The following is a 57671-nucleotide window of genomic DNA, read 5'->3' as shown; positions in this document are numbered from 1 at the left end:
CTCAATTTTCTGTTGTAGCAAGATAGCGGTATCAGGCCCCAAATGGCTCACTTGAATCAGATTGAGCTCAGAATTGGGGTTAACTGCTTTCATCACCGCATTAAAACGCTCTGCGTGTTCAGTAAAGACCAAGGCATTGATTTTGACGTGGGTATGACGTCGGCTTAAGGCTCGACACAGCTCAATGTTGCCCAAATGCGAACCGAGAATAACCACACCTTGCTGGTTCTCAATCATTTTGTCGAACTGATTTTGCCCGTGGATAGTCAAATTTTGCGCTGAAAAATCGCCTTTCCAAGCCGCCAGTTTATCCAGCATGGTATGGCCAAAAGAGAGCAAATGGTTGTAACTGGTGAGATTATCCGGGAGTTCAATACGCTTTTCTCTGGCGTATTGCTCCAGTTGGTCGAGATAGCGTTGCGATGCTTGCTTGGCTTGTTTGCCCGTCGCATGATAATAAGCCATCACAACACGCAAGATCAGATTGAAGGTCGTTCGCCCTAGCAGCGAGTAGACCGCTAGCAGCAGTTTAATACCCAGTACCGTGCCTCGCTCTTGCTGCTTGGACCAATGCACATTGTTTTTCGCATCAGGATGTTTGCGCATCATCAACTTCGGGGCTCTTGGCAGCATGCCAAAAAAGAGCTTCGTATGCATCCAACTGATTTTAACGTTGTCCCAAAGCGCATCAAAATGCGAAATGCCACCTTCAGGGTAGATCACGCGAGTTTCAATGAAATCAATATCCACCCCTTCCCAGTACATGCGAACGAGGATTTCGATGTCAAAATCCATGCGTGTGCCAAGGCGATATTTGTCCAAAACCGCGATGGTTTTGTCCACTGGGTAGGCGCGAAAGCCGCACATGCTGTCTTGGATGCTCATGGAGAGTGTCTCAATCCACACCCAAACATGAGTCACGTAACGGCCATACAAGCGAGATTTAGGGACGCTCTCGTCATAAATTGGCTGTCCTGATATCAAGCGCTGAGGATGCATTTTTGAGGCGTTCAGCAACTTTGGCAGCGCTTGCAGATCATGTTGCCCATCCGAGTCGATTTGAATGGTGTGCGTAAAGCCAAGTTGTTGTGCATAGCGGATACCCGCCATGACGGCGCCGCCTTTGCCTTGGTTTTCGGCTAAGCGGATCAGGTATACCTTGTCGCGTGTTGCTTGCTGCTCGAGTTGCGTTTGTGTGGCGAAATTGCTGCCATCATCAACGATGATCACTGGCAGCGCAAACTCTTGCAGCGAGTCGATCACCTGACCAATGGTTTCACCATGGTTGTAACAAGGGATGAGAAAACAAGCTTGATAGTCAGTCACTGCTCGCCCCTAGTTTCATCTTGCCTGATGAGTGAGATATACGTTCGCCATCTCGAGAGGATGTATAGCTAAATTGCAGTTTCGCTTTGCTCTCATCCCAAACGAGCGAGAGTGTTACTTGCGCATCGGGCAGAATTGGTTCTTGGAACTTGATGACTTCCATTCCTTTAAATGCGGCAGGGCACTGCAACAGCGTTTGACCATAGAACATCGCCCAGTCGATTTGTGTGACACCCGGTAGCAAGGGAAAGTGAGTGAAATGACCAGAAAAATCCAGCAGATCATGATCAACGCGCAGCTGTAATGTGGCACTGTGTCCGTCGACCTGACTGGCAAGAACGGTTGGCTTTCTTTTTGTACTCATAGTGTTTTCGTTCTAATGAAAAAGTTGTTCTATTTGGTTGGTCAGTCTCTTCCCTTGGCTGTTCAAAGGAATTTCACTGACAACTCGGTAGCGACGTGGAATGGCGATCGGCTCTAACCATTGTCGCAATTCCCCTCTCAGCATAAGCCAAAACTTGCCTTTACCAAGCTCATTGAGTTTCGCTGTACCTGCTGAGGTTAATACTATCGCAGCCACCAAGGTTAATCTGTCAGATTCTGTCATGGGGATGACCACGCTTTCGTTAATCCAGTCGAGATGATCAAGGCGCTTTTCTACTTCGACCAGTGAAATTCGCTTCTCTTCCAGCTTGATCACGCGATCGGTACGCCCTTTCAACAAGAATTGACGTTCGCTGACCATTTCACATTCGTCGGCGGTTTGATACCAGTTCTCTCCATCAATGTGTGGAGAACGCAGGCGCAAACAGTTCTCTTGATTGAGCTCGACATCAATGCCAGGAAAAAGTTGCCATGGTGTGTTGGCTTGATGCTGCTGACGGCAAGCAATGCCCCCCGTTTCTGTACTGCCAAACACCTCCCATGGTGTCTGTGAAAACAGCGTTTGAGCGTGCATCGCCGCTTCGTAACTTAACGGGCCGCCAGATGAAAAGACAGACGCAAATGGTGAAGAGTGATGCTCGGAGGTTAATCGCTTAAGCAGTGCAGGGCTGCTGATGAGCGCGGTGTGGTCACTGGCGTGTGCGACAAGCTGCTCGGGATACTCTAAGTTGGTTTGAGCGAAGGCACGACCTGCACAAAGAGGCCAAAGTACACGGAAAAGCAAACCGTAAATATGTTGATGAGAAACGGTGCTTTCAATGCGGCAGTCTTGTAACTGCTGACCAAACAATTGCTCTAACACAGCGATTTCACTATCTAACTGTTGCAGCGTTTTGCGAATCGCCTTTGGTGTTCCACTGGAGCCCGAGGTAAATAAGGTGAGCACCACTTGTTCAAGTGACAAGTGTGGAAACAAGGCGGGTTTGCACGTGCTGTGCGTGTCCGATATTAATTGGTACGCTTGGCGCAAGTGGCTTCCCACTTCCTCATCACACAACAAGAGATCAAACTCGCAACTGAGCTCATCCAACGCCGCTGGTTGATAATTTCCAGGTAACACAATGGCTTTGCCACTAAAACACAGCGCAAAAAAACCAATGGCAAATTGGTAGCTGTTGGCGGCGCACAGGGCAACTCGTGGAGCTTCTGTTTGCTTCAATTGCTCGCAAAGTGAATGCACGTGGCACGTGAACGATGACCAATCATGGTGTTCATTCAGGGAAAACGCGACTTGGTGTCGTGGGGCTCTGCCGTGATGAAACAGCGTGGCGAGTGAATGAAATGGTAGAGGGTGACTCATCTAATGCTCAGTCCTTGCGAACAAACTGGCGAACGATCCATTCCCCAGCAAATAAACTTCCGGCGGCTAAATAGCTAATCAAGCCGTTATACAGTGTCCACACCTGCAGTGATTGAAAACAGGTGTATAAAGCGATACTTGCATTGATGAGAAAAAACCAACACCACACTTTCGTGACTGTGCGAGTATAACGAACGCCACTTTCGGGTAACTCGGGCTCTTGTAGACGAGCCAATCGCTCTATAATCGTTTGAGGCTGAGTTAAACTCGAGGCAAAAAGCGTTAACATGGCGAGGTTAACGATCACGGGATAAAACGTCAGCCAACCTTGCTGTTTGAATATCGCGCCTAGCGTAACCAGCATCACACCGATCACTCCGCTTATCACCGCAAGTTGTTTGAATTCTTTAAGCTTGGCTTGATGGCCGGAAAGGATTCTGAGCAGAAACACAATGCCTAAAAGGAGTGCGACCACTTCTAAGCCAAGCTTATCGATACCGAAATAGACGGCAAAAGGGTAGGTAAGCAATACAATTGCAGACAAAACTGTCAGCAATGTGCGCATCTCTTATTCCTTTACAAGTTCAACGACAGCGTCAACGACGTCTTGAACCGTGCGTACCGCTTTAAACTCTTCGGGTTGGATTTTCTTGCCTGTCACTTTCTGCAGATGAACAACCAGATCAACGGCATCAATGCTATCCAGGTCTAGGTCCTGATAAAGATGAGCATCCGGTTGGATGTCGTCTTCTTCTAGTTCAAATAGTTCAATCAGAGCGGCTTTCACCTGCTCAAATACGGCTTGTTGATTAACTTCTGACATATCAGGGCCTGCTTAATTAATTTCCGGTTTGTGAAGAAATGTAGTTTGCCAAATTTGCCACAGAAGCAAAGTGCTGACGAGTATTATTGTCATCTGCATCAATAACAATGTTGTATTTCTTCTTAATAGCCAAACCAAGTTCTAATGCATCGATAGAATCGAGACCTAAGCCATCACCAAACAGTGGTGCTTCAGTGTCGATATCATCAATCGAGATGTCCTCTAGATTGAGTGCATCGATGATCAGTTGTTTAATTTCATTTTGTAGTACTTCCACTGGGACCTACTTATATTTACTGATTTTGGAAAATGAAACCTGAAATAAGCAAAAACAATATTGCTTGGGCAAAATCGGAGAGACATCTTTTGGCTTACTCAGGGAAGATTGCCTCAGCCAAATGTGTATTCAGTCTTCTGGCTGCTGACGTTGGGTTATTAGTTTGCTCTATAAATGGTTTTACCTCAACCTTATGTTTCACCTCAACGTGAAAGAACGGTTTAGTTTCAGGCACTTGGTACCACATTTTTTCTTTGGTCAAGAAACTAGGGGTAACGGTGATGTGCACGATGCGTAAATCTCGTTCGGTCCTAATCGCGATCTGAGAAGCACCGCGTTGTAATTGTGACTTCACACCAGGGGTCGTTCGTGTCCCTTCGGGAAATACCAATAATACATTGCCGCGTTCGAATCGTTGTTCGCATTGGTTGAGAAGATCATCCGGTGATTTATTGGGTATGTAGCCTGCTCCTTGTACAACATATTTCATAAAAGGATTTTGCCAAATAGAGGCTTTAACTAAGCAATCGCATTGGCGTAACTGCGAGGCAATTAACACATAATCGATCAGGCTGGGATGATTGGCGACGATAAGGCAATTTTTATCGGCGGCAAGAATCTCACCACCGGTAATTTTATAGTCGATCGCGCCAGTGTATTTCATCAGTTTGCAGAACAGCGTAAAAGTGAATTTAATTGTATGTTGTACCTTATATTCTCTCGCGGTTTGCTCACGTATGAACAAATGAATCAGTGGAATAATGACCAAGCCGAGAATAAGACCACCAATGCCAAAGGTCGCAAAGCAAAAGCCTGTTGCAAACACCCGCCAATATTGATTCAGTTTTTTCACTTTTTATGCCATGTCCACGTTTGGCGAGAGCCAGTGATTGACCATTGTGTGACCTGCTCTTGGAGGAAACCGCGGAAAAATTGCAGCGCTTGCGGCAACTCATGCTCTTGTGGCTGCTGAGCGGAATGGGCCTCGATAGCAAATTGTTGTCCCGTGCTCACGATCATCGCGAGTGCAAAACCGCGATACGTTTGTGTTTCAAATTCCGCATAGTCTTGTGGCAATGGTTCGTCGAAGTCTACTAATAACACTTTGGCATCTGGGTGGATAGACAAAAATAGGTAAGCCTCTGTAAGCGCGCTCTGGAATGTATTTTTCCCCGCGGCAATCGACGTCAGTGGAATAGGCTTTTTGGTTGCAATGGTGGTTAATCCCGCCGCCGTGTTATGTACCGATTGAGAAAAAGCCATTGGTGAGGCTTCTTCACCCAGTAATATATCTTTGACTAAGGCGATGCTGCGGTGTAATTCTCCATGACGGCTTGAAAAAACCATATAGTCAACGTCGTTTTGGTTAAGCAACTCAATGGCAGCGTGCACCGCCAGTTTGCTTAACGAACTCATTCGGCGTCTCATCATCGCCGGTATATTACTTGCCGTAATATCGAAAGATTCAGGATAGCTTCCGGTATTTGCCCACTCTAGCCAGCGCTCTTTATTATCCAATCCAGGAGAGTTCGCATACCATTTTTCAATATTTACACAAAGAGATAGTGATGAATTTGACATAGATTGTTGATTTGTTTCCATTGGCGTTCATACTAAAGCCCTTATCAAAAAATAAGGACAATCTAATGAAAACCTTTAAAATTTTTATTTCTATATGTTTGACGTTGTTATTAGTTGGCTGTGGTCGAGTACAACCAATTTTGGAGATACAGGATACTCCAGTCAGTTATGATCTTCAAAGTAAACAAGTGAAAAGCGCGATCGTCTTGGCAGCAACGAAAAGGGGTTGGGCGATTACCGAAGTCGAACCTGGCGTTTTAAGCGCAAAATTGAATCTTCGCTCGCATTTTGCAGAAATAATGATCCCTTACGACGACAAATATTACTCAATTCTTTACGTTAAATCAGAGAATCTGAATGCAAGTGATGGCAATATCCATCGTAATTACAATCGCTGGATCAACAACTTAAATGTTGATATTCAACGTCAATTTGCACTAGTCGCAGCGCAATAATTTCTTTTTAACAGTTAGTTAGGTTTTTTCGTGTTAAATCATAATTTTGATCCGTATAACGCTTTCGAAGCGAAAACAGAAGCTCAGAAACTTTCATTTGCTCCTATTCTTTTTCATACCGCTCGCACTCTCAGAGATCTTGGAATCCTGGCTGCCTTAGATAAGGCCGGGGAAGAAGGGCTCTCCGCAGAACAAATTGCTGAGCAAACTCAAGTCTCAGAATATGGGGTAAAAGTACTGCTTGATATGGCACTGAGTGCTCATGTTGTGATGTGGAAAAAACCTAACTATATCTTGGCAAACTTGGGCCATTTCCTTCTTCATGATGGCATGACTCAAGCCAACATGGATTTCACTGCCGACGTCTGTTACGCCGCGATGATGCATTTGACGGAAGCGATTCAAGAAGGCAAGCCGGCGGGCCTCAAAGAGCTTGGTGACTGGGTCACCATTTACGAAGGTTTGTCTCGTCTACCTGAAAAAGCAAAAGAGAGCTGGTTTAAGTTTGATCACTACTATTCTGATCGCTCATTCCCGATTTTGCTGGAGACGGTGTTTGCGGAGAAACCAAAACACATCGTTGATATTGGTGGCAATACCGGAAAATGGGCGCTACAGTGCTGCAACTATGATCCTGATGTCAAAGTGACGATTGTGGACTTACCTCGTCAGCTTGAACTCGCGATGGCCAATGCCGATAAACAAGGTTTTTCGGGGCGTATTGCGCCTTTCCCTGCGAACATGCTTGATAAGAATGAATCCTTACCGCAAAACGCGGACGTGTGGTGGATGAGCCAGTTCTTAGACTGTTTTTCGCCGATGGAAATATTGAGCATACTTAAGCGCGTAAAGGAGAACCTTCAACAGAATTCTGTCGTGTATATTCTTGAACTGTTTTGCGATGCACAGAAATATGATGCCGCTTCATATAGCCTAAACGCAACCTCGCTTTATTTTACCTGTTTAGCGAATGGTAACAGTCGTTTCTATCGAAGCGAAGATTTCTTGCAAATCGTTGAAGAAGCCGGACTTGAGGTTGTGGAGCGTACCGACAATATCGGATTAGGCCACACTTTGCTCAAATTGGTTGCAAAACAATAAAGAAAATCAGGAATTACACTGAGTATGGAAAAGCAATCCACCCAGGTTGTCATTATTGGTGCGGGCCCTTCGGGCTCGACCGCCTCTGCGTTGCTACATCAGCGTGGTATCAAAGTCATTGTGTTAGAAAAAGCGCAATTTCCCCGCTTTTCGATTGGGGAGAGTTTGTTGCCGGCTTGTATGGAAGTGGTTGAACAGGCAGGCATGTTAGACGCCGTGAATCAGCATGGTTTTCAATTTAAAAATGGTGCTGCCTTTCGCAAGCAAGGTGTCTATACCGAGTTCGACTTTACCGATAAGTTTACGCCTGGCCCTGGCACGACCTTTCAAGTACAAAGAGCGACGTTCGACAAAGTGTTGGCAGATGATGCGCAGCGCCAAGGGGTAGAGATTCGTTACCAGCATGAAGTAACGGAAGTGACCTTTGAGGGTAGCAAGTCACGGCTTGTGGTGACGGACGAACACGGTCAAGCCTATCAAATTGAAGCCGATTATTTACTCGATGCCAGTGGGTTTGGACGAGTGTTGCCAAAATTACTGGCCTTGGAAGAGCCTTCTTGTTTACCTCCGAGGAAAGCCATTTTTACTCACATCGTCGATAATATCGATGGCGATGGCATCACTTATACCCGCGATAAGATCTTGATTTCGGTTCATCCTGAAAACGCCGGTGTCTGGTATTGGTTGATACCGTTTTCCAATGGTGTTTGCTCTTTTGGCGTGGTTGGCACTCCAGAGTTTTTCCAAAATTATCCAGACGATAAGTTAGCAGCGCTCCAGCAACTGGCGTCAGAAGAACCGGGGCTCGCTCAACTGCTGAATAAGGCGCAATATCCGAATCCTGCTGGCGAATTAGGCGGCTACTCGGCCAATGTTAAGCACTTAGCAACACCACATTATGCGTTGCTAGGCAATGCGGGTGAGTTTCTTGATCCGGTGTTCTCTTCTGGTGTTACGATTGCGATGAAATCGGCGCAGTTTGCCGTAGAGTGCGTTGAGAAACAGTTGGCTGGCGAAGTGGTCGATTGGCAAAAAGCGTATGCCGAACCTTTGATGGTCGGGGTGAATACCTTCCGCACCTATGTTGAAGGTTGGTATGACGGCACTTTGCAAGAGGTGATTTTCTTTGACGATCCTAACCCGCGCATCAAGCAGATGATCTCTTCGATTCTTGCTGGTTACGCGTGGGATGAGAGTAACCCTTATGTCAAAGAATCGAGACGCCGACTGGCAAGCTTAGCGGAGTTTGTTCGCGAGCTGCGCACTGAAACAGCGCTTTGAACGGAATCATCTGCACGCTAAGAAGAAGAAAGAGATCGTCTTTTTAGCCCAAATAGCGAGTAAATGGAAAAGGCCCATCAGGGCCTTTTTCTTTATCTTTCAACGCGGTTGTCATCAAGATTACACTTTATTACGTTTTTACTTATTCAAGATGAGTTATTTTGCCAAACGATTCGCGTATTTTATAAAACCTCATTGATTTCTCGGCTTGAGTTACTACATTGGTGTGTCTTGGATTGACCACAGAGCCGAGCGATATCTTAAAGGGAGTTAGGGTTAAGAATGAACAAATGGCTGATTTTTACGCTTGCTTTGGCACTGTCTGCCTCTGCAGCGGCAACGGTACCACCTGCGCCGATTTGGCATGATGTCGAATTAAGTGACGGCTCTGCAACGAAAGTGCGCTTAACGGGTAATGCGGATTTCCATTGGTATGAAGACGAGCAAGGCAATGCGCTGATTGAGCAGCAAGATAAATGGTTTTTCGCAGAAATAAAAAACGACGGTGCTAAGCCTTATCTGATTTCGAGTGGCGATGCCAAATTGGCCGACTCGCAGCCTCCTCTCACTGCTCAAGACCGCTCGGCGTTACAAATGACGCCATCTCACGCCAGTCAGCCGGAGCGCCCCGTCACTCAACGCTCTCGTTCGCTGCAGCAAACTCCTTTTTCAACACGTTCCGCTTTCGCTTCCCGAGCGCAGCCGTTTGAGCAACCGCTGTTGGTTGTGCAGGTGTCGTTTAGCAACATTTCGATGGATCATGATTTTACTGAGTTGGTGTTCAGTGACGTCAACCAAAGTGTGGTGGATTACTACGACAAAAACTCTTTTGGCCAGTATCGCGTTGTACCAGCTCAAGAAACCTATGGTACGGCAAATGACGGCGTGATCAGCATTCGGGTTTCACAGCAGCATCCGAATTGTCACGACAGCCAAATTTGTACCAATCGTTTGAACAGCATCTTTAGTGAAGCATACCGACTGATCGACCAATATGTGGATTTTTCGACCTACGATCTCAACCGCGACGGCTCTATCGACCCAACTGAGCTGTCGGTGATGTTTGTTTTTGCTGGTGGAGACCGCTCAACCGGTGTGCTCACGAAGCCTGCAATTTGGCCGCACATGTATTTCCACAACACGGTTTATGTCGATGGTAAGCACATTTCTGCCTACTGCTTGTTTGCCGATTATCAAGTCAACCATCAATCCACCTTGGGGGTGATTGTGCATGAGCTTGGCCATCTCATGCTCGATCTACCAGACCTTTATTCTTATAACCACAAAGGTTCAGTGGGATCTTGGGGGGTAATGGGCGCAGGTTCTTGGGCAATGAAAGAGGGCGATCTGTATGCAGGAGAGACTCCTGTGAATATGAGTGCTTGGAGCCGACATGCGGCTGGCTTCATCAATCCACAGATCCTGACCAGCTCAGACAACGACGTACAAATCGTTAATCAGCAAGCGGCCATCGTCAATCTTGACCCCTATCTACAAGAATTTGGTCCGCGTTTGTATGTCGAGAACCGCCGCAAGCAGGATTACGATCGAGCGCTGACAGCGGAAGGGGTATTGGTGACCTCTGTTAACATCAATCATGCTTTTAACCATACAGGCCCGATGCAAGTGCAGATCATGCAAGCGGATGGCTTAGCTGAGCTTGAGAATGGCGGCTGGACTGACGGCGCGGATGTGTATCCTGGTGATAGCCAAAATAGCCTTATTAGTGATAGCTCGCACCCCTCGTTAACGTCAATCACTGGCTTTGCCACTGGCGTGAGCCTAAATAATATTGCGAGTTCAGATGCGTTTGCTTCGTTCCTCTTTCGTCGCCCTGTTGAAGGGTATGATTTCGCTTGGATGACCAGTCTTCGTCGTAGCTATGTTGTCAGTGAAGCGGAGAAGAACAGTGCCGCATTTGCTGTCACGCTAAATTCAGATTCGGTATTGGAGGGGGTGCAGCTTTATTACCAAGTACTCAATGCACTTCAGCCCGTTGAGTATGTGGTGGCAAGTTACCCGGTATCAAATGCCAATTTTGCTTCTTTGGTGCTCAATCCAGCTGAGCGTATCGTGCTTGCCCAAGGCTCGACGTTTGGTAATGGTCGCCTGTTATTTGATGCCCCTGCGAAACTGGCTATGGGGTCGCATACGTTAGTCATTGAGCTGACGAACGCGCAACTGGAGCAAAACTATCAGTTTAGTGAACTCCAAAATATGGAACCGGAAGGAAGTAAAACCATCTGGTTAGGAAATTCGCAAACCAGCAGCAGTGACGGCATGAGTAAATTACTGCCGTATCATCTCATTCCTTTTGCCGCGCTGCTGGACAGAGACATCAGCGAACTATTGCTACCGGTTAATGATCGCGTTGAAGTCAGCAAAAATGGCTCACTGCAACTCATGCTGACCAGCAACGATCGCATTGACGCAACCTTGGCAGGGCAAGTGGAAGTGCACATTGTTACTCAGCCACAACATGGCCGTTTGAGTGGCTTAACGTACACTGCCTCCTCTTATTTTGTAGGTTCAGATCGTTTCAGCTATCGATTGCAAACCGCGGATGGGCGAATGATCTCTGACGTTGCAAACGTCGAGGTTGTTGTTGTCGGCGATAATGTTGCTCCTGTAGTGAACGTTGATGTGCAAGCAAGTCAACTGATTGCTGGTCAGCGTGTGCAGCTAAACGGGACGACGACGCAAGATCCAGATGGAGACCCTCTGAACTATCAATGGCGACAGACGTTTGGTCCTTCGGTTTCCCTGAGTGGAACCGATAGTGACACCGCGCAGTTTACGATTCCAGCTTCGGCTCGTATGGGAGATGTGTTTGCGTTTACGTTAGAAGCGAGCGATCCAAGTGGATTGAGTCACAGCGATCATGTGCAGATTGTTATCGTCAATACGCCACCAGTGGCGCAAGATGATCATGTGTCGGTTAAGGTCGGAGAGCGTATTGATATCACGCCACTGGCTAACGACAGCGATCACGATGGGCAAACGTTGCAAATAACCCAAGTATCACAGCCGACCTTCGGAAGCGTGTCGCTTATTGACAATCAGATTCGCTATCAAGCACCTGAAGAGATGGCATCCACCAGTGAGGTGGCTTTGCATTACACCGTCTCGGATTCCGAAGGCGCCACAGCGCAAGGACGAGTTACGATCACCGTGTCATCAACAACGGCAGTGGTAGCAAGCTCCAGTTCCAGCGGCTCCTCTGGCGGCGGTATGGGGGGAGTAATGGTTGTTATTCTTGGGTTACTAGGTGTATGGCGAACTCGTAACCAAAACCACTAGTTATCAAAGCCACTCTTTACCAGAGCCACTCTTTACCAGAGCCATCAAATGGTGGCGAACGATCTTGTTATCCAAAGCGCACTTTGAGTGCGCTTTTTTATCGCCATTTCCTTGTGTAGGGAATGTTGCAGAGAAGAGCAGCGCCTGCCTAAGCAAGCTGATGTTGGCAATGGGAGCGCTTTTCAGTTGTCGCCAAGCAACAGGCTGATTTTGCTCTATAGTTAATTCATACCCCAAGTAAGCCTTGTTCTCAAAACCTCCAGCCAAGGCGCTAGAGTGTCATTGAGAATGGGCGAACAATCAGCGATGAATAAGGCCATTTATGTTCAATCGACTCTCAATTAAACAGAAGCTGATGCTGCCGATTGGCTTACTGACATTGGTGATCGTTGCGACGACACTGATTAATGTACTGCAAGCCAATAAACAAGCTGAGCTTAATTCAATGCTCAATACTCAAGTGCAGCCGGTGATGGATAGCTTAGAAGATGGTTATCGAGACATTTACCAAGTGATCACAGCGGCTCAAGGAATATTACTGGCGCAGTCACAAAGCGAGGTGGATTATCACATTGGTGAGTTTAAAGATAATGCCTACAACGTCGAACCGAGAGTTGGCAAAGTCCGAGAGCTGTTTAATGCCGGTTTGTTGCCAGAATCGGAGCGTCAGCAACTGACGAATCTAACGAGTGCCGCAAAAGCGTGGTTAGCGCTTTATGAGCCGATGTTTGCCCAGCCCAATAATGCGAAAAGTTACGACCAAGATAACCGTCGCCAGTTTGAGCAGCAATTTGCCGTATTGCGCCAGCAACTGGTTTCCATTCGTAGCTTAATCGAGCAAGTGCAAGGGCAGTTAAGAGAAGAGGTTGAACGTTCGATTGATTACAGTGTGTATGTGATTGAAGCTGGAGCGGTTATCTCCATCGCTTTGGTGTTGCTCTCTTTCGTCATGGCCAAGCAATTAATTCTTAAACCCATAGAAGGCATTAGTCACGCCATGGCGGAAATCGCTTCAGGGGATGGCGATCTCTCAAAACGCATGGTGGCGACCAGTGACGACGAACTCGGACAACTGGCAGGCGCATTTAATCAATTTGTTTCTCGGATCCACTCCACAGTCGAGCAGGTGATTATTTCCTCCAACGCGGTGCGCGCTGAAATGGAGAACATCAAAACGCTGACGCAAACGGTGGCCGAGTTCTCAGGCCAGCAGCAACAAGAAAGTGAGATGGTGGCCACTGCGGTTAACGAAATGCAGATGACCAGTCAGTCGGTTGCCGAGAATGCCAATGAAGCGGCATCGGCCAGTCACAAAGCCAACCGCGAAGCGGACAACACCAACGCCATTTTGAAGACCACCGTCAGCTCTATTCAAAGTCTTGCTGGGGAAGTGGATAACGCCAGCCAAGTCATTCACAACCTGGACCTCGATGTAGCAAACATTGCCTCTATTCTTGATGTGATTCGAGGCATTGCCGATCAAACCAATCTACTGGCGCTAAACGCAGCGATCGAAGCTGCTCGCGCCGGTGAGCAAGGCCGTGGCTTTGCCGTGGTGGCCGATGAAGTGCGTTCGCTCGCTAGCCGTACTCAAGAAAGTACGGGTGAAATTCAATCGATGATCGAAAAACTGCAGCAAGGGGCGCGAGAAGCGGTTGCGGTGATGCAAGCGAGTAAAGAGCGGGGCCACGATACGATTGATAATGCAGGTAAAGCCAGTGATTCGCTGGCAGAAATCATCGGATCGATTTCGTTGATGAGCCAAATGAACTCACAAATTGCGACCGCCGCCAGCGAGCAAACCAGTGTCAGCGATGAGGTCAACAACAATGTGATGCACATTTTGGAAAACAGTCATCACATGGTGGAAATGGTCAGCAGTGCAGAAAATGCTTGTCTATCGTTGGCAGGGCAGTGCGAAACATTGGACGACTTGGTCGCGCAGTTCAAAGTTTAGAGCCCCTGATTTCTCTCGGTGTTTGTCGAGAGAAGTCTGTGGTAGCGTAGCGAAAAACTCATCAGGAAGGATGCGCTATGTCTCTTTGGTCGTCGGTGAAATTTGCCCAACGCTACGCTCAACTCCCCACGGTATTTTATCGTTTGGTGATCCCTCAACCGCTCGACAATAGCCGTTGGGTCATTTGGAATGGTGAACTCGCCCAAGGGTTTGCGTTACCCAAGCACGCTGACGATCCTCAATTGCTCGCTGTTTTCTCCGGTGCGGAGCCGTTTTCTTCCTTCAAGCCTTTAGCGATGAAATACGCCGGCCATCAGTTTGGGGTTTACAACCCAGACTTAGGCGATGGGAGAGGCTTACTGCTGGGCGAAATGCAAAACCAGCAAGGGCAGTGGTTCGATGTTCATCTTAAAGGCGCAGGGCTGACGCCTTTTTCTCGCATGGGAGATGGCCGAGCGGTGCTGCGCTCAACAATTCGCGAATACCTCTGCAGCGAAGCGATGGCCGCTCTTGGCATCGAGACAACGCGCGCGTTGGGCATGACGGTGAGCGACACGCCCGTCTATCGTGAGCAAGTCGAGCAGGGCGCTTGTTTGATTCGTCTTGCCCAAACGCACATCCGCTTTGGTCATTTCGAGCATTTTTTCTATACCGAACAATATGATGAGTTGCGCCTTCTCGCTGACAATGTCATCGAATGGTACATGCCTGAGTGCGCTGCACACGACAACCCGTATTTGGCGATGTTTGAACAAGTGGTGGCGCGCACAGCGACCATGATTGCCCAGTGGCAGGCGGTGGGGTTTGCTCATGGGGTGATGAACACCGACAACATGTCGATTTTGGGTCAAACCTTCGATTACGGTCCGTTTGGTTTCCTCGATGATTATGAGCCAGGTTACATCTGTAACCACTCGGATTATCAAGGCCGTTACGCGTTTGACCAACAGCCTCGTGTGGCACTGTGGAATCTCTCTGCACTGGCGCATGCCTTATCACCCTTAATTGAACGTGACGACTTGGAACTGGCCTTGGCTCAGTACGAACCGACACTCGGTAAGGTGTTTAGTCAATTGATGAGGCAAAAACTCGGTTTGCTTAGCCAGCAAGAGGGAGACAGCGAGCTATTTAACGCCATGTTTGCTTTGTTGGCGGAGAATCACACCGACTACACGCGCTTCTTTCGTACCCTTTCTCAACTCGATAGGGAGGATGAACAAACGGTGATCGATCTGTTTATTGACCGAGACGCCGCCCATGGTTGGCTAAGCCGTTACCTTGAACGGGTGGCGATGGAGCAAACCGCCTCTGGAGAGGCGAAATCTGCCCAGCAACGTTGTGAGCAAATGCGCGCCGTCAATCCCAAGTACATTTTGCGCAATTATCTCGCGCAACAGGCGATCGACAAAGCGCAGCAGGGCGATTTTTCGGAGGTGCATACCTTGGCCAAGCTGCTGAAAAATCCCTATGACGAGCAAGCCGAAATGGAAGCGTATGCTCACCTTCCTCCAGAATGGGGTAAGAAGATGGTCATCAGTTGCTCTTCTTAAGTTATGCCTGCTAAGTTGTGAGCTAGCTCCAGATCAGCTTCAAAAATTATTAAAACTTTCGTCAGTGGTTCGCGTTGAAATCGATACACTATGTAAATAAGTTGTAATTTTTTGGATGAGCTCAGATGCAGGATGTAACTCGAATTTTAGTGGTGGACGACGATAGCGAAATTCGCGAACTGCTGGATGAGTATTTGAGTCGCAACGGATACCAAGTGGCCACGGTGGCGGATGGGCATCAGTTAAAGCACTACCTCGCAGCAAACGGCTATCCAGAATTAGTCCTGCTCGACATCATGCTTCCCGGTGAAGACGGCTTCAGCCTATGCCAATTTATGCGCCGTGAATCGACAGTGCCGATCATCATGCTCACGGCGGTCTCGGAAGAGACAGACCAAATCATCGGTTTGGAGATTGGTGCCGATGATTACATTGCCAAGCCCTTTAACCCACGCCATTTGGTGGCGCGCATCAAAGCGGTTTTACGCCGCGTGCAAGTCACGCAGGAGAAGCCTAGTGACACGCTGCCAAAGCAGATTGTTTTTGGTGATTGGCGGTTGGATACGTTAGCACACCGTATTGTTCATCAAGAAAATGGTCAACAACACGAACTGTCAGGCAGTGATTTTGCTTTGCTGATGCTGTTTTTGACCCATCCCGATGAAATCCTCGATCGTGACACCATTTCTTATGCCACTAAGGGGCGTGAGTCGCTGCCTTTTGAGCGCGGTATTGATGTTCAACTGTCACGTTTACGTCAACGCCTGGGCGACAGTGCGCGCTACCCACACTACATCAAAACCATGCGCGGGAATGGCTATATTTTGTCGGTGCCTGTTAGCTACGAACATTGAGGTGATTGGAGATGAAGAGGTTTCGCCCCAACTCCTTGGTTGCCAGAACGCTGTTGCTCACCTTGCTCGCGGTGGTGATAGCTCAAGGGATCGCCACCGCTATCTGGTATAGCGAGTCCAAACAGAAAGAGCTGCAAGGTATTCGCTCGGCGTCGGAAAGCATGGCGGGCATGTTTGCCTCGACGGTGACCTTTTTCCAATCCTTACCCGTGCGTTATCGTCATATCGTGCTGGATCAGATCCGCAATATGGGCGGCACGCGCTTTTTCGTCTCTTTCAATAAACAGAAGCTGACCGTTGAGCCGATTGCCGATACACCGTTAAAACTGGCTTCGGTGCTGGCCGTTGAAAGTGTGCTGCAGCAAAAACTCACCAAGGTTGCCTCAATCTCCGTTGACTTCTCGCATCCGCAAAATTTACGTTTGCTGAAAGACGACATCTATCTGCATGACCTGCCCAAATCGTGGGCGCACCACACGCTCACTTTGGAACCGATCAATCCCCCCGTATTGGTGGTGCAGATTGAGTTAGAAAGTCACGAGTGGATCTACATTGCCGCGCTGCTTCCCGCACCTTATTTGACCTTAGATGACACCATTTTAGGGCGTGAGCAGATCTTGTTTCTCTTCTTCTCAACCACGCTATTGTTAGTGTTGACTTACACCATGATCCGCCGTCAGGTGAAGCCGCTCAAGCGCTTAGCCAAAGCGGCCAATGAAATGAGCATCAATATCGAGCAGCCACCGTTGCAAGAAGAAGGGGCGAGTGAGCTGGTGACAGCCACGCGTGCGTTTAATCGCATGCAGCAGCGTATTCGTCGTTACGTGGCAGACCGAGAGCATCTTTTTTCCGCCATTTCTCACGATCTCAAAACGCCGATCACCCGTTTGCGCATCCGAGCCGAGTTGCTCGAAGATGACACCAAACGCAGCAAGTTCAATCGCGATCTCGATGATTTAGAGATGATGGTCAAAGGGGCGCTGCAGTGTGTGCGCGATACCGATTTGCATGAGAACAACGACTACATCGATCTCAATGCGATGATCGAGCATGTGATTGATACCTATAATCAGCACGATACTAAGGTCCATTTTCGTCCCATCATCATGGAGCCTATGGTGGCCAAGCCTCTGGCGATAAAGCGAGTGCTCACCAATTTGATCGACAACGCGGTGAAATATGGTGAACAAGCGGTGGTGACACTCGAACACAGTGAGGAGTGGATTTACGTCACCATTGATGACCAAGGGACGGGAATTGCGGAAGCGCAATTAGAGGCCGTGTTTGAACCTTATTTCCGCTTAGCAAAGGACAGTGAAGGGCATGGATTAGGCTTAGGTATCTGCCGAAACATCTTACACGGACATGGTGGAGATCTCATTATTAGCAATCTGCCGCAGGGTGGTTTACGTGCGCAAGTGCTGATTCCTAAAGGGCTGGAAGTGTAATGTAACAAAGGTGTTACTTTGTGGTTACGGTTTGTTGCAATGCTTATCTCCAGTTATGGATAGACTGCTCAATATCAGGCATGACCTGATCTGTCTAATCCGATACATGGAAGATAACAATGAAAATGAAGAAAACCCTACTTACCCTCTCTCTTATTTCTGCTGCCTCTTTTGCACAAGCAGGCGAAGTAGAAGTGCTGCACTGGTGGACGGCAGGTGGCGAGGCGAAATCCGCTGCCGTGCTCAAACAAATGCTTGAACAGCAAGGTCACACTTGGAAAGATTTTGCGGTTGCCGGCGGTGGTGGCGAATCTGCCATGACGGTACTGAAAACCCGTGCGGTTTCAGGCAACCCTCCGTCTGCTGCTCAAATTAAAGGACACGATATTCAGGAATGGGGTGGGTTAGGTTTCCTCACTTCTCTCGATGCGACAGCGAAACAAGAAAACTGGGATGGCATCTTGCCTTCCGTTGTCACAAAGGTGATGAAATTTGATGGTGAATACGTGGCTGTGCCTGTCAACGTTCACCGTGTTAACTGGCTATGGGCAAACCCTGATGTATTGAAAAAATCGGGCGTGAGCTTACCAACCACCTTGGATGAGTTCTTTGTCGCTGCGGACAAAATCAAAGCGGCGGGCTTTATTCCTCTTGCTCACGGTGGCCAACCTTGGCAAGACGCGACCGTGTTTGAAGCGGTGGCACTGGATGTGTTAGGCAGCGAAGATTACAACAAAGCGTTTGTCGATCTGGACATGAACGTCTTGTCTGGTGACAAGATGGTGGAAGTGTTCACTAAGTTCAAAAAAATGCGTGATTACATCGACAGCAACGCTCCGGGACGTGATTGGAACGTGGCGACCTCCATGGTCATCAATGGTGAAGCGGCGATGCAAATCATGGGTGACTGGGCAAAAGGTGAGTTTAGCGCCGCGGGCAAAGTACCGGGCAAAGACTACATTTGTGCCCCAGCGCCGGGAACGGCTGGCCAGTTTACCTTCAACATCGACAGCTTTGCTTTCTTTGAACTGAGCGACAAAGCCAATCAAAAAGCCCAGCAAGATTTGGCTCGCACCATCTTGACCAAAGAGTTCCAAGAAGTGTTCAACCTCAACAAAGGCTCGATTCCAGTTCGCTTGGATATGGACATGAGTAAGTTTGATCAATGTGCGCTTGACTCGATGGCGACCTTCAAAGCCAGCGCGAAGTCGGGTGATCTCGTGCCAAGTATGGCGCATGGCCTCTCTACCACCAGTTACGCACAAGGTGCGATCTACGATGTGGTGACCAACTTCTTTAACGACAGCAAGGCGGATCCAAAAGAAGCTGCACAGAAACTGGCGAAAGCCGTGAAAGCAGCGATCTAACCCCCTAGGCGGGCAGGCGCTCTTTGCCTGTCTGCCTATCTCAGCTGATCTTCTCACTCTGAGCGTTTGCTCGGAAGGAAGTGTTTTTCGCTACAAGGAATCGTTATGGAGCATATTTTGAGTGGGCCAACGAGCAAAATCGCACCAAAACCTTCGCTAGCTGATCGCTTGCAACACTGGTTACCGAAACTGGTGTTAGCGCCGACCATGCTAGTGACGGTGGTGTGTATCTACGGATTTATTTTTTGGACAGCGGCGCTTTCCATGACTAACTCCCGTTTTCTACCCAGTTTTAAGTTTGTTGGTTTTGACCAATATGCCAAATTGATGGAAAACGACCGCTGGGTAACGTCGATTACTAACCTAGGTATTTTTGGCGTTCTTTTCATTGCGATTGCCATCGTTTTGGGTGTCGCTCTGGCGATTTTGTTGGATCAAAACATCCGTCAGGAAGGGGCTATTCGTACCATTTACCTCTATCCCATGGCGCTGTCGTTCATTGTGACCGGTACCGCGTGGAAATGGATTTTGAACCCAGGATTGGGGATAGAAAAACTGTTGAACGACTGGGGATGGACCACCTTTAAATTTGACTGGTTGGTGAACTCGGAGATGTCGGTTTACACCTTAGTGATTGCTGCGGTTTGGCAATCGTCCGGTTTTGTTATGGCGATGTTTCTCGCGGGTTTGCGTGGTATTGATTCCTCGATCATCAAAGCAGCGCAAATTGATGGCGCGAGCCTACCGACCATCTATTGGAAAATCATTCTGCCGTGTTTGCGTCCAGTGTTCTTTAGCGCAGTGATCATCACCTCGCACATCGCGATTAAGAGTTTCGACTTAGTCACTGCGATGACCGCTGGAGGACCGGGCTATTCATCGGATTTACCTGCGCTCTTTATGTACGCACACTCGTTTACTCGTGGGCAAATCGGCTTAGGTGCCGCCAGTGCGATGATGATGTTAGGGGGCATTCTGGCCATCTTGGTGCCGTATCTTTATTCCGAGCTTAGGGAGAAGCGCGCATGAACTCTTCAGTGAACATGGCCCGATGGTTTATTTACGGCGCATTGGTCTTTTTCTGCCTGGTCTATTTGATGCCGCTGTTTGTCATGGTGATCACCTCGTTTAAAACCTTGCCAGACATTAAGGCCGGTAACTTAATGAGCTTGCCACAAGAGTGGGTGTTTGACGCTTGGTACAAAGCGTGGAATGGCGCCTGTACTGGGGTGAAATGTGAGGGGGTAAAGGGCTACTTTTGGAATTCGTTTCAAATGGTGATCCCTGCCGTGGCCATTTCGACTTTGCTTGGGGCGTTCAATGGTTATGTCGTCACCAAATGGCAATTTCGTGGCTCTAACCTGTTTTTCAGCTTGTTGCTGTTTGGCTGCTTCATTCCTTTCCAAGTGATCTTGCTGCCGATGGCCGCGGTGCTTGGCAAGCTCGGTTTAGCCAATACCACCACTGGCTTGGTACTGGTGCATGTTATTTATGGCATGGCGTTTACCACACTGTTTTTCCGCAACTTTTACATCAGTGTGCCTGATGAGTTGATCAAAGCTGCCAAGCTAGATGGCGCAGGATTTTTTACCATCTTCTTCAAAATCCTTCTGCCTATTTCAACCCCCATCATTATGGTGACGGTGATTTGGCAGTTTACTGCGATTTGGAATGACTTCCTGTTTGGTGTGGTGTATTCCGGCTCGGAAACCCAACCGATCACGGTGGCGCTGAACAACTTGGTCAACACCAGTACTGGGGTGAAAGAGTACAACGTGGACATGGCAGCGGCGATCATTGCGGCGTTACCAACGCTGTTGGTGTATGTGTTGGCGGGTAAATATTTTGTACGCGGGTTAACTGCGGGATCAGTAAAAGGATAAGTAACATGGCAACTCTAGAACTCAAACAGATCCGCAAAACCTACCCAAAAGCGGACCAAGAAACCTTAAAAGGCATTGATATCAGCATCGAATCTGGTGAGTTTCTCATCCTGGTGGGTCCGTCAGGGTGTGGTAAGTCCACCTTGATGAACACCATTGCGGGGTTAGAAAACATTTCTTCCGGTGAAATTGTGATTGATGGTGTCGATGTGGCGCAAGTGGAACCGAAAGATCGCGACATCGCGATGGTGTTTCAGTCTTACGCGCTGTATCCCAATATGACGGTGCGCGGCAACATCGAATTTGGTTTGAAGATCCGCAAGATGGCGCAAAGCGAGATCGATGCGGAAGTGCAACGTGTGGCCGAAATGCTGCAAATTGACCACCTTTTGGATCGCAAACCGTCTCAGCTATCTGGTGGTCAGCGCCAGCGAGTGGCGATGGGGCGTGCATTAGCGCGTCGTCCTAAGCTCTATCTGTTTGATGAGCCGCTTTCAAACCTGGATGCCAAATTGCGTGTGGAAATGCGCCATCAAATCAAACGGCTGCACCAAAAGCTCAATACCACCATCGTTTACGTAACTCACGATCAGATCGAGGCGATGACGCTGGCAGACCGCATCGCGGTGATGAAAGACGGCATCCTACAACAGCTCGGCACACCACAGGAGATCTACAACCAACCGGCGAATATGTTTGTGGCGGGCTTCATGGGTTCACCGTCGATGAACTTTATTTCCACCATGGTCGATCTCAACAGTGAAGATCACCCAGTGATTAAAGTGACCGGAGAGTGTGGCCAAGAGCATCACATCAAACTGCCTGCCTCCATGCGTGAGCAAGACGGCAAACGCGTGGTGATTGGTTTGCGCCCAGAGCACATTTCCGACAAGCCAAGTGATGATCAGAGCGCGTCGACGTGTTTGGATTTGAAACTGGAAGTGTTAGAACCGACAGGGCCAGACACGATTGCGATGATTAAAGTGAATCAACAGGAAGTGGCGTGTCGCCTCTCTCCTGAACTGCAAGCGAAGGCGGGGGAAAGTGCATCGCTCTACTTCGACTTGTCCAAAGCGGTCTATTTTGATGCCGAATCACAACAACGAATAGAGTTTCACTGATGAGGTAGGGTGAAACCCACAAGGGCGAAGCGTGTAGGGCGCGTTAGCCCATTATTTGCGTGTCCTCTATCGTGGCGATGCACATTATCACGGTGTCGCTGCGGCATGATCGGGGGAGAATGATCAAACCAAGCTTGCGGTTTGATGTGAGGGCACGCCTTCCTTATGACTTCCTTTCTGCATTCATCGGTCTTGAACCGCCTTTCCTTCTGTCAGCGCCGCTTTCTTGTAATTGGTGTTCCTACTATCGGTTTCCCTACCATCAGCTTTCCAGTCATCCGTTTTTCGATAATCCATTTTTCTACAATCCGTTTATCTTGCTTGCCATTCGAGCTCTAAAGACAAGGGACACACCCAAAGCGTTTGATACGAATGTGTCACTTTCCACCCTTTTGTTCTTAATAGATGTGTCATTTCCCACCCATTTTAAACGCTGCAACGGGGTGCTGTTTATGGCTTATTGGTTTATCTCTTTGAATATTATTCAGTTTTTTTATTGGTCTGGTTATTGCTCTAACAGAAGTATCGCACCCAAAGATGGGGCGGTTTGATTAACAAGGAGAAGAATAATGTTAAAGCCTCTAACCCTACTTGCTGCTTCCGTACTTGCTGTCACCAGTTTCAATGCGGCGGCCAACTGTGACCCAGGCGAGATCGTCATCAAGTTCAGCCACGTCACCAATACCGATAAGCACCCGAAAGGGATCGCGGCATCACTACTGGAAAAACGCGTGAACGAAGAGATGAATGGCAAAGCGTGTATGCAGGTTTACCCAAACTCAACACTGTACGATGACGACAAAGTGTTAGAAGCCATGCTAAACGGCGATGTTCAATTGGCGGCCCCTTCTCTTTCCAAGTTTGAAAAATTCACCAAGAAATATCGCATCTTTGACCTGCCATTCCTGTTTGAAGACGTCGACGCGGTTGACCGTTTCCAAAACTCAGACGCGGGCGTGAAGTTGAAAAATGCCATGAATCGTCGTGGTGTGCGTGGGTTAGAGTTCTGGCACAACGGCATGAAGCAAATTTCAGCCAGCAAGCCACTGATTTCGCCAGCGGATGCCAGAGGATTGAAATTCCGCGTGCAAGCCTCTGACGTGCTCGTCGCTCAGTTTGAACAACTGGGTGCGAACCCGCAAAAAATGTCGTTTGCCGAAGTGTATGGCGGGCTGCAAACCAAGGTTATTGATGGTCAGGAAAACACTTGGTCTAACATCTACGGTAAGAAATTCTTTGAAGTACAGGATGGTATTACTGAAACCAACCACGGTATTTTGGATTACCTAGTCGTGACCTCAAGCAAGTGGTGGGATGGCCTGCCTGCGGATGTGCGTGATCAGTTCGCGACCATCCTAAAAGAAGTGACAGAGCAACGTAACGCAGAGTCCAACAAGGTTGAGTTAGCCAACAAGCAGTACGTGATTGAAGCGGGTGGTGTGGTACGCACATTGACGCCAGAGCAACGTGAAGCGTGGGTAACGGCGTTGAAACCTGTTTGGAAGAAATTTGAGAAAGACATCGGTTCAGATCTGATTGATGCAGCATTGGCGTCAAACAAGCAATAAATAAGAACGGGCTCTGACGGTCGAGTCAGAGCCCAGTTTTTAGCACAATAATGAGCGAATCGATTATGGAACAATCACTTTTGGCAAAAATTGGTCACTTCACCGATCGGGTAGAAGAAGGGCTGATTGCATTTTTCCTTGGTGCCATGACACTGCTGACTTTCGTCAATGTTGTGATGCGCTATCTCTTTAACGACAACATTCTATGGGCCCTTGAACTTACCGTATTTATGTTCGCGTGGATGGTGTTGGTCGGCGCGTCTTATGGTGTGAAGAAACACTTCCACATCGGTGTGGATGTGGTGATTGATAAAGCCCCACCACCGTTACGCAAAGTACTGGCCTTGGTGGCCGTCAGTTGTTGCTTAACCTTTTCTATTTTACTTTTGATTGGCTCTTGGAATTACTGGTACCCCTTTGCGACTGAGCGTGCTTGGTATGAAACCGACGATATCCCGATGCCTGAGATTTTTCAGTTTATGTCGGATTGGTTCAATGAAGGCGAAGCGTACGAGAAGATCCCCCGTTTTATTCCTTACATGGCACTTCCCGTTGGGATGGCGTTGCTGACGTTTCGTTTTTTGCAGGTCGCATGGCGAATTCTGACCAATCAACAAGATCGCATGATCGCGGGTCATGAGGCAGAAGAAGATCTTGAAGCATTGAAAGCGGAGATGGGTGATGCCGACGATTTGATGGGTGGTTCACGTCGTGATGGTAAGGAGCAGTAAGCGATGGATATTCTATTTTTATTTTTGTTAGTCATTGGCTTTATGCTGATTGGCGTGCCTATCGCGGTTTCTCTCGGCTTATCGAGCATTCTGTTTTTGATGTGGCACTCCGATGCGTCTTTGGCGTCGGTGGCGCAGACTTTATTTAATGCTTTTGAAGGCCATTACACCTTGTTGGCGATTCCGTTTTTTATCTTGGCATCCAGTTTTATGTCGACGGGTGGAGTAGCCAAGCGCATCATCCGCTTTGCGATTGCTATGGTGGGGTGGTTTCGCGGTGGCCTAGCCATGGCCTCGGTAGTGGCATGTATGATGTTTGCCGCGCTGTCCGGTTCTTCACCGGCTACCGTGGTGGCGATTGGTAGCATCGTCATCGCTGGGATGATCAAAAACGGTTACTCGAAAGAGTTCGCCGCTGGGGTGATTTGTAATGCTGGAACACTGGGTATTTTGATCCCGCCGTCGATTGTGATGGTCGTTTACTCTGCGGCCACCGATGTCTCGGTCGGTCGTATGTTCCTAGGCGGCGTGATCCCAGGGCTACTTGCCGGTCTTATGCTGATTGTGGCGATTTATATTGCAGCACGAATAAAAAATCTGCCTAAGCAGCCTTTTGTGGGTTGGTCAGAAGCCATCAACGCGGCAAAGGAAGCGAGTTGGGGATTGCTGTTGGTGGTGATCATCCTTGGTGGTATCTATGGGGGCATTTTTACCCCAACCGAAGCGGCTGCGGTGGCTGCCGTCTACTCATTCTTGATCGCTAACTTCGTTTATAAAGACATGGGGCCTTTTGCCGATAAGCAAAACCAACGTCCTGCGCTCGTGAAAGTGTTTGAAGCCTTCTTTCATAAAGACACCCAACATACGCTTTTTGAAGCAGGTAAGCTGACCATCATGTTGTTGTTTATCATTGCCAACGCATTGATTCTTAAACACGTGCTGACGGAAGAGCGCATTCCGCAAATGATCACAGAATCGATGTTGTCAGCGGGGCTTGGTCCCATCACCTTCTTGATTGTGGTTAACGTATTGCTGCTGATTGGCGGTCAGTTTATGGAACCATCAGGTCTACTGATCATCGTGGCTCCGTTAGTCTTCCCCATCGCCATTGCGTTAGGCATCGACCCGATTCACTTGGGTATCATCATGGTGGTGAACATGGAAATCGGCATGATCACTCCGCCTGTCGGGCTCAATTTATTCGTCACCGCAGGGGTGGCAAAAATGTCGATGATGAATGTGGTCAAAGCCGCATTGCCTTGGGTGGCGGTGATGTTCCTCTTCCTCATTATTGTCACGTACGTTCCTTGGGTATCGACTTGGCTACCAACCACACTGATGGGGCCGGAGATCATTACCAAGTAACTATGTCGCCTTACCGCAGATTCAATGCGATAAGCTCAAGTGGTAAGTCTCTGTAATAAGTACGAAATTCGTTAAACGTAACCCGCCAAAGCCCATTTGGCGGGTTTCTTTGTAAAGGGCTTACTATTTGCCGCTTAACTCGTTAGTATTCATCCGATTAATTAAATGAAATTAAAATATAGCGTTGGATAAATATGAAATTTGTATGGTCAGTCTGGCTTTTACTTGCGGCGAGCTTTTCTCTTTTTGCGGGTGAATCGCTTGTGTTAACCCCCACACCAGAATGGGTTGTGAAGCAAACTTTTGACAAAGAGAATCGACGAGATCGAGTGGATGGAAGCATTTTCCTGTTAGTGGACAAACAGTACAACTTTACGTTGCCCAAGCCGATGATGTACACCCACTATGCAACCAAATCCGTTAATTCTAAAGGGGTTGAAGACAACTCTCAGATCTCCATTTCGTTTGATCCTCATTATGAAAAAGTGCTATTTCACCACGTCGATGTATGGCGCGATGGTCAACGTATTGATAAGTCGCGAGAGGTGGAGTTAAAGCGTTTTAAGCAAGAATCCGACTTAGAAAAACTGTTGTATAACGGCACTGAAACGTATTACTTGGTTTTGAAGAATGTCCAAGTTGGCGACATTATTGACTACAGCTTTAGCATTGAAGGAGCCAACCCTGTTTTTGGTGATAAGTTTGATACATGGGTTAGATTGGGTTGGTCAGTGCCAGTGGCTAAAGTGTACGCACGCAGCTTGGTCCCTGTAGACAAAGGTTTTACCATCACACGCGTTGGGAACTCAGAGTTCGGTTCATTGACGCATCGCCAAGTTGGCGCGATGGAAGAGTTCGTTTTTGAAGATGGTAGAAGAGCGTACGATTTTGATGAAAAAGATCAGCCAAGCTGGTTTATCCCATACCCTTATATCAATGTTTCGAACTACGATAACTGGCAAGAGGTGGCTCAATGGGCGCTTCCTCTTTACCCAAATTCTACCTCTGGGCGTTTGTTCGCTAAAGAGCTAGAGCAGTTGAAAGCTTTGCCTTCAAAAGAAGCGCAAATCATGGCGGCGATTAAACTTTCGCAGCAAAAAATACGTTATTTGGGTATTGAGAACGGTATCGGCTCACACGCTCCTCGTTTGCCTGAGCAAATCTTGGAGCAAGGTTATGGTGATTGCAAAGACAAATCTTTGCTTCTGGCGGCCTTGTTAAACCAACTTGGCGTTGAAGCTTACCCCGCATTAGTGAGTACCGTTCATCGCGAGAAACTCAACGAACAACTGCCGGGTCATAGTGCATTCGACCATGTTATTGTGAATTTCTTCCATCAAGGTATTGAATATTGGGTTGATCCGACAGTTACAGAACAGGGCGATGCGTTAGATTCGATTGTACAGTCTGAGCTTGGTTACGCGCTGGTGATTAAGCCCGAATCTGTTTGGTTGAGTGAGATGAATGTCAATAACTCCAACCAGATCACCTCAAGTGTTGAATACCAGTTCAAGCACCAAAAAGAGGGTGACAGCACGATGAAGATCACGACTCTTTACGAAGGGCACCAAGCTGAGCGTATGCGTCGCTACCTAACGGCAAACTCGATGGAAACGGTGATGGGTGAGTATGAAGACTACTATAGTCGCTTCTATCAAAGCGTTTATGCGGCGGAAGAGTTTGAGTATCAAGACGACCCTCAGAGCAATGTTGTGACCATGGTGGAAACTTACGTTCTCGAGAATCCGTGGACGGAAGGTGAAGAGAATACTGTGAGAGTGGAAGTGACGGCGGATATCATCAACAACTCGCTCTATGCGCCAGAAGCTCAAAATCGTAAAACTCCGTACTACGTTGGATCGCCTTTGATGATAGAGCAGAATATCGTGGTGAACTTGCCAGATAGACTGAAGCTCGAAGAGGAAGCGTTTTCAGTTAAGAATGATACCTACTCGCTGGATGTTTCGATTAAGGGTGATGGGGAAGGGCTGTTACAGGTATTGGCGCCAGTTTATAAGAAAATCAACATGAACTACCGGTACCAAAGAAAGGCGTCCTCGGTTTCGGTTGATGAACTACCGAAGTACATCAAAGAGACAAAGCAAGCGAATGAGTTTATGACCTACTACTTCAGCTATGCCAAAGGAAAATAACAAGGAACCAAGATTCCTCATGTTTGCCCATTGAGTGCATCTGAGAGGAGTACAAGGGAAAAATGACACAAGGCCACCAATCATTTTGTGGCCTTTATTGTTTGTAGTTTTCTTTATCTAAACCATAGCGCTGCATTTTGTCATACAGGGTTTTTCTCGCCACTTGCAGTTTGTCCATCGTCTCTTTGATGCTGCCACCACATTCCATCAGCGTTTGCTCGATGACGCTTTTTTCAAATTCGGCCACTTGGTCAGAGAGCGCATAATGCACTGTTGTGCTTGCAGGTGTCTCACCGAGCTGCGCCAACTTGCCAAGCAAAATGTATCGCTCAGCCGCATTGCGCAGTTCTCGCACATTGCCTGGCCAATTGTGAGCTAACAGCTGCTGTAAATCGCTGGCAGAGAGCGCAGGGACGGTTTTTGCGTAACGAGCCGCCTCCACCAGTAAAAAGTGGTGAAAGAGGGCCGCGATGTCTTCTTTTCGTTCCCGAAGAGGCGGCAAGTTGAGGGTTACCACATTGAGACGATAGTAGAGATCCTGACGAAACTCACCGTTGGCTGCCGCTTGTTTGAGGTCAACCTTAGTGGCGGCAATAATACGCACATCCAAAGGCAGCAACTGATTTGACCCGACGCGTTCAATCACGCGCTCTTGCAACACTCGCAACAAGCGGATTTGTGCTTGCATTGGCATTGATTCAATTTCATCGAGAAACAGCGTTCCCCCCTGAGCAAATTCGAATTTCCCAATGCGTTGACTGTCTGCGCCAGTAAACGCGCCTTTTTCGTGGCCATAGAGTTCACTTTCAATCAGGTTTTCAGGGATCGCCCCACAATTGAGGGCGACAAAATTTTTCTCACGACGAGGACTTTGCTCATGAATAGAACGAGCAATCAACTCTTTGCCAGTGCCTGTTTCGCCAAACAGCAGAATATCGGCTTGGGTGTCAGCGATGTGACTGATGGTTGCTCGTAATTCTTGGATGGAGGGCGTTTCGCCAATGATTCTCGGCCCAAGGGTTTTGCTCGCTTTAAGCGATTGTCTCAAAAGCTGGTTTTCATTGGTTAATTGACGTTTTTCAATCGCTCGTTTGACGGTTTCGACCAAGTGTTCCGGGGAAAATGGCTTTTCAATAAAATCGTATGCGCCACTGTGCAGAGCTTTCACCGCCATCGAGATGTCGCCGTGACCAGTGATCATAATGACGGGCAGATCGGGGTCACGATGAATTAAGGTGTTGAGCAAGTCCATACCCGAGATACCGGGTAGGCAAATATCGGTGATGACTACCGCAGGTTGTGTTTGCGCTTTCATGGCCAATAAGGCACTTTCTGCATCAGCAAAAAAGTGTGCTTCAATCTCGGCCAACTCAAAACTCTGTTCCACGGCGAGTCTGAGATCGGATTCGTCATCAATAAAATAAACCAAGCTCATATTAAACCTCTGTATTGATAGTGGGCAGCATAATGGTGAAGCGAGCTCCGCCGAGCGGACTGTGTGACACTTGAAGCTTGCCGTTCATACCCGCCAATATCTGTTGTGAAATCGATAGGCCGAGGCCTAAGCCGTTTTTCTTTGTAGTATGGAAAGGTTCGCAAAGCTGAGCGAACTTCGCAGGGTCGATGCCTGGGCCGCTATCATCGATATGGACACGGATTTGCTGTTCAAGCGCCCGGTCCACGGTGATACGCAGTTGCTTCGCCTCTGTGTTCTCCATCGCTTCAATCGCATTGGTAATCAGATTGATCAGGACTTGTTCCAGTTGAATGGTATTGATCACCAAGTGGATATCGTGTTCTGGAAAATCGGTTTCGAGTTGCACACGCGCGGATTTGAGGGAGGGTTTCATTAGCTCGTTAGCTGAGAGTAGTACGGGCATCAAGCGCGCTTCGACAAGCTCATCACCCGCAGATTTTCGTGCGAAAGAACGCAGTTGCTGGCTGATTTTTGCCATCCGCTCCGTTAATGCGGAAATACGACTGAGATTCTCATCGACCCGAGGATACTTCTCTTTTTCTAAAAAGAGTCTGCCGTTATCGGCAAAACTGCGAATCGCAGCCAATGGGTTGTTGAGTTCGTGGCTGATACTGGCGGACATCTGTCCGATAACTGCGAGTTTGGCGGCTTGAATGAGTTCATCTTGAGTAAGTCGTAAGGCTTGTTCGGTCTTGGTGCGCTGTGCGATTTCTGCTTGCAACTCGGCGGTGCGTTCCATCACAAGGAACTCCAGCTTTTGTTTTGCTTCCTGTTGCACCCTTTCGATCTGGCGATGCTTCTGCTGTCGGTGGTAGTAGAGTTGACCAAGTAAGAAAAGAATCGCAAATACCAAGGTTTCGACCAAAAGCAGGCCAAAGGTGGTTATTACCAAGTTATGTTTCGAAGAGAGCACCCGAATCGTCAGTGCTAAGTCAGGTAAAGGCAGTGAAGAGACAATCATGGTGCCTGAACTGTATGGTTCGCCTTGCTTGATTTCACTTTGCTTAGCGTTTAAATCACCGACGAAATCCAGTGATTCAATGCTTTTATCCAAATATTGTCGTGAGTCACGAATACGTTGTAGTTCGCTCTCTGACTTTGGTGTCAGGCTTTTAAATAACCAAGCAGGGTCACTGGACATGAAAACGATCTGATTTTCATCGTCTGCCACAAACACGCTGCGCTTTTCTCGCCAATTGTCCTCTATGGAAAGAAGCTCCATCTTAACCACCACAACCCCGATGATCGACCCTGCATAGGTGACAGGGTAGGAGTAATAGTAGCCCCGTTGGCCCGAGGTGGAACCGAGCGCGAAATATTGGCTGCGTTGGCCTACGATAGCCTGTTTAAAATAAGGGCGGAATGCAAAGTTACGTCCCACAAAAGAGCGGTCAATATTCCAGTTACTCGCGGCAATAGTATTGCCGTATTCGTCAATTAAATAGGTATCTGCCGCTTGAATCACCGCGTTCACTTCTTCGAGATAGCGGTTGGTTAGATCAATCTGCGCACTGTTGTTTGGCTGCAGCAGCGCATCGATGAGAGGCTCATCTTTGGCGAGCAATTGTGGAATGTGCGCGAATTTATCCAGTTTGTTCTGGATGTGCCCGGCGAATCGCTCTAATTGAGAATGATGCTGCTGCGTTAACGCTTGGTAGCTAGTCAGCCAAATGTAGCGGCCGCTGACCAACATGCAGAGCAGATAAATAACGAAGAACATAAGCACGATACGTGTGCGTTGAGACATCCTGATTCTCCGAAAACAAAATCGCAGCAAGCAATGACAGGTAACGCATTCTGTTTAACTTGCCACAAAACAGTCCAATTAGGGTGGATAGCCAGATGTTATCGGTTTGTAGAAAAGAGTGGCGAAAAAGATCTCAACTCTGTGGAGCAAAACAAGAGCAAGATCTCTTTTTACGCTTTTCGATAAAAAAAGCAGTCGATTCTCTTGAAAAACTCGTTATTGTCCCAATCTTAGTTGCTAACCGCCAAATTGCGACATGAATTCGAGATTTTAGGACAGACATTGCGCACATAGTGGTGATTGGCTCGACAGGGTTGGATCAGATCGTTAGAATGTCGCGTCTGAAATTTTGTCCTGAGACTAATGGGAGATACCTTTGGCCCTGCTGAAGATATCACTGATTAGTTTGGTTTCATGGCGAAACCGATACTCGATTTTAAAATAGGTGTTCGTAAAGAACACAGACAAGGATGCAGCCGTATTCGTTTGCTCTGGCATTCGTTAGGCTCATATGCTCAGTCAAACTGAGCCATTTTTGAGGTTTATATATAATGCAAGTTACTGTTGAAACGCTAGAGGGCCTAGAGCGCCGTCTGAATATTACTGTTCCTGCTGCTAACATCGAAGATGCAGTTACAGCTGAACTACGCAACATCGCTAAAAACCGTCGTTTCGATGGTTTCCGTAAAGGCAAAGTGCCAATGAAGATGGTTGCGAAAATGTACGGCAAAGCAGTACGTCAAGACATCCTAGGTGAAGTAATGCAACGCCACTTCATCGAAGCGATCATCAAAGAAAAGATCAACCCAGCGGGTGCGCCAACTTTCGCTCCAGTTGAAAACAAAGAAGGCTCAGATCTAGTATTCAACGCAACTTTTGAAGTTTACCCAGAAGTTGAGCTTAAAGGTCTAGAAAACATCACTGTTGAAAAACCAGCAGTTGAAGTGAAAGACGCTGACGTTGAAGAGATGATCGAAACTCTACGTAAGCAACAAGCGACTTGGACTGAAGTTGAAGAAGCGGCTGAAGCTGGTAAGCGTGTAAGCATCGATTTCGTTGGCTCTATCGATGGTGAAGAGTTTGAAGGCGGTAAAGCTGAGAACTTCCCACTAGAAATGGGCGCTGGCCGTATGATCCCTGGCTTCGAAGATGGTATCGAAGGCAAAACTAAGGGCATGGAATTCGAAATCGACGTAACATTCCCAGAAGATTACCACGCTGAAAACCTAAAAGGTAAAGCAGCGAAATTCGCTATCAAAGTGAACAAAGTTGAAGCACGTCAACTACCAGAACTAAACGACGAGTTCGTTGCTAAATTTGGTGTAGCTGAAGGTGGCATCGACGCACTTAAAGCGGAAGTTCGTAAGAACATGGAGCGTGAGCTTAAGCAAGCGGTTAAAAACCGTATCAAAGAGCAAGCGATCGACGGTCTTGTAAAAGAGAACGAAATCGACGTGCCAGCTGCGCTTATCGACCAAGAAATCAATGTTCTACGTCAGCAAGCAGCACAACGCTTTGGTGGTAACGTTGAAGCAGCAATGCAGCTTCCTCGTGAACTGTTTGAAGAGCAAGCGAAACGCCGTGTTGTGGTGGGTCTACTACTAGGTGAAGTGATCAAAGCTCACGAGCTAAAAGTTGATGAAGAGAAAGTGAAAGCTATCATCACTGAAATGGCGACTGCTTACGAAGATCCAACTGAAGTTGTGACTTACTACGAGCAAAACGAACAGTTGATGAACAACATGCGTAACGTTGCTCTAGAAGAACAAGCTATCGACGCGATCATTGCTAAAGCTCAGGTTTCTGAAAAAGAAGTTAGCTTCAACGAGCTAATGAACCAACCAGCTTAATAAGCAATATCTTGCGTAGAAGGTTGACTAAACGTTAACTATTCTGCTAACAATGGTCCGTATGATAATTATCATCCGGGCCATTTATTTTAGGGACATAAGAATATGAGCTACCAAGAAAAAAATGCAATGTCGCCAATCATCGACGCACTAGTACCAATGGTGGTTGAACAAACTTCCCGTGGTGAACGTTCTTACGATATTTATTCGCGTTTGCTAAAAGAGCGAGTGATTTTCCTCACCGGACAGGTTGAAGACCACATGGCAAACCTTGTCGTGGCTCAGCTACTTTTCCTAGAGTCTGAGAACCCAGACAAAGATATCTTCCTTTACATTAACTCTCCAGGTGGCAGCGTGACGGCAGGTATGTCGATTTACGACACAATGCAGTTCATCAAGCCAAATGTGAGCACTGTATGTATGGGTCAAGCATGTTCAATGGGTGCATTTTTGCTTGCTGGTGGTGCACCAGGTAAGCGTTATGTACTACCTAACTCACGTGTGATGATTCACCAGCCACTTGGTGGTTTCCAAGGTCAAGCGTCAGACATCCAAATTCATGCTCAGGAAATTCTTACTATTAAGACTAAACTGAACAAGTTGTTGGCAGAACACACTGGCCAGCCATTGGAAGTGATTGAACGTGATACTGATCGCGATAATTTTATGTCGGCAGATCAGGCAGTAGAATACGGTTTGGTGGACGCAGTATTGACTCATCGCAGTGCATAATTTGCCTGCGCAAACTGATTCAAATTGTTATACACTCAAACATAAAGAGTAAAGGCTAAGAGGTTAGCGAATGACAGACAAAAGCAAAGAGAGTGGTAGTGGTAAGTTGCTTTACTGCTCTTTCTGCGGCAAAAGCCAGCACGAAGTTCGCAAGCTAATCGCTGGTCCATCCGTTTACATCTGTGACGAATGTGTCGATTTATGTAACGACATCATCCGTGAAGAGATCAAAGATGTGCTTCCAAAACGCGAATCTGAAGCGTTGCCAACGCCTCGTGAGATCCGTGCACACCTTGATGACTATGTAATCGGTCAAGACCATGCGAAAAAAGTGCTCGCGGTTGCGGTATATAACCACTACAAGCGTTTACGTAATGGTGACACAACGAGTGATGGCGTGGAGCTAGGTAAGAGTAACATCTTGCTGATCGGCCCAACAGGTAGCGGTAAGACGTTGCTTGCTGAGACGCTTGCGCGTTTCCTCGATGTACCGTTCACTATGGCAGATGCCACGACGCTAACAGAAGCGGGTTATGTGGGCGAAGATGTTGAAAACATCATTCAAAAGTTGCTTCAGAAATGTGATTACGACGTAGCGAAAGCAGAGCGTGGTATTGTGTATATCGATGAAATTGACAAGATTTCTCGTAAAGCAGAAAACCCATCTATTACTCGTGACGTTTCTGGTGAAGGCGTTCAGCAAGCGCTACTTAAACTGGTTGAAGGTACGATTGCTTCTGTACCACCTCAAGGTGGTCGTAAGCATCCTCAGCAAGAGTTTTTGCAAGTGGATACGTCAAAGATCCTCTTTATCTGTGGTGGTGCATTTGCCGGTCTAGATAAAGTGATCGAACAACGCGTTGCAACAGGTACAGGCATTGGTTTTGGTGCGGAAGTCCGCTCTAAAGACGAAAGCAAAACAGTGGGCGAATTGTTCACTCAGGTAGAGCCAGAAGATCTTGTGAAATATGGTTTGATTCCTGAGTTTATTGGTCGTCTACCAGTGACCGCTTCGTTGACCGAGTTAGACGAAGAAGCATTAATTCAGATTCTTTGCCAACCAAAAAATGCGCTAACAAAGCAATATGCAGCGCTGTTTGAACTGGAAGGTGCGGATCTTGAGTTCAGAGAAGATGCGCTAAAAGCGATCGCGAAAAAAGCGATGGAGCGTAAAACAGGCGCTCGTGGCTTGCGTTCAATTTTGGAAGGCGTGTTGCTAGAAACCATGTATGAACTGCCATCGATGGACGACGTGAGCAAAGTTGTCATTGATGAATCGGTGATTAATGGTGAATCAGAGCCGCTTTTGATTTACACCAACAGTGATAGCCAAGCCGCTGGCGCTGAGTAAATTTAATCGATGTAGAAAAAGGAGGTAAGGAATTACCTCCTTTTTTATTTTCTTTTATTGAATCCAAATAATTAGCCCCCATATACTGCTCATAATAGTAAGTGGAAGAGAGAATTATATGAACTTGGAACGTTCCGAGCGTATCGAGATCCCCGTACTACCTCTACGAGATGTGGTGGTTTATCCACACATGGTTATCCCTTTGTTTGTTGGCCGTGAAAAGTCGATCAGTTGCTTAGAGTCGGCAATGGAAGCCAATAAACAGGTTTTGCTTGTCGCACAAAAGCAAGCAGACACAGATGAACCAACCGTTGATGACTTGTTCGAGGTGGGCACGGTAGCCACGATCCTGCAATTGCTTAAACTGCCAGACGGTACGGTAAAAGTACTGGTTGAAGGCCAGCAGCGCGCTAAAATCAATCAGTTCAAGGAAAGTGATTTCTTCTTAGCAGAAGCGGAATTTATCGTCACTCCTGAATTGGATGAGCGTGAGCAAGAAGTGATTGTTCGCAGCGCCATTAGCCAATTTGAAGGCTTCATTAAACTGAATAAGAAGATTCCACCAGAAGTCTTGACTTCCCTAGGTGGCATTGATGAAGCTGCCCGCCTTGCAGACACGATTGCTGCCCATATGCCACTGAAGTTAGCGGATAAGCAGCAAGTACTAGAAACCGTAGATATTACCGAGCGTCTAGAGTTCCTGATGGGACAAATGGAATCGGAAATCGACATTCTGCAAGTTGAAAAGCGCATCCGTAACCGCGTCAAGAAACAGATGGAGAAATCCCAGCGCGAGTACTATCTGAATGAGCAAATGAAAGCGATTCAGAAAGAGCTTGGCGAATCTGAAGATGGCGTAGATGAGTTTGAAGCGCTCAAGCAAAAGATTGATTCGGCTAAAATGCCGAAAGAAGCACGCGAAAAGACCGAACAAGAACTGCAAAAGCTGAAGATGATGTCACCGATGTCAGCGGAAGCGACAGTTGTGCGCAGCTACATTGATTGGATGGTCAACGTTCCTTGGAACAAACGTTCTAAAGTGAAGAAAGACTTGGCGAAAGCGGAAGAAGTGCTCAATGAAGACCATTACGGCCTTGAGCGCGTAAAAGACCGCATTCTAGAGTATTTGGCGGTTCAAAACCGTATCAATAAGCTAAAAGGCCCGATTCTTTGCCTTGTGGGGCCTCCTGGTGTGGGTAAAACTTCGTTAGGTCGCTCAATTGCCGCAGCAACAGGTCGTCAATACGTTCGTATGGCGCTCGGTGGTGTTCGAGATGAAGCCGAGATCCGTGGCCATCGCCGCACGTATATTGGTTCGCTTCCGGGCAAACTGATTCAAAAAATGGCCAAAGTTGGTGTGAAGAATCCACTCTTCTTGTTGGATGAGATCGACAAAATGTCATCTGACATGCGTGGCGATCCCGCGTCTGCATTACTTGAAGTGCTGGACCCAGAACAGAACAACTCGTTCAATGATCACTACTTAGAAGTGGATTACGATCTGTCTGACGTGATGTTTGTTGCAACTTCGAACTCAATGAATATTCCAGGTCCTTTGCTTGACCGTATGGAAGTGATTCGTTTGTCTGGTTACACAGAAGATGAAAAACTCAACATTGCGAAGCGCCACTTGGTTGCGAAGCAGGTCGAGCGCAATGGCTTGAAGCCTCATGAAATCAATATCGAGGACTCTGCCATCATCGGTATTATCCGCTTCTATACGCGTGAAGCGGGTGTGCGTAGTTTAGAGCGTGAGATTTCGAAAATCTGTCGTAAAGCAGTGAAGAACATTCTGCTGAAGCCAGAGTTGAAGTCCGTGACAGTTAACATCGATAACTTGAAAGAGTACTTAGGTGTTCAACGCTTTGACTATGGTAAAGCGGATGACAGCAACCGAGTGGGTCAAGTGACCGGTCTTGCGTGGACAGAAGTCGGTGGCGATTTGCTGACGATTGAGACTGAGGCGATGCCGGGCAAAGGTAAACTGACCCAAACTGGCTCACTGGGTGACGTGATGCAGGAGTCGATTCAAGCGGCCATGACCGTTGTGCGCTCTCGTGCGGAGAAATTGGGTATTAACTCTGATTTCTACGAGAAGAAAGACATCCATGTGCACGTTCCAGAAGGTGCAACACCAAAAGATGGCCCAAGTGCCGGTATTGCGATGTGCACGGCGTTAGTCTCTAGCCTAACGGGTAACCCTGTCAAAGCAGAAGTCGCCATGACGGGTGAGATTACTCTGCGTGGTGAAGTGTTACCAATTGGTGGTCTAAAAGAGAAGTTGTTGGCTGCACATCGTGGTGGTATTACAACGGTACTTATTCCGAAGGATAATGAGCGTGATCTGGAAGAAATTCCAGACAACGTTATCGCTGATTTGAAAGTCATTCCAGTTCAATGGATTGATGAAGTTCTTAAAGTTGCACTAGAGCGAGACCCAACTGGGGTGGAGTTTGACGCTAAAAAATAGTGATGTGCAGCAAAAATAAGTAAAAGTTTACGCTGATAGGCTCGAAAAGGCTTGTCAGCGTTTTTTTTGGGAGCTAAGTTAGAGCTCGATGGCTGCCAGCCCTTTTAAGATAAGGCTTGGCGCTAATTTTTAGTATTAATGGAACGAAAGTCATCTAAAAAAATAATCACAGATGGCACAAAGGGGAATCACAGTGAACAAAACTCAACTAGTAGAATCAATCGCTGCAAACGCAGATATCTCTAAAGCGTCAGCAGGTCGTGCTCTAGATGTATTCATTGAAGCAGTAAGCGGTACTCTTCAGTCTGGTGATCAAGTAGCTCTAGTTGGTTTCGGTACTTTCAGCGTGCGTACTCGCGCAGCTCGTACAGGCCGTAACCCTAAGACTGGTGAAGAGATCCAAATCGCAGAAGCGAAAGTACCATCTTTCAAAGCAGGTAAAGCTCTTAAAGACGCTTGTAACTAATCGCGATAGTGTGAATTTTGTTCAATCAAACCCGTTTGAACACGATTTTGCGATGTGAAAGCCGAACTTTTTTAAATTATGCGCATCCTACTGATGCGCATTTCTTTTTTCTGGTATTATCGCGTGATTACATTTCAAGAGAAGCGTTGGCTTCGTGAGTGGAGAGCAGTTTAGTTATGATGGATCGATTGCGCGAAGGCGTGAATAGCATCGCGGTTAAAATTATCCTAGGATTGATCATCCTATCGTTTGTCTTTGCAGGTGTCGGCAGTTACCTCGTGAGTGGTAGTAGTAACTCTGCAGCAAAAGTTGGCAATGTCGAAATAGGTCGTGGTGAGTTTGAAATGGCTTACCAAAACGAGCGTAATCGTATGCAGTCGCAACTAGGAGATTACTTTTCTCAACTCCTTGCTGACCCTGCTTACGTAGAGTCTTTCCGTAAATCGGTATTAGACCGCATGATTAACGACGTTTTGCTTGATCAGCATGCAGAATCATTAGGTTTACGCATCAGTGATGCTCAAGTAAGAAGCATGATTCTAGCGATGCCAGAATTCCAGCAAGACGGTAAATTCAACCAAGACGTCTACCAAGCGACCCTACGTCGCGCGGGCTACTCACCAGATTCTTTTGCAGAGTACATGCGTCGTGAACTGATTCGTTCTCAATTGCTTGATGCACTACAAACCAGCGAATTTACCCTACCAGGTGAAGTGGATGCAGAAGGTAAACTGTTTACTCAAACACGTGATGTTCGCACGGTGACGCTAAATATTCGCGACTTTGCAGATAAAGTGACGCTGACAGAAGAAGATATCCAAAAGTACTACGATGAAAACAAATCACGCTTTACTCGCCCTGAGCAGGTGAAGGTGTCTTACATCGAGTTAGCGGCGGATTCACTCAAGCAGCAAATCACCATTTCTGATGACGAAGTGAAACAGTACTATCAAGAGCACCTTGATAAGTATTCCTCTGAGGAGCAGCGTCGAGTGGCTCATATCCTCATTGAGGGGGATGACCAAGCTAAAGCACAAGCAATTTTAGACGAATTGAACGCTGGTGCGGATTTCGCGGCACTAGCTCAAGAGAAATCAGACGATTTTGGCAGTGCTGATAACGGCGGTGAACTGGGTTGGATTGAACGTGATGTGATGGATCCAGCGTTTGAAGAAGCGGCGTTTGCGCTAAAAAATGTTGGCGATGTCACTGGCTTGGTGAAGTCTGACTTCGGCTACCACATCATCAAACTCGAAGAGCTAAAAGAACCGGTTGTGAAGCCATTTAGCGACGTTGCTGCGCAAATCAAACAAGAAATGATCGACCAGAAAGCAGTCGACCAATTCTATGAGTTGCAAAGTGAGCTAGAGAAAGTGGCATTCGAATACCCAGATTCTTTAGAAGAAGCATCAAAAGCGGTGGGTCAACAAGTGAAACACACTGACTTTATCTCTCAAGTTGATGCGCCTGAAATTCTTCGTACACCTGCGGTGACTCAAGCGATTACCAGTCCAGAAGTTAAGCTGGATGGCCTGAACTCAGAAGCGATTGAAATTGCCCCTGAACACATCATTGTTGTTCGTGTTGATGATGCTCGTGATGAGACAGTGCTACCTTTGACTGAGGTGCAAGACCAAGTAGCTGCGGAGCTTTCTCAAGTGAAAGGTGAGCAACAAGCACTTGAGCTGGGAACCGAAGTCGTGACGGCACTGAAAGCGGGTAACACAGCTATTTTACAAGAAAAAGGCTTATCGTTTGGTGAGTTAGAGAAGATTGATCGTCGTTCTCCTTTAGCTCAGACCGTGTTTGCTATGGCAAAACCAGCAGCAGGTAATGCGGTATACGGCCAAAGTAAAGATATGGAAGGCAATGTTGTTGTCGTGGCGCTTGAAAAAGTAGAAGAGAGCTTAGAGCCTGTACTAGCACAGCAAATTTCAGTGCAACTGCAACGCGTCTCTGCACAGCGTGACTTGAGTTCTATCGTCGCGATTCTTCGTGCTAACACCGATATTGAATACTTTGTTGTGAGCAACTAATCGTTCGGTGTGCAACTGATATGTAACTAAAAACAGGTCGCTTTCGCGGCCTGTTTTATTTTTGTCTCTTGTCTGTTTTGTGCTCTCGCTGGGTTAGGTATAACACCTTGCACCTAACATGAGGACACGACAATGAAACAGGTATTTACCCTTTTAGCCATGCTAATGGCATTCTCTTTTCCTTCCGTTTCTTTTGCGGACTCTGCAACGAAAGCGGCCGATAAATATGAAGGCATTGAGATTTCCGTCAATATCAACACGGCGACAGCAGAAGAAATTGCCATGATGTTAAAAGGCGTTGGTATTAAAAAAGCTCAGCAAATTGTTGACTTTAGAGAAGCTAATGGACCGTTTAAAACGGTTGATGAGTTAGCTCAAGTGAAAGGAATCGGTAAATCAACGATTGAGAAAAATCAGTCACGGATTAAGTTGTAATTGGATGATAAAGCAAGTTGGCGTGCTGTCAGCTTGCTTTATGTCTTTATTGCGCTTTGGCGTTAAGGTAACGCTGGTAAAGAGGGGGCAGCGAGGCTAAGAGGAAGCCGCTGCTCATACCAGCAAGATGTGCCTCAATGGCGACCCTTGCACCAATGAGTTCGCTTGTGCTTGCAGACGCTCCCATCCAATGCTCCCAAGCGACTTTCAACACGACACCAAGCACCAGAAGCCAACTGCTTTTTCTTCCCTCCAAGCTTTCTCTTAGCGCAAAATAGGCAAACAGGCCGTGCAACGTCCCGGAAAGGCCAACGTATATTTGCATTGAGGTTAAGAGGTTAGCGAGTCCGACCATGAAGCTGATCATCACTAGCAACAAAGCGAACGTTTTCCCATTGGGTTTGAAAAGGTGAGCAATTACCCAAAGCCCGGCCAGATTCATCAAAAGGTGAGGGTAGTTGGTGTGAGTGAAATTTCCTGATAGGATTCGCCACCATTCTCCATGATTTATCGCTTGGCGATGCCACTCCGTCCAATCAGACAATAATGGCTGCTGAAGCAATAGACAAAGCACGCTGGTTATCGTCAGAAAAATAGTAAGGTTCACAGTATGTCTCGGTATTGTTCTCAATGTGGTAAAGCGAAAAAAGCGTGTATTTGTCAGTGGATAGAATCTCTTGCCTCAGATGTGGAACTTATCATTCTACAGCATCCGAGTGAAGAGCATCGCCCACTTGGCACGGCTCGAATTCTCGATTTGTCTTTGGCTAGCTGTCGCTTGTTCATTGGAGAAGACTTTTCGCAACACGCTGAGCTCAATCAGTTGCTAAGCGATGAATCCTATCACCATTGGGTGTTGTTTCCGAATGAACAAGCCGTCACTGTGGAACAAGTTGCTCAATCTGATGGCAGTAACATGCGTCGTCTGCGCTTTATTCTCCTCGATGGTACGTGGAAGAAAGCGTTTAAAATCCGGCAACTTTCAAGCAATTTGCAAGTGCTGCCGTGTGTACAATTACCAGACAATCTCACTGGAAACTACCGTATCCGAAAATCGCCTAGTGACAATGCGCTTTCCACTGTCGAGGCCGGTTTTCACATTCTCAGTTATTTTCAGCCTGAAAACGATTTTACACCCTTAATTACGGTATTTGACAAGATGATCGAGTTTCAAATTGCGCAAATGCCACCTGGTGTGTTTGAACGAAACTATCGTTAGCGATGGCCAGATAGAGCGTTGTTAATGATGTGATGAAAACAACTGTTGGTGCAGTCGCTGCGCATGGCCATCGGTCATCGAAGAAATGTAGTCCGCTATCACTCGCATTTTGCTGGTGTCTGTTTCAGCCAGCTCCCAACGATGTCGAGTGGGCAAAGGCAGCAAGCGTTGAGGATCGGCACTGAGCGCTTCAAATAAATCCATGATGATCTGTTGTCCCTTATACTCGACAATTTGAACCTGAGGAATTTGAATCACATACTGGCTGACAAAGTGCTTCAAAATCGACAGTGCTTTCTCCATGCCGATATCGAGATAGGCATTAAAGGCCAACAGTGGACTTTCAAATTCACCGTCGACGGGCTTAACGTCGATGCTGGTGAGTAGTACGTTAACCATGCCGCCAATGGCATCTTTGCGTTGATGATGCTGGCCACTAAATAACATCTCGCCAATGGAACTAATGTGTTTTTCAAACCATGGGTCACCACAATCGGCTAACTGACTCGCTGCACCTTCTTGCCATTGGCTACGTGTGACGAGTCCAAGCACAATGGCATCTTCAAGATCATGCACGCCATAAGCAATATCATCAGCCAGCTCCATAATCGAACAATCGAGCGATTTATAACGCGTTTTTCGATGAGATAAGGCGTCGTGGGGGCAATCCCGCATTGCGTTCAACTGTTGTTTATCGGTTTCACTTAATGGTGCTAGTACCCAGTCAAATAGGGCTTTATCGCAATCATAAATGCCTTTTGCTGGACTCCACTGCTTGGCTTTGATTTGACGTTGGTGGCTCACAGGAGCAGGCTGTGAAGCCGCGCGAGTCTGGCTGATAAAAGCTGGGTATTTAATTAACCCTAGCAGTGTGCGCCGAGACAAATTCATGCCGAAGTGTTCGGTGTAGGGCTCGAGTTGAGTGACGATGCGGAAAGTTTGCGCGTTACCTTCGAAGCCGCCATGGTCTCGCATCATATAATTCAGAGCCACCTCGCCGCCGTGTCCATACGGTGGGTGTCCAATGTCGTGAGCTAAGCACAAGGCATCGATTAAGCTGTCAGTGGGCAGAAGATCTCGATACTCGGGTTGTTTCTTCTTAATTTGTGCGACAATTCCGGTGCCCAATTGCGCCGCTTCGAGCGAATGGGTTAATCGGGTGCGATGAAAATCTTCGAGGCTGTTGCCATGCACTTGGGTTTTGGCCTGCAGGCGACGAAAAGCGGCCGAATGAAGAATTCGTGCTCGATCGCGTTGAAAAGGGCTGCGATGATCATCACGACGAATTTTATGTTCATCATCATGGCGTTCCAGCCATTGTGAGCGAATAGTCAATGACAAAGTGGACTCCATATTTGTTAACTGATTTCGTCTAGGGATAGTTCAAAGCTTGGCGCAAACGTATTGAGGAAATAATCCATTTCAGGTGTTTTTCTTTCCGCTAACGTAATGTCTAAGCGCTTTTTCGCCAAAGCAAACTCGTGATTACCTGCACTGAGTTCTTCTAGACATTTGAGATAGGCACAAATGGAATCAGCTTGTTTGACGATTTGAGCTTCTTCTTCCGAAGTTTGTTGTGAGATGACAAATGGACGAAAGTCTTCCTGAAATTCTTCCGGCAGCATGGAGAGCAGTTTTTGCTCGGCCGCAGCTTCGATTTTCTTATACTCCTTCGCGATTTCAGGGTTGTAATATTTTACTGGTGTGGGCAAATCCCCCGTCAAAACCTCACTACTATCGTGATACATGGCCAACACGGCCACCCGCTCTGCATTGATGTGCCCACCAAACTTCTTGTTTTTGATCAGCGCTAAAGCATGGGCAACAAAGGCGACCTGCAAACTGTGCTCAGAGACATTCTCACTGGAGACAGAGCGCATTAATGGCCAGCGTTGAATTAGCTTCATACGAGCCAAATGAGCGAAAAAATGGCTTTCTTGCACGATAGTCACCTCAAAACGCAGTTAGAAAAAAGGTGTTCCTATGGAACACCTTTAAGCATATGAAAGTTTAACAATAATTACTACTGGCTATAGCCATGTAAGAAACGTTCAAAGCGGCCAATGGCGGTTTCGAGATCTTCGATGTGCGGTAGAGTGACAATGCGGAAGTGGTCTGGTTTTGGCCAATTGAATCCAGAACCCTGCACTAACAACACTTTTTCTTGAACGAGAAAATCAAAAACCATCTTTTGGTCATCTTTGATGCTGTATTTTTTCGTATCAATCTTAGGGAACAGATACATTGCGCCTTTTGGTTTCACACATGAAACGCCAGGGATTTGGTTGATCAACTCCCATGCGCGATCACGTTGCTCCAATAAACGACCGCCAGGTAAGATCAATTCATTGATGCTCTGATAGCCCCCCAAGGCAGTTTGAATCGCGTGTTGCATTGGCACGTTGGCGCACAGGCGCATCGAAGCCAGCATGTCCAAACCGTTAACATAGCCTTGCGCTAAATGTTTTGGTCCGGTCATAAACATCCAACCACCACGGAAACCACATACGCGATAGGCTTTTGATAGGCCGTTAAACGTCATCACCAGCACATCGTCAGTTAAGGTCGCGACTGAGGTGTGAACCGCTCCGTCGTACAACACCTTGTCGTAGATTTCATCGGCGAAAATCATCAGCTTGTGTTGACGCGCGATTTCGATCACTTCCAGTAGAAAATCGCGGCTGTAGACGGCTCCCGTCGGGTTATTTGGGTTGATGAGTACAATACCACGAGTCTTAGGCGTGATTTTTTTGCGCATATCATCCAGATCAGGGTACCAGTCTGCTTGCTCATCACAGAGGTAATGCACCGCTTTGCCGCCTGAAAGTGCCACGGCTGCGGTCCATAATGGGTAGTCTGGTGCTGGAACCAGCATTTCGTCACCGTTGTTAAGCAGTGCTTGCATGGCCATCACGATCAGCTCAGAGACGCCATTGCCCACGTAAACATCTTCCACATCGAGAGAACGAATCCCTTTGCGTTGGTAGTGCTGTACCACGGCTTTACGTGCTGAGTAGATGCCTTTTGAATCGCAGTAACCTTGCGACGTAGGCAAGTTACGAATCACATCGACCAGAATTTCATCAGGGGCGTCAAAGCCAAATGGGGCGGGGTTTCCAATATTTAGCTTAAGGATTTTATGCCCTTCTTCTTCCATGCGCTTAGCATGTTTGAGTACAGGACCCCTGATGTCATAGCAGACATTGTCGAGTTTTGACGACATCCCGATATTTTGCATTGTGTAATTCCTGAAAATTCGTAAAATTCTTTATTAAAGGATACTAAACTTACATTTTTTAGAATAAAAATCTATAGAAAAGTCGAAATTTGATCAGTGTCGCTATCTCGATGAAGGACTCGTCTTCGTTGGGAGCCGTCAGTTATCACAGGATTCTGCAAAAGATCGCACACAACCTTGATTTGATCAGGGTCTATCAATAGAGTAGCGACAGTAATTCTTTATCCTCTAATGTACGAGGTTGTTTTGTCACATTTTCATCAAGCCATTACCAATCTCATTGAACGTGTCAAAAATGCCAAGGATGACGAGACTCGTCTGGTCGAGCTTTTAACAACAAAACCTACATTGACGTTCATTGACTGGCTTGAAGCCCAGCCGGTTTTTCCAAAATTTTATTGGCAGTCACGAGATACTCGTGAAGAGGTGGTCGCGTTAGGACAATTGCACACCTTTGTCGATCCAGGCCCGGCCTATACCATACTGTCTCCCGGACAACGTGTTTGGGGAGGACGATCATTCGATGGCAGCAGCGAGAAAAATCGCCGTTGTATGCCTTCTTTTTTCTTTTTACCTCAGATTGAACTGATCCGTTTGGACGACAAGTGGTCGTTGGCGGTGAATTTAAATGGTGATAAGAGCCGAATTCTGCACACGTTGAGCAAACTCACGACTGAGGCGAAAGTGTTAGCACCTCTCACCGCACACATCCAGAGCGTGGAACACTTACCTGAGCGAGAGGGGTGGTGTGACTTGGTGAGTAAAGTGCTGAAAGGCATACAAGCTAAGGCGTTTAAGAAGGTCGTTCTGGCACGTAAAACCACAGTGCATTTAGATTCCGCATTGTGCGCGGCGCAGTTGCTTAAAGCAAGTTATCTGCAAAATCACCACAGTTTTCACTTTATGCTGAGTCTCGATAGTAAACACAGTTTCATCGGCTCAACACCAGAGAGACTTTACTTACGTCAAGGGCAAGAGTTATATACCGAAGCATTGGCGGGCACCATTGGTCGTGGCCATAACGCTACGCAAGATATGGAACTGGCCAGTTGGCTTTCACAGGATGTCAAAAATCTGAATGAAAACCAGTATGTGGTTGACGATATCGTTGATCGCCTTACACCTCATGCTGCGAGTGTAGAGGTCGAGTCTGAAGCGCGTTTAGTGCGCCTGCGTAAAGTTCAGCATCTGAAGCGCAATATTCATGCGCAGTTGAAGGCGGGAGTCAATGGAGTACAACTGCTCTCGGCTTTACAACCAACCGCGGCGGTTGCAGGATTGCCTCGTCAAGAGTCCATGCAGTTTATTGTTGAAAATGAACCTTTCGCTCGTGGCTGGTATGCGGGTTCTGTTGGCTACATTAGCCATGAACAAGCGGAGTTTTGTGTGGCAATACGCAGCGCTTTGATTGTGGATGATTCACTGCATTTGTTCGCTGGAGCTGGCATTGTTCCTGGCTCAATCGCAGAGCATGAATGGAGTGAACTGGATAAAAAAATGTCGACCTTATTGTCACTGATTTCTGAGCACCCACCGCTTGGAGTGGCATCATGAACCACGATCAAGCCGTATTGAATCGTATTTGGTGTGAAACGCTGTTTGAAGAATTGTACCGCTTTGGCGTACGAGATGTTTGTGTCGCACCTGGCTCACGTTCAACCCCGCTCGCCCTCGAAGCGAATGCCCACACCAGTTTGAAGCTGCATACGCATTTTGATGAGCGTGGATTGGGTTTTCTTGCACTTGGTTTAGCCAAAGCCAGCCAGCGGCCTGTGGCGGTGGTGGTGACATCGGGCACTGCGGTGGCCAATCTTTTGCCAGCAGTGGCAGAGGCAGGCTTAACCGGGGAGAAACTGGTATTACTGACCGCAGATCGACCGATCGAGTTGGTGGGATGCGGGGCCAATCAGGCGATCGCACAGCAGGGCATCTTCTCAAATCATGTTTGTGCTTCATTAAACTTGCCCAGTCCAAACACGCAGACGTCATTAAACTGGTTACTGACATCTGTGGATCAAGTGCTTCATCAACAGGCGGTCAGTGGCCATGCGGTGCACATCAACTGTCCCTTTCCTGAGCCGCTTTATTCCAATGCACCAAAGTCGATTTACCAGAGTTATATCGATACGGTGGCTGTGTGGCGTGCAGAGGGGGGGCATCTACAGTAACAAACAAATGCCGCTTCCCATGCCGCCTTCTATTGCAGAAATTGAACAACGTAAAGGCGTGGTGGTAATCGGCAGTGTAACACTGCAAGAAGCCAAACAGGCCCATCAATTTGCGGCGCAAATGGGATGGCCTGTGCTGTGTGACCCACAATCCGGAACCACTTCTGATTGGAGTGGTTTTGATATCTGGTTGCAAAATCCTGCAGCTCGTGCACAGCTGTCCCAATGTGATTTGATCATCCAGTTTGGCCGTCGTTTGGTCTCGAAGCGTTTACACCAATGGTTAGAGCAGCAAGTGCAAGCTGGCTGCGATTATTGGTACGTTTCACCGGATTTTGAGCGAGACAACCAGAGCCACCTACCTCAACAGCATTTTGTCTGCTCAATCGCAGCGTGGTTGAACGTAGTGACCAACCGCAAACTGCAGCCTGTAGTGTGGGCGAATGAATTGCCGCGTTTTAGTGCGGAGGTGAACAAGCAAGCCAGAGAGATCGCCCAAAGCAGCCTGTGTGAAATGATGATTGCTCTGCACTTATCCTCACTTGTGGGCGGCGCCGATCTGTTTTTAGGCAATAGCTTGTTTGTGCGTATGGTCGATATGGTTGGTCAATTGCGTGGTGTCGAAACATTTACCAATCGTGGCGCCTCGGGGATTGATGGTCTCTTTGCCACAGCAAGCGGCGTGCAAAGAGCAAGATCCAACCCAATGTTATTGATGATTGGTGACACGTCTGCGTTGTATGACTTGAATTCGCTGGCGCTGTATAGCCATCAAGAGACTCCGGTGGTGATCGTGGTGACCAACAACGACGGCGGCGCGATTTTTGATTTATTACCGGTACCACCGCAGCAAAAACAAGCGTTATACCAAATGCCTCATGGCTACCGTTTCGAATTCGCCGCCAAACAATTTGGCCTCGATTACGTGTGCCCCACATCGATGACGGAGCTAACAGAACGAATTGTTGGCCATTTTGCACACGGCTGTGGCGCTTTATTGGTTGAAGTCAACACGCCGCCAAACCAAGCGTCACAGCACATAAAACAATTGGCTGATCATGTCCGTTCTCTCGTTTAATTATCAGCAAGGCAATGGTGATAGCCGTTCGCCCGTGTTGGTGTTACTGCACGGTTTATTGGGTAGTGCAGAAGATTGGCGTGCCACGCAATGTTCACTCAAAGAATATCCAACCCTAACGATTGACCTTGCAGGGCACGGCCAAAGTGTTGGCATTGCCACAAGTAGTGCTGCGGAGAGTGCACAGCAAGTGGCGATGGTGATTGAGCAGCAATTGGCCCAACGCCCATGTATTCTCATTGGTTATTCAATGGGAGGCCGAATTGCCATGCAGGGGCTTGTTGAGCACGCCTTTGCCGCACTGAATCTACGCGGAGCTTTGATTGAAGGCGGCAATTTTGGTTTAGTCAGTGAGCAAGAAAAGCAGCAACGCTGGATCAGTGATAGCCATTGGGCGAAGCGATTTCGTGAAGAGCCCATTGAACAGGTATTAGCCGATTGGTATCAGCAAGGGGTATTTTCTTCACTAAACCATGCGCAAAAACAAACCTTGATAGCAAAACGAAGTGCTAATCTTGGTGCGTCAGTCGCGGAGATGCTATTAGCCACTTCTTTGGCGAAGCAACCGAATCTTTTGCCTCAGTTGCAACGCTCTAGCGTGCCTTTGCACTATGTATGCGGCGAAAAAGACACAAAATTTCAAGAACTAGCGAGGCAGAGTGGCTTGTCCTGCTCGATAGTTGACAATGCGGGCCACAATGTCCATCAAGAGCAGCCTAACGCTTTTGCTGACATCGTCCGTGCGTTTATTCATTCGGTTTATCAACGATAAACACATTAGAACAATGGGAACCACCATGGCTAAAACAGTAGGCATCACTGAAGCAGAACTTTACGCACCAGTTAATTGGAATGACTGTAGTGCGCCCTATGAAGATATTCAGTACCACAAGTCGGAAGACGGCATTGCAAAAATCACCATTGCACGCCCTCAAGTGCGTAATGCATTTCGCCCGCAAACCGTCAAAGAAATGATCCAAGCACTGGCGGATGCTCGCTATGACTCTAACGTGGGCGTGATCATTTTGACCGGTCTCGGTGAAGACGCGTTCTGCTCTGGCGGCGACCAGAAGATCCGCGGTGATTACGGCGGCTATAAAGATGACTCTGGTGTTCATCACCTGAATGTTCTTGATTTCCAACGTGATATTCGTACTTGTCCAAAACCTGTTATTGCGTCAGTCGCTGGTTGGGCTGTCGGTGGCGGCCACGTTCTTCATATGATGTGTGACTTAACCATCGCGGCTGAAAACGCGCAATTTGGTCAAACTGGACCAAAAGTGGGCTCGTTTGATGGCGGTTGGGGTGCGTCATACATGGCACGTATTGTCGGACAGAAAAAAGCACGTGAGATTTGGTTCCTATGTCGTTTTTATGACGCTCAAGAAGCGTTGGATATGGGGCTAGTAAACACCGTTGTGCCAATTGATGATCTAGAAAAGGAAACCGTACGTTGGTGTCGTGAAGTACTTCAGCACAGCCCGATGGCACTACGTTGCTTGAAAGCGGCATTGAACGCCGATTGCGATGGTCAAGCGGGTCTTCAAGAGTTGGCGGGCAACGCCACAATGATGTTCTATATGACGGATGAAGGGCAAGAAGGGCGCAATGCGTTCAACGAAAAACGTCGTCCAGACTTCAATAAGTTTCCACGCAACCCTTAATTTTCTTCCCAATGTGAGAACGATGCAGAGGCACAGAATCTGCATCGTTTAGGGACTTTTCTTTGCGATTGACGGTCTCATTCATAAAGAGTCTGACTTTCAGTAAAGCAATTTGTCGATGAAGTATTAAGGGACAGCTATGAAATCAGCCAAACTGTACCGCTACACCTTGCCAATGGACAGCGGTGTTGTGCTAAGAGATGAGAAACTGACGGAGCGTGTTGGCTACATTATTGAGCTGAACATGAACGGTCAAAAAGGGTATGGCGAAGTTGCACCATTACCAGGATTTAGCTTAGAGACCATAGAAGAAGCGGGCATTGAAGCGCAAGCACAGCTTGAGTTGTGGATGAACACCGATCATCCCATCGATTACGACGCCTTACTGCCTTCCGTTGCATTTGGTCTTTCCACCGCGATGTATGAGTTGGAAGGGAAGTTGCCTCGCGATGGGCACTATTTGCCCGCGCCACTTTGTACTGGCGATCCCGATGAACTCATTCCGGTATTGAATGCGATGCAAGGTGAGAAAGTCGCCAAAGTCAAAGTGGGTTTGTACGAACCAATTCGTGATGGCATGCTGGTCAACTTGTTCTTGGAAAGCATCCCAGATCTCACACTGCGACTGGATGCCAATCGTGCTTGGACGCCAGAAAAAGCGCAGCAATTTGCCAAGTACATCACCCCCTCTTTGCGTCAGCGGATCGTGTTTATCGAAGAGCCCTGCCAAAAGCCCGGAGATAGCCTCTCTTTTGCTATCAACACCGGGATTGCGATTGCATGGGATGAAACCTTACAACATGCGCTGCACCGACCTGACTTTGCGCTTGACGATCTCACGGGCGTGAAAGCGATCGTCATCAAACCAACGTTGATCGGTTCATTGCCTCGTTGTATTGCGCTGATCAAAAAAGCGCACTCTTTGGGCATCAAAGCGGTCATCAGTTCAAGTATCGAATCAAGTTTAGGGCTTACCCAGTTAGCGCGTTTTGCCAAATGGCAGTTGCCTGACGTGACGCCGGGCTTGGACACCATCGGTTTGTTCCAATCGCAGTTAATGGTGGGATGGCCGAAATGCTCGCTGCCGATCGCCTCGTTAGAAGAACAGCAATTGGTGTGGCATTCATAATGGGTGAAAAGGCATTGGTCAGTGAACAACCATTGTGGAAATATTGGGCTCAGCAGAGCCCATTTTCTATGGCGCTGAACTCATCACGTTATCAATTCAACTGGCAACAATTGAACGACGAGATTGAACGTTTAGCGGCGGTTCTTGGTGAGCAAGGAGTGACTCGTGGAGATGTCATCACTCTGCTGGGTAAAAACCATGTTGATATGGTGCTTATCTTGCTCGCTGCGCATCAACTGGGGGCTGTGGTGGCGATCACCATGCCGCAATCAATTGCAATGTTCTCAGCAAAGCTTGATACGCTGTACCGTGAGCAGCACAAGCGTTTTATTTGGCTTGATCCTAACGTTGATGGGCAGACCCGCTCGGCTTGCTCTCACGATCGTCGTAATGTGCTGCTAGAAATCTCACTCGCCTCGGATCATCTTAACTCGGTGCCTAGCAATCACGTTTGCGATTATCGCGCCGATCAACTTGCTACCATCATTTTTACCTCTGGTTCCACGGGCAATCCCAAAGCGGTGGCTCATACTCATCGGCAGCATTTCGCGTCAGCACAAGGATTGTTAGAAGAGTTCTGTTTTACTCAGCAGGATACGTGGTTGCTCTCCCTGCCGCTGTATCATGTTTCTGGCATGGCTATTGTTTATCGCTGGTTGTTGGCCGGCGGATGTTTGAAAGTGGGGCATGGCGCTTTGTCTGAGGACATTCAAGGGGTGACACACGCGTCTCTCGTCGCGACTCAATTGAAACGCCTGCTTGATGACAATACGCCTTTGCAACTGAGCCATGTTTTGCTGGGGGGGAGCCATGTGGAGCATGCCTTGGCCCGAGCGGCGCAGCGTAAAGGAATAGAGACCTGGCTAGGCTATGGCATGACAGAGGCCGCTTCAACCGTGACCGCTAAGCAGATCGACAGCGTGAGCAACGCAGGGCATCTATTGAAAAATCGAGCACTGCAACTGATTGGTCAGCGCATTTATATCGGTGGTGAAACCTTGGCAGAAGGCTATTTCTTTCAGGGTAGCTTAACGACGCTGGTGGATGAGCATGGGTGGTTTGACAGTAAAGATTTAGGCGTCTGGCAAGGTGAGGAACTTAAGATCATCGGCCGTGCGGACAATCAGTTTATCTCTGGCGGGGAAAACATCCACTGCGAAGAGATTGAAGCGGTGCTAAACGAGATTGAAGGCGTGGAACAGAGTATTGTGGTTCCCATGCCCGATGCAGAATTTGGCTATCGACCAGTTGCTGTCATCCAATCGCCATCGCTAGCAAACAGAGCGCAGTATGAGCAACACTTAAAAGAGAAACTGCAAAAGTTTAAGTGGCCAGTCGCCTATTACTTAATGCCTGAGGCGTTACTGAAGGAAGGGATTAAAGTCTCGCGGCAAGCCGTTAAAGTATGGCTGGAAAATAAACTTAGTTGATTTCGACATGAATTAGTCAAAAAGAGAATTTCTCAACCTTATAACCCTCAATCATAATTGCGCATCATATGACAAAGAAAAGGCATAAGATTGAAGATGGTAAGAGGGATCTTAATAGCAACGGCAGTTTTGCAGCTCGGTATTGCTTTGCTGAGTGATGGCCTCTATCGCTCTTTGGCCGAATTGACGGCCTTTTTGATTGTTGTCGCCATCGTTTTTGACTATCGACGCCGAGCAACCACCACTTTGCCTCATTCCCATCACTCAGCTTAATTGAGTCACTTTAACGTGTGAGTAACAACCAACTGAGCGAAGTGGTGGAGATGACCACCCATAGGCTTAAGCCAAAGATCAGAGGTTTTGCACCCGCACTTTTCAGCTTCTCAACAGAAATACTGCAACCAATCAAAAATAAACACACCACCAGTGCCTGTTTCGCTACCGAGAAAATACCCTGATAGACGCTCTCAAATTGAGGGAAGAGATCGCTAAAGGCGATGGCAGCGCAATACCAAAAAATGAAGTATGGAAGCACTAACTTGCGCTTACCTTCCTCACCATTTCCGCGAGCAAAGAGAATTGCACTGAGTAGGGCAACGGGAATAATCCATAATGCACGGGCAAGTTTTAATGTCGTCGCGGTGGTAAGTGCTTGCTCACCATACGCAGATGCAGCTCCGACGACGGAGGAGGTGTCGTGAATGGCGATCGCTGCCCAGGTTCCAAAAGTTTGTTGGTCCAACGCTAACGCATGTCCAATCACCGGAAAAATAAACAATGCAAGGGAATTAAGAACGAAGACCGTCGCCAATGCGAGGGCAATCTGCTGATCTTTGGCTTTGATTGCCGGAGCGACTGCCGCAATCGCACTCCCTCCACAAATCGCAGTACCTGCTGAGATAAGGTAGGCGGTCGTGGTTTCAAGCTTAATCACTTTGGCCACTAAAAAGCCGAGTAGCAGGGTACCAGCGATGGTGACCACAATCAGGCCGATACCATCAGAGGTGACGGCAATGGCTTGTTGAAATTGGATACCAAACCCCAAACCAATAATGGAGTAAGACAAGAGCTTTTTAGTATAAGTCGATATGGGCAGTTGTAATGGCACCAACCCCGTGCTTGCGAGCAGAAAACCCAAAACTAATGCTGTGGGGGAAGAGACCCAAGGACTCAGGCTGAGCAGTAAAGCGAAAATAAAAGGAAGATGCTTACGATTCAAAGTGATTGCGTTTTATTAAGTGAAAGCGCGAGTATAGCTGAGTCGATGAGATCAGAAAGTCTTAATGATTTGAACAAGCGTTCAGATAATCTGAACGCTTAGCGCCAATCGCCTCGTAACTCTGCCACTTTTTGCTGCATGACTTCCGCAGAGGCGTCTTTAGGCTCGACAGGCAACCCTGCTTCAATTTCTAGTCGAGACCAGAAACGGCTAGGGAGTCCTTTACAGGCTCGGCCTTTGTGGCGGCTGAAATAGCTACCCCACAAGCCTTTTAACGCCATTGGGATAACGGGCACAGGGCTGCGACGAAGGATGATGTCAATACCACGCATAAATGGATTTATGTCGCCATTTTCCGTTAATCTGCCCTCTGGGAAAATACAGACAATATGCCCTTCACTCAAAGCTTGTTCAACATCGTTAAATGCACGTCGAATAGAGGTTCTGTTGCTGGCGGAGATAGGAATTACCCCGGCAGTGCGTAAGAAGCGACGCAAAATCGGCAGCCTTGCGTATTCTTCTTCCATGACAAAACGAATCAATCGAGGGCAGATGGCACTCAGCAGCAAAGCGTCCATGTAACTCACGTGATTGCAAACAATAAGCGCACCACCTTCTTTCGGTAAGTGGTGTAGATTCTTATGTGCCACACGATAGAGTGTGTGAGTAAGCACCCACACGAGGAAACGCACGACAAACATGGGTGCTTGCAAAAAGAGATACGCAGCCACTAAAAAGTTGAGTATCGAAAGTAGCACAAAAAATTGTGGAATCGATATGCCGATCGCGGCAAGACACACGATGCCCAATACTGCACTGCCCACCATAAACAGTGAGTTGTAAATATTGAGGCCCGCAATCACCTGCGCACGTTCACTTTCCTTGGCACGATGTTGCATCAGGGCATACAGAGGGACGATAAACAATCCACCTGAAACGCCGATCATGAGTAAGTAGCTAAACAGTGGCCAAAATGGCTGATACTGCACAAACTGTGCGAAGGTATGAAAGCGAGGTAGCTCGCTGGGTATCGATGTGGCCATCAAGTAGCCAAATACCGTAATACCCAAAGCACCAATTGGGACGATACCCACATCAATGCGACCTTTAGACAGTTTGTTGCACGCCAGTGAACCGAGCGCGATGCCAACAGAAAAGAGCGCCAACAAGAAAGAGACCGCACTTTCTGTGCCATTGAGATAAATCTTGGTGAAGTTGGGAAATTGAGTGAGGTACGCAGCACCAAGGAACCAAAACCAACTGATCGCCATAATACATTGATATACCACACGGTCCGATTTCGCGATGGCAATTGTGTGTTTCGTTTGACGATACGGTTGCCAGCGAAATTTTAGCTCTGGCGCACACGCGTGCGCGACAGGAATCGCGCGGCTAGCGAGATAGCCGAATACAGCAAAGATAACGACACAAAAAGCGGCAACGTATTTTGCTTGCTCATGTGAGGCAATAATACCCGCGCCTAATGTGCCGACAAGAATAGCAATAAAAGTCCCCGCTTCAACCAAAGCGTTACCGGGAACGAGCTCTTCTTGTTTCAGTTGCTGTGGAAGTAGCGCATATTTGACCGGGCCAAAAAATGCCGACTGTGTGCCCATCAAAAACAACAGCAGCAATAAGATGGTGTAGCTTTCGGTAATAAAACCGATAGCGCCGAGCAACATAATGGCAATTTCAAACAGTTTGACCTTGCGAATAAACCAAGACTTTTCGTATTTGTCTGCCAGCACACCCGCTGACGCGGAAAAAAGGAAAAATGGCAGAATGAATAAGCCTGCGGCAAGGTTGATGAAAAGATCACTGGAGATTGACAGGGCACCAGTACCTGCAAACGCGACAAGCAGCAACAGCACATTTTTGAAGATGTTGTCGTTAAAGGCACCGAAAAATTGAGTAATGAAGTACGGCAGAAACTTACGCTGTGTTAACAGCGAGCTTTGGCTATTCGCGGCCATGAAAGTTCCTTGTATTACCAGTTAGTCAGATAGTTGGTCAAAAGACTGTCTATCAACTCTTTGCCATCAATTGGCTCACTGGAGAAAAATTTGTCATCCACACTCAGTAGCGTAATACCATGAACGCCAGACCACAACACGCGGCTCGCTTGCAACACTTCGGTCGGTGTGCGAGATGGCGCAAGTTGTTGCAATAGCGCTTCTAGCATACCGGTCATGTTGTCGATACGCTTTGCTTGCCATTCTGGTAACTCTGCACCATTCATGTTGTGCTCAAAAATCAAGCGCCAGCGGTGAGGGTGTTGCTGGGCAAAGTCATGGTAGCAATACGCAAGGTTAAATAGCGCCTGTTTTTTGTCTTGTGATGTTTTGACCACTTGCATGGCTTCTTGGGAAAGCTCATCCAAGGTTTGCGCGACGGCGTGCAACAGCAACAAGTTGTAACTGCCAAACACATTGACTAGGGTGCTTGGAACATAACCGATCATATTTGCCAGCTTACGCAAACTTAACTCGTGATACGAGTGGTCTGCCAGAAACTCTTTAACAGTTTCAAGAGTTAGGGCGATAAGTTCTTCTCTGGTGTGATCGTTTCTACGGGCCATTTTTTCGTACTACAAATTGAACAACGTTCGATATTCTAAATTTGTCAACTATATACGTCAACAAAACATCCAAAATAAGCATAGAACAGCGGCAATATTCTGATACATGTCTAACTATTGTTTCCGTTTCAATGATGAAAGGATGCTTGTATGATTCATGTTAGCTGGTTTTCTTCAAAACGGTTTGTATCAAGAAGGGGACTAGTGAGTAAAGTTTCAATCAGACTACAAAAGGATAAAGATGAAACGTTTATTATCGATTGTTGCCCTGCTGATGGTTTCTGTGATTGCTACGCCAATTGCCGAAGCGAAAAAAATGGGTGGTGGTAAGTCTTTTGGTAAAAGCTACAAAACGGCACCTGCACCAAAACAACAGCAGCAAAATACGAACAATATAGGTAAAGAGCAGACGGCAAAACAGAGCTCTAAGAAAGGCCTGATGGGCGGTATTCTTGGTGGCTTGTTGGCGGGTGGTTTGCTTGCTGCGTTCTTTGGGGGCGCGTTTGAAGGTATTCAGTTTATGGATATCCTCATCATCGGCTTAATTGCTTTCGTGATCTTTAAATTAATGCGTGGTTTGCTGGCTTCTAAGCAAGGCAGCATGAATCAGCATCACCAGCAGCCAGCATTTGGCGGCCAAGCACCTAAGTTTGAGCAATCAAATGTTCATAACTTCGAGCAGTCACCAAATACGCCAACTGGTGGTTTTGGCTTTGGCGCGCAATCTGATGTACCACACAACTACCCTCCAGGTTTCGATCAAGTCGCATTTGTAAATGGCGCGCGTGAACACTACCGTATCCTGCAAGGCGCTTGGAATCATAATCAACTGGAAACGATTGAAGAGTATGTTTCTCCAAGCTTGTTTGAAGACCTAAAAGCGGAGCGAGCGAAACTCGATGGTGAGCAGCATACGGATGTCATGTATGTGGATGCACAAATCGTTCGTGCTGATTACGACGCGTCAACTGCGCACTTGAGCTTACAGTTCAGTGGTCGTTACCGCGATGCTGTTGAAGGCATTGAAGAAGATATCACAGATATCTGGCACCTTGAGCGAGATCTGACTGCGCCAAATGCGCCGTGGATGATCGTGGGTATCCAGGGCTAAGCCTAACGTCGTTCAATTTAGTCATCATAAAGTCCCGTTCATTTCGATGAGCGGGATTTTTTTATCTGTTGGACTGACAGAGTCATTGGATAGGGCAACTGACTCTATAGGTCAAGTGCTCTCTGATGGTTTGGAATGACTTTTTCATTGAAGCCTGTTCGTAAGAGGATGCCTTTCGAGTCGCCATTGTCACGGTGATCAGAGCGAAAAGTGTTACTTGCGCCATCGTTCATACGGTGGGAGAGGCGAATGGATGAGCTGAATTCAGTACGAAAAAAGCCAGCTCAATGAGCTGGCTTTCGATTCTTACGAAGAATATGGTGGAGGGGGACGGATTCGAACCATCGAAGGCGGAGCCGGCAGATTTACAGTCTGCTCCCTTTGGCCA

Annotated in this window: 49 protein-coding genes and 1 pseudogene (1 of these 50 running past the window's edge); 33 read left to right on the top strand and 17 right to left on the bottom strand. The window is 47.5% G+C overall.

Annotated elements, in window-relative coordinates; all coding sequences use genetic code 11:
- The 8 genes from PQQ36_RS15055 to PQQ36_RS15020 form a co-directional block, all read right to left on the bottom strand.
- Positions 1-1326, bottom strand: partial view of a glycosyltransferase family 2 protein gene (locus PQQ36_RS15055; RefSeq protein ID WP_045619863.1) — the 5' portion only. It extends 384 nt beyond the left edge of the window; the window shows 1326 of its 1710 coding nt (coding positions 1-1326); its start codon is at positions 1324-1326; its stop codon lies beyond the left edge, outside the window.
- Complete coding sequence (locus PQQ36_RS15050) at positions 1319-1690, bottom strand: ApeI family dehydratase (protein WP_011149826.1); 372 nt, start codon at positions 1688-1690, stop codon at positions 1319-1321. Before PQQ36_RS15050 ends, PQQ36_RS15055 begins: the two co-directional genes overlap by 8 nt.
- 12 nt (positions 1691-1702) lie before the next feature.
- Positions 1703-3070, bottom strand: a complete 1368-nt coding sequence (locus PQQ36_RS15045) for an AMP-binding protein (protein WP_045619864.1) — start codon at positions 3068-3070, stop codon at positions 1703-1705.
- A 7-nt stretch (positions 3071-3077) separates the two neighbouring features.
- Complete coding sequence (locus PQQ36_RS15040; RefSeq protein ID WP_011078173.1) at positions 3078-3635, bottom strand: septation protein IspZ; 558 nt, start codon at positions 3633-3635, stop codon at positions 3078-3080.
- A 3-nt stretch (positions 3636-3638) separates the two neighbouring features.
- Positions 3639-3893, bottom strand: coding sequence for an acyl carrier protein (locus PQQ36_RS15035; RefSeq protein WP_011078172.1), 255 nt, complete (start codon positions 3891-3893; stop codon positions 3639-3641).
- Positions 3894-3909: 16 nt separating this feature from the next.
- A complete protein-coding gene (locus PQQ36_RS15030) occupies positions 3910-4170 on the bottom strand; it encodes a phosphopantetheine-binding protein (protein WP_011078171.1) in 261 nt (86 codons plus the stop codon).
- Between the two features lie 94 nt (positions 4171-4264).
- Entirely contained in the window at positions 4265-5023 is a 759-nt protein-coding gene (locus PQQ36_RS15025) for a lysophospholipid acyltransferase family protein (RefSeq protein ID WP_011078170.1), read from the bottom strand.
- Positions 5020-5772: a beta-ketoacyl synthase chain length factor gene (locus tag PQQ36_RS15020; protein WP_273661768.1), complete on the bottom strand. Its 753-nt coding sequence runs from the start codon at positions 5770-5772 to the stop codon at positions 5020-5022. The genes PQQ36_RS15025 and PQQ36_RS15020 overlap by 4 nt, the downstream gene beginning before the upstream one ends.
- A 44-nt stretch (positions 5773-5816) precedes the next feature.
- On the opposite strand from PQQ36_RS15020, the gene PQQ36_RS15015 reads away from it, so the two are divergent.
- The 17 genes from PQQ36_RS15015 to PQQ36_RS14935 all read left to right on the top strand — a co-directional run bounded on the left by PQQ36_RS15015 (position 5817) and on the right by PQQ36_RS14935 (position 27885).
- Entirely contained in the window at positions 5817-6206 is a 390-nt protein-coding gene (locus PQQ36_RS15015) for a hypothetical protein (RefSeq protein WP_011078168.1), read from the top strand.
- Between the two features lie 30 nt (positions 6207-6236).
- A complete protein-coding gene (locus PQQ36_RS15010; RefSeq protein ID WP_011149829.1) occupies positions 6237-7307 on the top strand; it encodes a methyltransferase in 1071 nt (356 codons plus the stop codon).
- 24 nt (positions 7308-7331) lie between these two features.
- Positions 7332-8588, top strand: coding sequence for an NAD(P)/FAD-dependent oxidoreductase (locus PQQ36_RS15005; protein ID WP_045612423.1), 1257 nt, complete (start codon positions 7332-7334; stop codon positions 8586-8588).
- Positions 8589-8870: 282 nt separating this feature from the next.
- On the top strand, positions 8871-11888 hold the full coding sequence (locus PQQ36_RS15000; protein ID WP_273661767.1) for a M6 family metalloprotease domain-containing protein: 3018 nt from the start codon (positions 8871-8873) through the stop codon (positions 11886-11888).
- Positions 11889-12210: 322 nt separating this feature from the next.
- On the top strand, positions 12211-13845 hold the full coding sequence (locus tag PQQ36_RS14995; RefSeq protein WP_101956797.1) for a methyl-accepting chemotaxis protein: 1635 nt from the start codon (positions 12211-12213) through the stop codon (positions 13843-13845).
- Between the two features lie 77 nt (positions 13846-13922).
- Positions 13923-15395 (top strand): protein adenylyltransferase SelO, encoded by a 1473-nt coding sequence (locus PQQ36_RS14990; protein ID WP_045612413.1) that lies wholly within the window; start codon positions 13923-13925, stop codon positions 15393-15395.
- Between the two features lie 125 nt (positions 15396-15520).
- The gene (locus PQQ36_RS14985; protein WP_045612410.1) at positions 15521-16249 is read left to right on the top strand and encodes a response regulator; all 729 of its coding nucleotides are present in this window, start codon (positions 15521-15523) and stop codon (positions 16247-16249) included.
- Between the two features lie 11 nt (positions 16250-16260).
- A complete protein-coding gene (locus PQQ36_RS14980; protein ID WP_273661766.1) occupies positions 16261-17697 on the top strand; it encodes an ATP-binding protein in 1437 nt (478 codons plus the stop codon).
- 119 nt (positions 17698-17816) lie between these two features.
- Entirely contained in the window at positions 17817-19064 is a 1248-nt protein-coding gene (locus PQQ36_RS14975; RefSeq protein WP_011149836.1) for an ABC transporter substrate-binding protein, read from the top strand.
- A 105-nt stretch (positions 19065-19169) separates the two neighbouring features.
- Positions 19170-20093, top strand: coding sequence for a carbohydrate ABC transporter permease (locus PQQ36_RS14970; protein ID WP_103193069.1), 924 nt, complete (start codon positions 19170-19172; stop codon positions 20091-20093).
- Entirely contained in the window at positions 20090-20947 is an 858-nt protein-coding gene (locus tag PQQ36_RS14965) for a carbohydrate ABC transporter permease (RefSeq protein ID WP_011078158.1), read from the top strand. The genes PQQ36_RS14970 and PQQ36_RS14965 overlap by 4 nt, the downstream gene beginning before the upstream one ends.
- Before the next feature lie 5 nt (positions 20948-20952).
- A complete protein-coding gene (locus tag PQQ36_RS14960) occupies positions 20953-22068 on the top strand; it encodes an ABC transporter ATP-binding protein (protein WP_273661765.1) in 1116 nt (371 codons plus the stop codon).
- Positions 22069-22187: 119 nt separating this feature from the next.
- On the top strand, positions 22188-22619 hold the full coding sequence (locus PQQ36_RS14955) for a hypothetical protein (RefSeq protein ID WP_273661764.1): 432 nt from the start codon (positions 22188-22190) through the stop codon (positions 22617-22619).
- An 18-nt stretch (positions 22620-22637) separates the two neighbouring features.
- Positions 22638-23636, top strand: coding sequence for a TRAP transporter substrate-binding protein (locus PQQ36_RS14950; RefSeq protein WP_072612008.1), 999 nt, complete (start codon positions 22638-22640; stop codon positions 23634-23636).
- Positions 23637-23701: 65 nt separating this feature from the next.
- The gene (locus PQQ36_RS14945; RefSeq protein ID WP_013572185.1) at positions 23702-24367 is read left to right on the top strand and encodes a TRAP transporter small permease; all 666 of its coding nucleotides are present in this window, start codon (positions 23702-23704) and stop codon (positions 24365-24367) included.
- 3 nt (positions 24368-24370) lie between these two features.
- Positions 24371-25732, top strand: coding sequence for a TRAP transporter large permease (locus tag PQQ36_RS14940; protein WP_011078154.1), 1362 nt, complete (start codon positions 24371-24373; stop codon positions 25730-25732).
- Between the two features lie 194 nt (positions 25733-25926).
- Positions 25927-27885 carry a DUF3857 domain-containing protein gene (locus tag PQQ36_RS14935; protein WP_273661763.1) on the top strand — a complete coding sequence of 653 codons (1959 nt, stop codon included), beginning with the start codon at positions 25927-25929 and terminating at the stop codon, positions 27883-27885.
- Positions 27886-27979: 94 nt separating this feature from the next.
- On the opposite strand, the gene PQQ36_RS14930 is transcribed toward PQQ36_RS14935, so the two are convergent.
- Complete coding sequence (locus PQQ36_RS14930; RefSeq protein WP_225470793.1) at positions 27980-29320, bottom strand: sigma-54-dependent transcriptional regulator; 1341 nt, start codon at positions 29318-29320, stop codon at positions 27980-27982.
- 1 nt (position 29321) lies between these two features.
- Positions 29322-31109: a sensor histidine kinase gene (locus tag PQQ36_RS14925; RefSeq protein ID WP_225470794.1), complete on the bottom strand. Its 1788-nt coding sequence runs from the start codon at positions 31107-31109 to the stop codon at positions 29322-29324.
- 551 nt (positions 31110-31660) lie between these two features.
- On the opposite strand from PQQ36_RS14925, the gene tig reads away from it, so the two are divergent.
- The 7 genes from tig to PQQ36_RS14890 all read left to right on the top strand — a co-directional run bounded on the left by tig (position 31661) and on the right by PQQ36_RS14890 (position 40449).
- Positions 31661-32959, top strand: coding sequence for a trigger factor (gene tig / locus PQQ36_RS14920; protein ID WP_011078150.1), 1299 nt, complete (start codon positions 31661-31663; stop codon positions 32957-32959).
- 105 nt (positions 32960-33064) lie between these two features.
- Positions 33065-33691: an ATP-dependent Clp endopeptidase proteolytic subunit ClpP gene (gene clpP / locus PQQ36_RS14915; protein ID WP_011078149.1), complete on the top strand. Its 627-nt coding sequence runs from the start codon at positions 33065-33067 to the stop codon at positions 33689-33691.
- A gap of 70 nt (positions 33692-33761) precedes the next feature.
- On the top strand, positions 33762-35042 hold the full coding sequence (clpX, locus tag PQQ36_RS14910) for an ATP-dependent protease ATP-binding subunit ClpX (protein ID WP_011078148.1): 1281 nt from the start codon (positions 33762-33764) through the stop codon (positions 35040-35042).
- A gap of 118 nt (positions 35043-35160) precedes the next feature.
- Positions 35161-37512, top strand: a complete 2352-nt coding sequence (gene lon / locus PQQ36_RS14905; RefSeq protein WP_011078147.1) for an endopeptidase La — start codon at positions 35161-35163, stop codon at positions 37510-37512.
- Positions 37513-37705: 193 nt separating this feature from the next.
- A complete protein-coding gene (locus tag PQQ36_RS14900) occupies positions 37706-37978 on the top strand; it encodes an HU family DNA-binding protein (RefSeq protein WP_273661762.1) in 273 nt (90 codons plus the stop codon).
- 176 nt (positions 37979-38154) lie between these two features.
- Positions 38155-40014, top strand: a complete 1860-nt coding sequence (gene ppiD, locus PQQ36_RS14895) for a peptidylprolyl isomerase (RefSeq protein WP_013572180.1) — start codon at positions 38155-38157, stop codon at positions 40012-40014.
- A 132-nt stretch (positions 40015-40146) separates the two neighbouring features.
- Positions 40147-40449, top strand: coding sequence for a ComEA family DNA-binding protein (locus tag PQQ36_RS14890; protein WP_013572179.1), 303 nt, complete (start codon positions 40147-40149; stop codon positions 40447-40449).
- Between the two features lie 46 nt (positions 40450-40495).
- Here the strand turns inward: PQQ36_RS14890 and rrtA are convergent, their stop codons facing one another.
- The gene (gene rrtA / locus PQQ36_RS14885) at positions 40496-41080 is read right to left on the bottom strand and encodes a rhombosortase (RefSeq protein ID WP_011078143.1); all 585 of its coding nucleotides are present in this window, start codon (positions 41078-41080) and stop codon (positions 40496-40498) included.
- Here rrtA and PQQ36_RS14880 point away from each other — a divergent pair.
- Positions 41060-41668 carry a tRNA-uridine aminocarboxypropyltransferase gene (locus PQQ36_RS14880; RefSeq protein ID WP_039553150.1) on the top strand — a complete coding sequence of 203 codons (609 nt, stop codon included), beginning with the start codon at positions 41060-41062 and terminating at the stop codon, positions 41666-41668. The two genes, rrtA and PQQ36_RS14880, sit on opposite strands and share 21 nt — an antisense overlap.
- A gap of 21 nt (positions 41669-41689) precedes the next feature.
- On the opposite strand, the gene PQQ36_RS14875 is transcribed toward PQQ36_RS14880, so the two are convergent.
- The 3 genes from PQQ36_RS14875 to PQQ36_RS14865 form a co-directional block, all read right to left on the bottom strand.
- Positions 41690-43021 carry an anti-phage deoxyguanosine triphosphatase gene (locus PQQ36_RS14875; RefSeq protein ID WP_165387465.1) on the bottom strand — a complete coding sequence of 444 codons (1332 nt, stop codon included), beginning with the start codon at positions 43019-43021 and terminating at the stop codon, positions 41690-41692.
- Between the two features lie 5 nt (positions 43022-43026).
- Positions 43027-43611, bottom strand: a complete 585-nt coding sequence (yfbR, locus tag PQQ36_RS14870; protein WP_013572175.1) for a 5'-deoxynucleotidase — start codon at positions 43609-43611, stop codon at positions 43027-43029.
- An 80-nt stretch (positions 43612-43691) separates the two neighbouring features.
- On the bottom strand, positions 43692-44906 hold the full coding sequence (locus PQQ36_RS14865; protein ID WP_011080966.1) for a pyridoxal phosphate-dependent aminotransferase: 1215 nt from the start codon (positions 44904-44906) through the stop codon (positions 43692-43694).
- 231 nt (positions 44907-45137) lie between these two features.
- Between PQQ36_RS14865 and PQQ36_RS14860 the strand changes: the two genes are divergently transcribed.
- The 7 genes and pseudogenes from PQQ36_RS14860 to PQQ36_RS14830 all read left to right on the top strand — a co-directional run bounded on the left by PQQ36_RS14860 (position 45138) and on the right by PQQ36_RS14830 (position 52648).
- The gene (locus PQQ36_RS14860) at positions 45138-46460 is read left to right on the top strand and encodes an isochorismate synthase (protein ID WP_072616511.1); all 1323 of its coding nucleotides are present in this window, start codon (positions 45138-45140) and stop codon (positions 46458-46460) included.
- Positions 46457-48152 (top strand): annotated as a pseudogene (menD, locus tag PQQ36_RS14855) (2-succinyl-5-enolpyruvyl-6-hydroxy-3-cyclohexene-1-carboxylic-acid synthase). The gene PQQ36_RS14860 and the pseudogene menD overlap by 4 nt, the downstream one beginning before the upstream one ends.
- On the top strand, positions 48133-48924 hold the full coding sequence (menH, locus tag PQQ36_RS14850; protein ID WP_058645306.1) for a 2-succinyl-6-hydroxy-2,4-cyclohexadiene-1-carboxylate synthase: 792 nt from the start codon (positions 48133-48135) through the stop codon (positions 48922-48924). The pseudogene menD and the gene menH overlap by 20 nt, the downstream one beginning before the upstream one ends.
- Before the next feature lie 25 nt (positions 48925-48949).
- Entirely contained in the window at positions 48950-49816 is an 867-nt protein-coding gene (gene menB / locus PQQ36_RS14845) for a 1,4-dihydroxy-2-naphthoyl-CoA synthase (RefSeq protein ID WP_011149851.1), read from the top strand.
- A gap of 139 nt (positions 49817-49955) precedes the next feature.
- A complete protein-coding gene (gene menC / locus PQQ36_RS14840; RefSeq protein WP_013572172.1) occupies positions 49956-50945 on the top strand; it encodes an o-succinylbenzoate synthase in 990 nt (329 codons plus the stop codon).
- Complete coding sequence (gene menE, locus PQQ36_RS14835; protein WP_434076537.1) at positions 50882-52375, top strand: o-succinylbenzoate--CoA ligase; 1494 nt, start codon at positions 50882-50884, stop codon at positions 52373-52375. The genes menC and menE overlap by 64 nt, the downstream gene beginning before the upstream one ends.
- Before the next feature lie 96 nt (positions 52376-52471).
- Entirely contained in the window at positions 52472-52648 is a 177-nt protein-coding gene (locus PQQ36_RS14830) for a hypothetical protein (RefSeq protein WP_165387140.1), read from the top strand.
- Between the two features lie 10 nt (positions 52649-52658).
- Here PQQ36_RS14830 and PQQ36_RS14825 read toward each other — a convergent pair whose 3' ends face one another.
- The 3 genes from PQQ36_RS14825 to PQQ36_RS14815 form a co-directional block, all read right to left on the bottom strand.
- The gene (locus tag PQQ36_RS14825) at positions 52659-53594 is read right to left on the bottom strand and encodes a YeiH family protein (RefSeq protein WP_225470797.1); all 936 of its coding nucleotides are present in this window, start codon (positions 53592-53594) and stop codon (positions 52659-52661) included.
- A gap of 98 nt (positions 53595-53692) precedes the next feature.
- Complete coding sequence (locus tag PQQ36_RS14820) at positions 53693-55567, bottom strand: MFS transporter (RefSeq protein WP_273661761.1); 1875 nt, start codon at positions 55565-55567, stop codon at positions 53693-53695.
- A gap of 14 nt (positions 55568-55581) precedes the next feature.
- Positions 55582-56172, bottom strand: a complete 591-nt coding sequence (locus PQQ36_RS14815) for a TetR/AcrR family transcriptional regulator (RefSeq protein WP_011080957.1) — start codon at positions 56170-56172, stop codon at positions 55582-55584.
- Positions 56173-56413: 241 nt separating this feature from the next.
- Here PQQ36_RS14815 and PQQ36_RS14810 point away from each other — a divergent pair, with 241 nt between their 5' ends.
- Positions 56414-57283, top strand: coding sequence for a Tim44 domain-containing protein (locus PQQ36_RS14810; protein WP_045619886.1), 870 nt, complete (start codon positions 56414-56416; stop codon positions 57281-57283).
- The last annotated feature ends 388 nt before the right edge of the window (positions 57284-57671 follow it).

It is taken from the genome of Vibrio sp. CCUG 15886 (assembly GCF_028570825.1).
In the GTDB taxonomy this organism is placed as follows: Bacteria; Pseudomonadota; Gammaproteobacteria; order Enterobacterales; family Vibrionaceae; genus Vibrio; species Vibrio vulnificus_B.
The sequence above is the reverse complement of the archived record's forward strand: the minus strand, read 5'-3'. Positions and strand labels throughout refer to the sequence as shown.

Coding starts and splice junctions, on each gene's coding strand:
- PQQ36_RS14930 (WP_225470793.1), bottom strand. CDS start 29,320: ATGAGCTTGGTTTATTTTATTGATGACGAATCCGATCTCAGACTCGCC.
- PQQ36_RS14980 (WP_273661766.1), top strand. CDS start 16,261: ATGAAGAGGTTTCGCCCCAACTCCTTGGTTGCCAGAACGCTGTTGCTC.
- menC (WP_013572172.1), top strand. CDS start 49,956: ATGAAATCAGCCAAACTGTACCGCTACACCTTGCCAATGGACAGCGGT.
- PQQ36_RS15045 (WP_045619864.1), bottom strand. CDS start 3,070: ATGAGTCACCCTCTACCATTTCATTCACTCGCCACGCTGTTTCATCAC.
- PQQ36_RS14955 (WP_273661764.1), top strand. CDS start 22,188: ATGATCAAACCAAGCTTGCGGTTTGATGTGAGGGCACGCCTTCCTTAT.
- PQQ36_RS14995 (WP_101956797.1), top strand. CDS start 12,211: ATGTTCAATCGACTCTCAATTAAACAGAAGCTGATGCTGCCGATTGGC.
- PQQ36_RS14820 (WP_273661761.1), bottom strand. CDS start 55,567: ATGGCCGCGAATAGCCAAAGCTCGCTGTTAACACAGCGTAAGTTTCTG.
- PQQ36_RS14865 (WP_011080966.1), bottom strand. CDS start 44,906: ATGCAAAATATCGGGATGTCGTCAAAACTCGACAATGTCTGCTATGAC.
- PQQ36_RS14960 (WP_273661765.1), top strand. CDS start 20,953: ATGGCAACTCTAGAACTCAAACAGATCCGCAAAACCTACCCAAAAGCG.
- tig (WP_011078150.1), top strand. CDS start 31,661: ATGCAAGTTACTGTTGAAACGCTAGAGGGCCTAGAGCGCCGTCTGAAT.
- PQQ36_RS14950 (WP_072612008.1), top strand. CDS start 22,638: ATGTTAAAGCCTCTAACCCTACTTGCTGCTTCCGTACTTGCTGTCACC.
- ppiD (WP_013572180.1), top strand. CDS start 38,155: ATGATGGATCGATTGCGCGAAGGCGTGAATAGCATCGCGGTTAAAATT.
- PQQ36_RS15020 (WP_273661768.1), bottom strand. CDS start 5,772: ATGGAAACAAATCAACAATCTATGTCAAATTCATCACTATCTCTTTGT.
- menE (WP_434076537.1), top strand. CDS start 50,882: ATGGCCGAAATGCTCGCTGCCGATCGCCTCGTTAGAAGAACAGCAATT.
- PQQ36_RS15000 (WP_273661767.1), top strand. CDS start 8,871: ATGAACAAATGGCTGATTTTTACGCTTGCTTTGGCACTGTCTGCCTCT.
- PQQ36_RS15050 (WP_011149826.1), bottom strand. CDS start 1,690: ATGAGTACAAAAAGAAAGCCAACCGTTCTTGCCAGTCAGGTCGACGGA.
- clpP (WP_011078149.1), top strand. CDS start 33,065: ATGAGCTACCAAGAAAAAAATGCAATGTCGCCAATCATCGACGCACTA.
- PQQ36_RS15005 (WP_045612423.1), top strand. CDS start 7,332: ATGGAAAAGCAATCCACCCAGGTTGTCATTATTGGTGCGGGCCCTTCG.
- PQQ36_RS14880 (WP_039553150.1), top strand. CDS start 41,060: ATGTCTCGGTATTGTTCTCAATGTGGTAAAGCGAAAAAAGCGTGTATT.
- PQQ36_RS14830 (WP_165387140.1), top strand. CDS start 52,472: ATGGTAAGAGGGATCTTAATAGCAACGGCAGTTTTGCAGCTCGGTATT.
- PQQ36_RS14875 (WP_165387465.1), bottom strand. CDS start 43,021: ATGGAGTCCACTTTGTCATTGACTATTCGCTCACAATGGCTGGAACGC.
- PQQ36_RS14860 (WP_072616511.1), top strand. CDS start 45,138: ATGTACGAGGTTGTTTTGTCACATTTTCATCAAGCCATTACCAATCTC.
- menH (WP_058645306.1), top strand. CDS start 48,133: ATGTCCGTTCTCTCGTTTAATTATCAGCAAGGCAATGGTGATAGCCGT.
- PQQ36_RS14985 (WP_045612410.1), top strand. CDS start 15,521: ATGCAGGATGTAACTCGAATTTTAGTGGTGGACGACGATAGCGAAATT.
- menB (WP_011149851.1), top strand. CDS start 48,950: ATGGCTAAAACAGTAGGCATCACTGAAGCAGAACTTTACGCACCAGTT.
- PQQ36_RS14810 (WP_045619886.1), top strand. CDS start 56,414: ATGAAACGTTTATTATCGATTGTTGCCCTGCTGATGGTTTCTGTGATT.
- PQQ36_RS15040 (WP_011078173.1), bottom strand. CDS start 3,635: ATGCGCACATTGCTGACAGTTTTGTCTGCAATTGTATTGCTTACCTAC.
- PQQ36_RS14815 (WP_011080957.1), bottom strand. CDS start 56,172: ATGGCCCGTAGAAACGATCACACCAGAGAAGAACTTATCGCCCTAACT.
- PQQ36_RS14965 (WP_011078158.1), top strand. CDS start 20,090: ATGAACTCTTCAGTGAACATGGCCCGATGGTTTATTTACGGCGCATTG.
- PQQ36_RS14945 (WP_013572185.1), top strand. CDS start 23,702: ATGGAACAATCACTTTTGGCAAAAATTGGTCACTTCACCGATCGGGTA.
- PQQ36_RS14925 (WP_225470794.1), bottom strand. CDS start 31,109: ATGTCTCAACGCACACGTATCGTGCTTATGTTCTTCGTTATTTATCTG.
- PQQ36_RS14890 (WP_013572179.1), top strand. CDS start 40,147: ATGAAACAGGTATTTACCCTTTTAGCCATGCTAATGGCATTCTCTTTT.
- PQQ36_RS14940 (WP_011078154.1), top strand. CDS start 24,371: ATGGATATTCTATTTTTATTTTTGTTAGTCATTGGCTTTATGCTGATT.
- PQQ36_RS14935 (WP_273661763.1), top strand. CDS start 25,927: ATGAAATTTGTATGGTCAGTCTGGCTTTTACTTGCGGCGAGCTTTTCT.
- PQQ36_RS14990 (WP_045612413.1), top strand. CDS start 13,923: ATGTCTCTTTGGTCGTCGGTGAAATTTGCCCAACGCTACGCTCAACTC.
- PQQ36_RS14975 (WP_011149836.1), top strand. CDS start 17,817: ATGAAAATGAAGAAAACCCTACTTACCCTCTCTCTTATTTCTGCTGCC.
- PQQ36_RS14970 (WP_103193069.1), top strand. CDS start 19,170: ATGGAGCATATTTTGAGTGGGCCAACGAGCAAAATCGCACCAAAACCT.
- PQQ36_RS15015 (WP_011078168.1), top strand. CDS start 5,817: ATGAAAACCTTTAAAATTTTTATTTCTATATGTTTGACGTTGTTATTA.
- clpX (WP_011078148.1), top strand. CDS start 33,762: ATGACAGACAAAAGCAAAGAGAGTGGTAGTGGTAAGTTGCTTTACTGC.
- lon (WP_011078147.1), top strand. CDS start 35,161: ATGAACTTGGAACGTTCCGAGCGTATCGAGATCCCCGTACTACCTCTA.
- PQQ36_RS15035 (WP_011078172.1), bottom strand. CDS start 3,893: ATGTCAGAAGTTAATCAACAAGCCGTATTTGAGCAGGTGAAAGCCGCT.